Consider the following 57,671-nt stretch of genomic DNA (forward strand, 5'->3'; position numbering starts at 1 on the left):
ACGATTCCAGCTGATGTCACCATAGAATGTACCGAGGATACATCGCCAACGAATACCGGTACTGCGACCGCTACTGATGATTGTGCTGCACCTAATGTATCGTTTACAGATAATGAAGCAGCCAACTGCGGTAACACAAAAACAATCACCAGAACATGGACAGCTACGGATGCCTGTGGTAACAGCGTATCCGCTGACCAAGTTATTACTGTGGTCGATACGACCGATCCGACCTTCACTGTGCCTGCGGATATCACCATAGAGTGCGATGTCAATCCTAATGATCTCAGTATCACAGGCGACGTGACCGATGAGGCCGATAACTGCTCTACGGGACTTGAGGCGACCTATGATGATAACGTGGCCGACGGAAGCTGTACCAACGAATCCATCATCACACGTATATGGACCTTGACAGACGAGTGCGGAAACGACATCGAAGAGATACAGATCATAACCGTTGTGGATACCACCGATCCTACGTTTACCGTACCTGCGGATATTACTATAGAATGTGATGTCAACCCGGATGATCTTAGCATCACTGGCGACGTGACCGATGAGGCCGATAACTGCTCTACGGGACTTGAGGCGACCTATAGCGATAACGTGGCCGACGGAAGCTGTGCCAACGCGTCCATCATAACGCGTACATGGACATTGGTAGACGAGTGCAACAATATGACAAGCCTGTTCCAGACCATTACGGTCGTGGATACTACAGACCCGACCTTCACCGTGCCAGCTGATATCACCATAGAGTGCGACGTTAATCCTGACGACCTGTCCATCACCGGCGACGTCATCGATGAGGCCGATAACTGCTCTACTGGACTTGAGGCGACCTATACCGATAACGTGGCCGATGGCAGCTGTGCCAACGCGTCCATCATAACGCGTACATGGACATTGGTAGACGAGTGTAACAATATGACAAGTCTCTTCCAGACCATTACGGTCGTGGATACTACGGATCCGACCTTCACCGTGCCTGCGGATATCACCATAGAGTGCGATGTCAATCCTGATGATCTCAGTATCACAGGCGACGTGACCGACGAGGCCGATAACTGTTCTACAGGACTTGAGGCGACCTATGACGATAACGTGGCCAACGGAAGCTGTGCCAACGAATCCATCATCACACGTATATGGACCTTGACAGACGAGTGCGGAAACGATATCGAACAGACACAGATCATAACCGTTGTAGATACCACCGATCCTACGTTTACCGTACCTGCGGATATTACTATAGAATGTGATGTCAATCCAGATGATCTTAGCATCACTGGTGACGTCACCGATGAGGCCGATAACTGCTCTACTGGTCTTGAGGCGACCTATACCGATAACGTGGCCAACGGAAGCTGTGCCAACGCGTCCATCATAACGCGTACATGGACATTGGTAGACGAGTGTAACAATATGACAAGCTTGTTCCAGACCATTACGGTCGTGGATACTACGGATCCGACATTCACCGTGCCTGCGGATATCACCATAGAGTGCGATGTCAATCCTGATGACCTGTCCATTACGGGAGACGTCACAGATGAGGCCGATAACTGTTCTACGGGACTTGAGGCGACCTATGAAGACCTTATATCTGACAACGTATGCATTGGAAATTACCTCATTCAACGGACTTGGATACTAACTGACGAGTGCGGAAATGAAATTGAACAAACTCAGATTATTACCGTTCAAGATACAACTGCGCCAACGCTAGTGACTCCAATTGAGGATATAACTATAGTTTGTGGTGATGTTCCTGAAGTACCGAGTTTGATAATTGAAGATGCATGCTCTAACGATATAACTGTATTATTTGACGAGGAATCAACTCAGGTTAACGACTTTGAAGATTACGAAGTTACGAGAACATGGATCGTAACTGACGATTGTGGGAATGAGGCTATATTTTCACAAACTATTTTTGTTGAATTCCAGAACGTGATTAGTACTTCTGACGGTAGCCTTTGTATACTTGATGATGAATTAGATTTATTCGATTTACTGTCTGGTGATTTCGACGGCGATGGTACCTGGAGTGTTGTTTCAGGTGATACAACTCTAGATGGAAACTTCTTTAATCCTTCAAATGTTGAAGTTGGTGTTTACACCTTCAGGTATGCTATTACTCAAGGGGCATGTCCTACAGAAGTTGAAGTCAATGTAACTGTTGATGATGATTGTGTTGTACTAGCCTGTGGCCAGGATAACGTAGACATTCCAAAAACTGTTACGGCTAACGGTGACACAATAAATGATGTATTTGACATTGAGGGTATTGATGATTGTGGTTTTGTGATAGAGCTACAGATTTTCAACCGTTGGGGAGCAAAGATTTATGAAAACAATAATTATCAGAATGATTGGGGAGGTGAAGCTCACGGATCGTCCATAGGAGCCTCAGGTATGGTTCCGACGGGAACGTATTATTATATTATTAATTTAAGAAATAGTGGATTACCACCATTTACTGGTCCACTCTATGTTGCAACCGATAAATAAACTTAACCGATGAAGTTATCTAAATTTTTAAGTATTGTAACCTTTATTTTGGGTATTTCAACTGCCTTTGCACAGCAGCTACCTCAATTTACGCAATACATGTTTAACACCATCTCAATTAACCCTGCTTATGCAGGTAGTAGAGAGACATTTAGCGCGGTTGGCTTACACAGAAGCCAATGGGTTGGATTAGAGGGTGGACCAGAAACCCAGACCTTGTCTGTTCATTCACCATTACGGAATGATAAAATAGGTTTAGGATTGTCATTTATAAATGACCAATTAGGTTATGAAAACTTCTCATATATCTATGGTGATTTTTCATATACTATACAGACAGGTGTCAACTCAGAATTAGCCTTTGGGCTTAAGGCAGGTTTTACACATTACTTTTTAGATGAAGAATTGCTTACAGATCCTTCTGTTGTTGATGATCCTTTCTTCAACGATGTTTCCAATCGTTGGAGTCCAAATGTCGGAGCTGGTATATACTGGCACTCACAACGTTGGTATTTGGGCCTTTCTGCACCAAGGATTTTAAATACGGATTACAATAATGGTCGAGGAGATGAGATCGACTATGTTGCCTTAGAACGCATTAGTTATTATCTAACCGGTGGTTACGTTTTCGATTTAAGTGAAAATACAAAACTAAAACCATCCGTACTACTGAAAGCTACAAATGGTGCGCCTTTATCATTTGATATCTCTGCTAATTTTCTGTTTAACGAAACGTTCTGGATTGGTGGTGGATACAGAATTAATGAATCGGCTGCAGCTATTGGTGGTATTGCAGATTTTCAAGTGTCGAAACAATTGCGAATTGGGTATGCCTATGAATATCCCATTTCAGATATAAGAGCTTATACTAGTGGTACGCATGAAGTACTGCTTATGTTTGAAGTATTTAAGAGCAGACGAATAAAATCACCGAGATACTTCTAAAAAGAAACGATTATGAAAACACGAATCATAGCACTAACATTTATACTTAGCTGTTCTCTATCGTACGGGCAAACTAAATTGGCCGATAAATTCTTTAAGAATTATGGCTACATTAAGGCTATTGAGCTTTATGAAAAAGCTTATGAAAACGGTGACAATAGTGCTCACGTTTTAACCCGTCTAGGTGACGCTTACTATAACAATTCCAATTCTGAAAAAGCAGCTTACTGGTATGGAAAAGCCCTAGAGGAGTATAAAAAAATAGATGCCGAATATGTTTATAAATACATTCAGTCGTTAAGAAGCATCGGAAATTATGAAGAAGCCGATAAATGGTTTAAAGAACTTAGTGCCGCTCAACAAGGCGATAGCCGATTAAAAGGTTACAATCCTGATGAAATTGATTTGTATGATAAACTAACTTCTAAGAATGAAGTTATCGTAAAGGTCGATAATCTTCCCTTCAACTCTGAAAGGTCTGATTTTGGATCCTATATTTTTGAAGACAAGCTTTATTTTGCATCGGCAAGAAATGATGCAGGAAAGATCTACAGTTGGAATAAAGAACCTTTTCTAGATTTATATGAAGTACCACTCACAGATGATGATGGTGTTATAACTTATGGATCTGCTACAGAGCTTTCCGCCGATGGTATAAATTCAGAATACCACGAAGCATCAGTCGCTCTGACAAATGATGGTAAAACGCTTTATTTCACAAGAGATAATGTTAATAAGCGTAACCGTTTAAAGTACGATAAAAAGGGAACAACACACTTAAAACTTTACAAAGCCTCATTGGCAAATGATCAATGGACCAATATTGTGGAATTGCCTTTTAACGATGAAGCATTTTCCACAGGACACCCAGCACTTAGCCCTGATAATAAAACCTTATATTTTGTCTCGGATCGTGAAGGTGGATTAGGGCAATCGGATATTTATGCTGTAGCCATAAATGACGACGGGTCTTATGGCGAACCTGAAAATCTTGGTGAAAAAGTAAATACGGAAGGACGGGAAATGTTTCCGTTTGTAGCTAAAGATAGTACATTTTATTTTTCATCTGATGGTCACTTAAATTTAGGATTGTTAGACATCTTTAAATCCAATATTTTAAAAGATGTACGTACCGAACCAGAGAATATAGGTACACCTTATAATAGTGGCTACGATGACTTTGCTTTCTTTGTAAATTCCGATACTCAAAAAGGTTTTTTCTCCTCTAACAGACCAAATGGTAAGGGCAGCGATGATATTTATAGTTTTAATGCGCAACAATGCAAGCAGGAGATTGTTGGTGTCGCCAGGGATAGCAGAAGTAATATTGTGCTTACGGGTGTTACCGTAAGATTAATTGACGAAACCGGTAAAGTTATTGAAGAAACTTACACTAAAGATGGTGAATATACCTTTACTGTAGACTGCGATAAAACCTATACTGTAGTGGGTAGTAAGCCAGATTACAAAGACGACCAACAAACCGTTGTTACGACAACTGACAACGACAAAATAAATACTGTAGATCTTAACCTAGAACCTTTAATTATAGACAATCAAATCGTTATTAACCCTATTTTCTTCGATTTCGACAAATGGAATATTAGAACCGATGCACAGTATGAACTCGAAAATATAGTTGACGTAATGCGTAAGCATCCTAACATGATAATTAAAATTGAATCGCATACAGATAGTCGTGGTGGTGATCGCTACAATATGAAACTGTCTGACAGGCGTGCTAAATCCACAAGAGACTATATCATATCCAGAGGTATTAATGCCAGTAGAATTGAAAGTGCCATTGGATATGGTGAATCGCAACTGCTCAACAAATGTGCTAACGGTGTAAAATGTACTGCAGAAGAGCACCAACTTAACAGACGCTCTTACTTCTACATTGTAAACGACTAATTTTACCCTCAAAATTACTTATGTAAAAAGCAAGCCTAAAAGAGCTTGCTTTTTTAATTTTAACTATTGTTTTTAAATTTATTTGAAATGAATATTTCTGAAAGATTTTTAGGTTGTATTATTGGTGGTGCTATAGGAGATGCTTATGGAAGTACTTTTGAAAATGTTGTAAAAGAGGATAACTCTGATTTATATTATCCTTTTGGAAAACCAGAAGAACAAACTCCCAAGTGGCAGATAACAGATGATACTCAGCTTACTTTAGCTACCTGTGAAGTAATTTACGAAAATAGCACACTAGATATTAAATCATTCGCAGACAAGTACTTATATTATTTTAAATCAAAAAGAATAACAGGGATTGGTTCTAGTACTTTAAAAGCAATGCAAGAGTTAGAAGCTGGAGGACACTGGAGTCTTGTCGGTAGAAAAGGAGAATATGCGGCAGGAAATGGTGCAGCAATGCGAATATCGCCTTTAGCTTTTGATGCAAGGATTTCTAGAGATACTATAAAAAGTATTTGTAACATCACACATCAAAATGATGAAGCATACATTGGCGCTCTATGTGTTGTTATAGCAATCAAATCTATATTATGTGGGGATTGGACAGGTGATGAAAATCTTTTTCAGCTAATAATAGATCAAATTCCAGATACTAGAGTTAGAGATAGATTAATCCACATCAATGATTTAAATATTGATTTACAAAAAGTCAGAGAACTAGGAAACGATGGTTATGTGGTAAATTCTATTCCATTGGCAATTTCTTATGCAAGTAAAGTCAATGAATTAGGAATAAAAGAAATGTATAATCAGATAATTAACCTTGGTGGTGATACGGACACTAATTGCTCAATAGCTGGTCAAATTGCTGGTACTCTTATTGGTTTTAAAAACATTCCTAATGACTTAATTCAAAAATTAAAGACTATTAAGGAATATGATTGGATTATATCCACTGTGTATAATTTCATTAAAAGTAAAAATTGGGATTATGATTTTGAGAATATTTAAATATGACTAAACTTTAAAATATTCTCTTTAACGAAACTAAAAAAGCCACAACTCCCGTTATGGCTTTTTCTTGCTATTAATCAACTTTTATTGCGGTTTAACGCTTAATGAAGATATTGGTAAAAAACCATTTTCCTTCACTATTCTGTTCGGCTGAGATATCAAAATGAGTAAAATCACCTTCAATATTATCTTTATGGCTTGGGCTATCTAACCAAGCATTAACTACAGATGCCGCGGAATTAAAGCCATACGCTACATTTTCTGATACAACATCGGCATCGGCATTAATTTGTAAACTCTCTTTACGCTGAAAAAAGTTGTCGTGGGAAACATTATCAACTTCAATCATATAATCCGTATGCGTAAATGCCACAGCCTTTACGGTACTATGATCATTAAGAACTGATAACCCATTGGCAATTCTATGGGCATTGATAAGTTCCATGATTTCTATTTCGATCTGTTTTGCTTGAGGTGCAACAGGTACTTCTATAGCCTCTATTTGGTCCTCAATACTTTCTGATGAGCATGATGTAAAGCCTAAGAGGGCAACAATAGCCATAAATGGCAATAGCTTAGCAGCTTTCATAAGTAGGTTATTTAGATTTTGGGATTACTAATTTAGTAGCCTACTTATGTATATCTGTTAAGAAAATGTTAATTTCGATTAAAAACATGTATTTCATCGAAATTAAATGCAAAACATCGATGAAATGCATATTGAAAATCAAAAAATCGTGCTTTAAACGATAAAATATTACGCTTTATCGAAAGACTTGTTATGTGATTATGGTGATAACCTTTCTATCTTCCAATTGTAATCTTCTTGAAGTTGGTAACGTATTCTGTCGTGTAACCGATTTGGTCTACCTTGCCAAAACTCTAGCTCAAAAGGTCTTACCATATAACCACCCCAATGCTTTGGTCTCTCAATCTCTTTACCTTCATATTGTTGCTCAAGTTCCTTGAGTTTCTGTTCAAGTGTATTTCTATCATTAATTACTTCGCTCTGGTTAGACACTAGGGCTCCGAGCTGGCTTCCACGAGGACGTGATTCGAAATAACCATCACTTAAGTTCTCAGCAATTTTTTCTGCTTGTCCCTTTATAATAATCTGCCGTTCTGCAGTATGCCAGAAAAAAGATAAACAAACGTTAGGATTAGCTTCTATGTCCTTTCCCTTATCGCTATTGTAATTGGTATAAAATATAAACCCTTCGTAAGTATATCTTTTAAGAAGTACTACTCTACCCTTTGGATAGCCATCTAACCCTACAGTAGAAATGGTCATGGCATTAGTTTCTTCTGTATTAAAATGTGCATCTACCTCCATAAACCAATCACGGAACAATTCAAGAGGATTTTCTGGCACTTTATTTAATAAAAGTTCTCCTTTTTCATAGGATTTTCTATAGTCGCTAAGATCTTTTTCCATAGTTATACGAAGTTACTTCAATATTTTGTTTCTATCAAAAAAAGTGTAGTTTTGAAATGATCTTTATACCCTAACCCATACCTCTTAACATGAGATTTGAAGATTCTTCTTTTTCAAAGTCATTAAGTTACGATAAAGTTATTTTAGATTTTGGATCTTATTATTTGTTTGATGATTTTTTTATCATGGAAGTTAATGAAGGCATACACTTTAATTGGGACAAGCTGAACATACTTCTAGACTCGCTTAGAACTTATTACGGCAATCACAAAACTTTGGCTTACATTGCCAACCGTGTTAATTCCTATTCTATTGATCCGGTACTATGGTCTTATTTTGATAAGGATGATAGTATTTTGATAGCAGCATCCATTGTAAGCTACAGGGATTCTACCTACATCAACGCCAATATTGAAAAGCAAATGGCTTCTATTCCTATTAAACGCGCCCTGAGCCTAGAAGAAGCTATCAACTGGGTACTGCAACTTAAAGAGTTTAACTAAAATTCAAAAGTTTTTCCGTCTTTGGCCAAGAGTACATTGTTGAACTCTTCTTTTGCTTCTGATTCAAATACGTTATAGCCATTGTATCGCGTAGAAAAATGTCCAAGAATTAAAGTTTCTACATCTGCTTTTCTGGCAATTTTGCCTGCTTGTCTTGCCGTACTGTGTTTTGTGCGTTCGCACAGTGCTTCATTTTTGTCTAAAAATGTAGATTCGTGATATAGTACAGTTGCGTTTTTTATAATAGGAATAATAGCTTCGTAATAAACCGTATCACTACAATAGGCATAACTCTTGGACGGTTTCGGATCCTTAGTTACCAATTTATTATCTATTAAAACACCATCTTCATTTTCTACATCTGCGCCTTGTTTCAGCTTTCTATAATAGGCCACATTGATATTGGCATTTAAAACTGCATTCATATCCAATTTACGTTCGTTCTCCTTTTCCTTAAATAGGAAACCATTGGTATACACACGATGCTTTAATGGAATGGTATACACCTCTACTTTATCATCTTCATAAATCAATTCTGACACTTTAGATTCTAACTCATGAAATATTATGGGATAGCTCGTCCAAGACTCTGATAATCTAAGCTGAAGTGTAATCACTTCCTTAATGCCCTTTGGCCCATAAATATGCAATTCAGTTTCGCGAGTCAATAATTGAAACGTACTGACCAAACCAATCAGCCCAAAGTAATGGTCACCATGAAGATGTGAGATGAAAATATGCTTAATTCTGGAAAACTTAACTTTATTACGACGTAATTCTACTTGTGTTCCCTCTCCACAATCAATTAAAAACATATGGTTCTTAATTTCTAAGACTTGTGATGTAGGGTTAGTGTTGGTTCGTGGTGTAGCGCTATGGCAGCCTAGGATAGTTAACTTCATATATCAAAAGCCTAAATCGCGTTCAATATCTTCCATTTCAATAATATCATAGGCTTCTTGCAAGGTCGGGACTACAACAATTTCATCAGGCATTTGATCTAAATCTACTTTGTCTGATACCAAAACAAATGATTTCTTGGCGTTACGATGCCTATTACTCAAACGCAAAAATTCAATGATATCTTCCAATACTATAGCTTCTAGACTCGATAAATTAATGATTAGATGATCGTTTTTATATTTTTCGTAAGCCTGTTCGATATTGGTCACCAACGTTTGTGTCGAAACATTTTCTTGGGTAATCAAAGTAATATTTCCATCTTTGTTAACAATCATCTTTTATTGTTTTATTTTGGAAGCCAAAAGGTAAATTACAGCCATTCTTACGGCTACGCCATTTTCTACCTGATCTAAAATAATAGCTTGTTTGGAATCCGCAACATCACTTGTTATCTCTACACCTCGATTTATAGGTCCAGGATGCATGATAACAATATCCTTATCTAAACTATCCAATATTTCTCTATTGATACCAAATTGTTGTGTATACTCTCTTGTTGTAGGGAAATAACTGATGTCCATGCGCTCATTCTGCACTCTTAGCATATTTGCGACATCACACCACTCTAAAGCCTTTCTAAGATTTGTCTCAACTTTTACACCAAGTTCTTTTATGTATTTGGGTAATAGTGTTTTGGGGCCACAAACCATAACATTTGCGCCTTGTAATTGCAATGCGTATATATTGGAAAGCGCTACCCTACTATGCAAAATATCGCCCACAATAACTACATTCTTACCTTTTACACTTCCTAATTTTTCTCTAATGGAATATGAATCCAATAAAGCTTGTGTAGGGTGTTCATGTGCTCCATCACCTGCGTTTACAATACTTGCATCAACATGTTTTGACAGGAACACTCCAGCACCAGGATTGGGATGACGCATCACCACCATATCGACTTTCATTGATAGAATATTGTTTACAGTATCGATCAAGGTCTCTCCTTTCTTAACTGAGGATTGGGATGCCGAAAAATTAATCACATCTGCGGAAAGGCGTTTTTCTGCCAATTCAAACGATAGTTTTGTGCGTGTGGAATTTTCAAAAAATAAGTTAGCTATGGTGATATCCCTAAGCGAAGGCACTTTCTTTATTGGTCTATTTATGACTTCTTTAAACTGGTCGGCTCTTTCAAAAATCAGTTCTATATCTTGTTTGGTAAGATATTTAATTCCCAATAAGTGATTAACACTTAGTTCACTCATTTAATTTACTATTGGCTCTTGGCTCTTGCTTCAAGCATTAATAATTCATTATAACTCTTCGTTTCACACGTCAAAACGCTTTCACTTATCAATTAAATAGACAGCATCTTCACCTCCATTTTCTATCCAATTTACTTTTACTTTCTGGTTATCTATGGCATCTACTTGTCTACCTTTGTAATTTGGTTGAATTGGCAAGTGCCTACTGAATCGTCTGTCTATTAATGTTAATAATTCAATATTATTTGGTCTACCAAACGACTGAATGGCCGTGAGTGCTGATCTTATACTGCGTCCTGTATACAAAACATCATCAATAAACACTACATTTTTTCCCTCTACTATAAAGTCTATTTCAGTAGTGTTAGCAGCAAGAGGCTTATCTCCCCTTCTAAAATCATCCCTAAAAAATGTGATATCTAGAAGCCCCAATTGTATGTTATTAATCTTATAATCTTGGGTTAGCATTTGTGCTAAACGATCTGCCAGAAATTTGCCTCTTGGCTGTATTCCTATCAATACAGTATCAGAAAAATCGTCGTGGTTTTCAATAAGTTGGCATGCCAATCGGTGTAGTGTTATGCTGACTTCCTTAGAGTTAAGTAATACTTTTTGACTCATGCAGGTGACCAAATATTATTCAAAGTACAAAGTTAAGGCAAATTTTTAGATATTTCTTATTAATAGCCGCATAATGTTGCAACATTCATATTTATTAGAAATGAGCAAATTAAATGACTTTTGTCACTAAAACTAAGCCTAACTAATGATTATATTTGCGAGCGAAAAACATAACACAATGAGTACAAATAGTAAATATAATAATTGGTTTCATCCTTATAAAACCGATAAGAAATATGATAAAAGAGTAGCATACTTTAGTATGGAATTTGGCATTCACCAAGCTTTGAAGACTTATTCTGGTGGTTTAGGGTTTTTAGCCGGTTCACATATGCGATCTGCTTACGAAATGAAACAAAACCTTATTGGTGTTGGGATGCTATGGAAATATGGTTATTACGACCAGTCGCGTCATATGGATAAGACATTAAGGACAGATTTCGTTGAAAAAACCTATAACTTTTTGGAGGACACCGGGATTGAGGTCACGGTAAAATTGCATGATAATCCAAATGTTAAGGTTAAGGCCTATGTTTTAAAGCCAGAAATATTTGGCAGTGTTCCTATCTATCTTTTGAGTACAGATGTAGAAGGCAATGATTTTATCTCACGTACCATAACCGATCACTTATATGATGCTAACGAAACCACTCGAATTTCGCAAAGTATCATTTTAGGTATTGGTGGCGCTAAAGTTGTCGAAGCTTTAGGTGGAGCTGATAGATATCATCTCAATGAAGGACATGCTTTACCAGCGTTTTATTACCTCAGGGATAAAGGTGTGAAAAAGAATCAAATGGTATTTACGACCCATACACCAGAAAAGGCAGGTAATGAAGAACGTGATGCCAATTTCTTGAATCACTGTGGATTTTTTGGGCGTAGACTTTCAGACGAAGAGCTTTCCGAAGAGTCAGTTAACGGCGGAAAGATTAATTATACTGTTTCTGCTTTGCGAATGGCTAAAAAGGCAAATGCAGTATCAAAGCTTCATGCTAAAGTCTCAAAGGAAATGTGGAAGGATTATGACAAAACGTGTAAAATCATTCCTATAACGAATGCACAAAATCAAAATTTTTGGCAAGATGAGAAGCTTAAAAAAGCATGGCAGAAAAAAAACAATAGTGGTTTTAAGAAACGAAAGCTAGAACTAAAAGCCGAATTATTTTATGAAGTATTAAATCAAACAGAAAAATTATTCGACCCAAATATCCTAACCTTGGTTTGGGCGCGTCGTTTTGCTGGTTACAAGCGTGCGGATTTACTGCTGCATGATGAGGCAAGGTTTAAACGTTTGATTTCAAATGAAAAATATCCTGTTCAAATCATATGGGCCGGTAAACCTTATCCAAAGGATTTTTATGGTATTGACGTGTTTAATAAACTAGTACACTACACCAAGCACATACCAAATCTTGCTGTCTTAACAGGCTATGAAATGGAGCTTTCGCGAAAACTTAAAGAAGGATCGGATGTTTGGTTAAATACGCCACGTATAACAAGGGAAGCCTCTGGTACTAGTGGTATGAGTGCCGCTATGAATGGTTCTGTTAATGTCTCTATAAATGATGGATGGATTCCTGAATTTGAAAAGAATAGTAAAAACAGTTTCATTTTACCTGAACAGGATTATAAAGCTCCTGTAAGCGAACAAGATAAGTTAGATGCAGAAAACCTTTATGATATTTTAGAAAATAAGGTCATACCTATATATTACGATCAACCCGAGAAGTGGCAAGACATTGTATTTAAGGGCATTGATGACGTTTTACCAGAATTTTCAAGCCATCGTATGGCAGATCAATACTATAAAGAACTGTTTAATTAGCAAATAAAAAAGGCTTTCCAAATGGAAAGCCTTTTGTTTAAGATATTTACAGAAAAGAAATTACTATTTCTTTCCGTCCATTTTATCCTTAAGTGCTTGTAAAGCATCGTTAGCATCACCTAATGTTGGTTTAGCTTCTGCAGCTGCAGCTTCTGCCTTTTTAACTGCTTGCTTAACAATCTTAGCTTCTTCTGCTTTAAATACAGCAGTATGAGACGCTACCACTCGTTTGAATTCTTTATTGAACTCAATGATCTTAAATTCTGCTTCTTCACCTTTTTTAAGCTTAGAACCATCCTCTTTTTCTAGGTGACGTGATGGAATGAAAGCAACAATATCATCATTAAATGCTACAGTAGCTCCTTTATCTACAACTTCAGTGATCGCAGCTGTATGAGAAGTTCCTAAAGCAAATTCTTTTTCGTACTTATCCCAAGGATTCTCAGTAGTTTGTTTGTGACCTAGAGATAGCTTACGCCCTTCAACATCTAGCTCTAATACAATAACATCTAATTTGTCTCCAACATTACAGAATTCAGATGGATGCTTAATTTTCTTAGTCCAAGATAAATCAGAGATATAGATCAATCCGTCAATACCTTCTTCTAACTCAACAAACACACCAAAATTAGTAAAGTTACGTACTACACCTGTATGCTTAGAACCAACAGGATATTTAGCAGTGATGTCGGTCCAAGGATCTGGTGTTAATTGCTTAATACCAAGCGACATTTTACGATCTTCCCTATCTAATGTTAAGATTTGTGCCTCAATTTCATCTCCTACAGATACGAAATCCTGGGCAGAACGTAAGTGCGTTGACCAAGACATTTCAGATACGTGTACTAATCCTTCTACACCATCAGCTACTTCAACAAAAGCACCGTAATCTGCAATAACAACGACTTTACCTTTTACTTTGTCACCAACTTTTACTTCTTCACCTAGGGCTTCCCAAGGATGCTTAGATAATTGCTTAAGACCTAGCTGAATTCTAGATTTATTCTCATCAAAGTCAAGGATTACGACATTTAATTTCTGATCTAATTCAACAATTTCATTTGGATGGTTAATTCGAGACCATGATAAATCTGTAATATGAACTAAACCATCTACACCACCTAAATCGATGAACACACCGTAAGAGGTGATGTTTTTAACAACACCTTCTAAGACTTGTCCTTTTTCTAACTGGCCTATGATTTCTTTCTTTTGCTCCTCGATATCCGCTTCAATAAGCGCTTTGTGAGATACTACGATGTTTTTGAATTCGTGGTTAATCTTCACCACTTTGAATTCCATAGTCTTATTGACATACTGATCGTAATCTCTAATAGGCTTTACATCGATTTGAGAACCTGGCAAGAACGCTTCAATACCAAATACATCGACAATCATACCACCTTTAGTTCTGCATTTTACAAAACCGTTTACAATTTCACCTGTGTTGTGCGCATTATTCACGCGATCCCATGCCTTAATAACACGGGCTTTTCTGTGTGATAATACTAATTGGCCTGTAGCATCTTCACGTACATCAATTAATACTTCGACCTTATCTCCAACTTTCAAGTCTGGGTTGTAACGAAACTCATTAAGAGAAATAACACCTTCAGATTTTGCATTGATGTCGATTATAGCATCTCTATCTGTGATATGGATAACTTCCCCTTCTACAACTTCGTCATCTAAGGTATCTACAAAGTTTTCGGATACTAGTTTTTCAAATTCCGCCAATTTTTTGTCCGCTACTTGCTCAATACCTTCTTCGTAATTGTGCCAATCGAACTCTTTTAAGAATTTTTCTGGATTTGTTTGTGCTTCAGAGACTACTGGAGCTTCAACTGTAGTTGCTTCGGTTGTTTCAACCTCTGCTTTTTGTGTTTCTTTTTCAGCCATTGCTGATTAAAAATTTGTATTCTGTAGCTTTTGAAAGCCATGCGGAAAATCTACAGAAGCTTATTAATTAATGTGATCTATACCTTTTTTACTTTCCTAAAGTCCGCTAAAAAGGAGCGCAAAATTAATCATTTTCAAACAATTAACAAACAATAACAGGTATATTTAGATTCTTTTACTTCTTAGGCATGCTATCTGTTGACCATCTTATTCCAAATTATTAATGATATTGTGACTTTATGTCTTTATTTGTGTCGTAAAAACAGATATCAAAATGATACCAAAAACTAAACAATTTGGTATTCAAAATTGGTATATTTACAATACTATTAATCTTAAAATTTAAACAATTATGGTTAAAGCTAAATACCAAGCTGTATTAGACTTAGGTGAAAAACTAAACATTCAAAACGGAGACGTTAGCGAAGAGAACGGCGTACTAAAAGTTAAGGGTACTGCTGCTACTCAATACGAAAAGAATCTACTTTGGGACGCTATAAAAGCTGCTGGTGGTGAAAACCCTAGTGATATTATGGCTGATATTACTGTTGCTGATGAATCAGTATATGCAAGACACACTGTTGTTTCTGGCGAAACTTTAGGGAAAATTGCTAAGCACTACTATGGTGATGCCATGAAATACAAAGACATCTTTGCAGCTAATACGGATATTCTAAAAAACCCAGATTTAATTCATCCAGATCAAGAATTGATCATTCCAAATCTTTAATAGAACATAGCGTATAGAAAGAGCGACCTTCGGTTACTAAACGTAGTCGAAGTTGTCGCTTTTTTTATGCTAAGTCTCTAGCTAATTTTAATAAGGTCTTAAGCTGTTCTTCTATTGTAAGATCAGAATTATCTATTTCAATAGCATCTTTGGCCTTAATTAACGGTGAGTCCTCTCTTGTAGAGTCAATTCGATCTCTTGTAGTTACATTTTCTAGAACTTCATCATAACTCAAGTTATGTCCTCTTTCTAATAATTCTTTATAGCGTCTTTGTGCCCTTGTTTCTGCTGTGGCAGTCATGAAGACTTTCAATTCAGCCTCAGGAAAAACAACAGTGCCAATATCCCGCCCATCCATAACTATACCTTTGTCTTTACCCATAATCTGTTGTTGCTCAACTAATTTTTGACGTACTTCGGAAATGGTTGAGACTAAACTCACATATCGAGATACTTTAAGGGTTCGGATGGCTTTCTCAATATTTTGTTCATTTAAATAGACCTCAGCAAAACCAAGATCTTCATTAAACTTAAAGGTAATATTTATAGCATCTAGATTTTCTATTAACGCTTCGGAATGGAAGAAATCTTCTCCTATTAAATTGTTATCTAAAGCAAAATACGTTACGGCCCTGTACATAGCACCAGTATCGACATAAATATAATTGAGTCGTTTGGCCAATTGCTTGGCAATGGTGCTCTTTCCTGTTGAGGAAAATCCATCTATTGCAATAACAATTTTATTTTTGTTTCTAAACTTATCTTCTTCTACCATCTAAATCTATTTGAAGTCCAAAAAAGCTTGTATTAGTAGCACTTGTATATCTAGCATGTGTGTAACTAAATCGCATAGAATTCAATCTAATACCTACTCCAACTGAAAGTCCGGAGAAATTTCTTTGGTCTTCTATCCGTAATTCTTCCGCACGTCTAAAGTTATAGCCTAGTCTTAAATTAAACCCACGCTCAGGCCAAAGTTCCGCTCCTAAAATTAAATGACGCAGTGCATTATTTAAAAAACCAACTTCTTCTTGGGTTTGATTCCCATCCAAATCTGTTGTAGCTCTAGCTGGATTAGACACGCCTATCGGCCATTGCTGCAAATTCTCTAAAGTAAGATGCCAGCGGATAGGCACATTCTCTAAAGTTTGGGACATTCCAAAATTTACCTCAAATGGTAAAGGCTCATTCTGTCCAGCATAAGTGGTAAACTGAGTACCTAAATTTCTAACGGTCAGAGCCGCATGAAAATCCAGTTTCTCATTGATATACATAAAACCTATATCTACAGCACCACCAATGGAATTGTATTGTTCTAATAAAGACGTTATAATCTTTATATTGGCACCTACATAAAAATCGGTAAACGGTATATTATAATTGTATCCTGCTGATACTGCTGCTTCATTACCGCTAAACGTTCCTGTAGGAATACCATTAACATCGTAGCCATCAAAAGTACCATAATTTATATAAGTAACACCAAAATGGAATGTTTGTAAATGTCTATCCCAAGTATAAGCGTAAGCTGCTGTGCCATAAGTTATGCCACCTAAAAAGCTTGATACATTCACTGCTAACTGATTGTGCATTTGCCAATTAATTGAAGCAGGGTTGTACAGGGCTTCAGTTACATCATAATCAAAATTGGTTATGATTTTGCCTCCTAAAGCAGCTTGGCGCGGTGATGATACCAAATTGAGAAATTGATAAGTAGATTCGCCACCCAATTGTGCAAACAACGGCAATGCTAATAGCATAAGACAAAATTGGGTAACCCTCTTTATCATAGATTTTGCAAAATAAATAAATCTATCTTAAAACGAGGATATGATTTTTTTATTTTTTGGGTGTAGTCCTTTTCTACTTCAATTGTAATTTTTGACCCACAAAAATAAGATTACTTGTAAGCTTGTTTATTCGTTTAAGTTCGTCAACTGTTAATCCATTTTTCTTGGCTATACTGTACAACGTATCACCTTTAACCACTGTCCATACAGATGATTGTTCTTGTATGGCTTGTGCATCAAAATTTGCTATTCGAAGTTCTTGTCCTGTTTTAATCAAATTAGACGTTAATCCGTTATAGCGCTTAAGGTCATTAACGGTTAATCCGTATAGCTTGGCCAAACTATATAAGGTCTGTCCTTTTTCAACTGTATGAAAATCTGAAGAGCTTTTGTTATAAATTGTTTCGTTAGAAGGATTTTTCGAAATCTCAGGTTCAGGTACTTCCGAATCTTTAATTTCAGAGAGCCCTTTCTCCATTTCTAAGTCAATATCTCTCAAACGTATTATTTGCCCTTTATTCACCAAGGTGGTTTCTAAGTTATTGAGCCGTTTAAGCTCCGTGAGCGTTGTGCCATACTTATTGGCAATATCCAAAAGTGTTTCCTTATCCTTAACAGTATGAAAATCTGACTCTAAATTAGTAACAATAGAATCTTTAATTACTTGTTTTCTAACGACTAGACTATCCTTTTGCTCCAGATTATTTTGATTCATTTCACTCACCAAGGTGATTTCTCCAGTATCGATATTAAGCTTAGCGGGCTTGCCATCTAACAAGACATCTTTATAATTAGGCGTTTCTTGGGCAAAGGCTAAAAAGCCAAAAAGTAAAACGACAATTATAGAAAGAAATAATCTATAGCTTCTTCGCATTCTTAACTTTTTGATTGGTAAGGGCTACGTCTAAAACATCGCTCATATCTTTTACATAGTGAAATATTAAACCCTTTAGGTATTCTGGCTTAATTTCATCAATGTCTCTTTTATTATCCTCACAAAGTAATATTTCCTTGATACGTGCACGCTTGGCTGCTAAAATTTTCTCTTTAATTCCACCAACCGGTAATACTTTACCGCGTAAGGTAATTTCGCCTGTCATGGCCAAGCTTTTTTTAACTTTGCGTTGGGTAAATAGAGATACTAAAGACGTTAACATGGTAACACCTGCACTAGGACCATCTTTTGGTGTTGCTCCTTCTGGAACATGTATATGTACATTATACTGATCGAATACTTCAGGGTTAATATCAAGTTTATCTGCATTTGCTTTGATATACTCCATCGCTATGGTTGCAGATTCTTTCATCACCTTCCCTAGATTACCTGTTATGGACAAGGTTCCTTTGCCTTTAGACAAAATAGACTCAATAAACAAGATGTCTCCTCCTACCCTCGTCCATGCCAATCCTGTAACTACACCTGCAACATTATTGTTCTCATACTTATCACGTTCTAGTCGTGGACTTCCTAAAACTTCAACAATATCTTCGTTGGAAACCTTAACATCGTAGGTTTCTTCCATGGCAATATTCTTGGCCGCATAACGCACCATTTTTGCGATTTGCTTTTCCAAACCTCTTACTCCAGACTCTCTTGTGTAGCCCTCAACAATCTTTTCTAGTTGTGGTTTTCCAATCTTAAGTGCCTTATTATCCAAGCCATGTTCCTTTAATTGCTTTGGTAATAAATGGCGTTTTGCGATTTCTACCTTTTCCTCAATGGTGTAACCTGTAACGTTTATAATTTCCATACGGTCTCGCAAAGCTGGTTGTATGGTATTTAAGCTATTGGAAGTTGCAATAAACATCACTTTAGAGAGGTCATATCCCATTTCTAAGAAATTGTCGTAAAACTCACTATTCTGTTCTGGATCCAACACTTCTAACATTGCTGAAGAAGGATCTCCTTGATGACCTGCGGAAAGTTTGTCGATTTCATCCAATACAAAAACAGGATTTGATGTGCCTGCTTTTTTCAAACTTTGAATAATACGCCCAGGCATTGCACCAATATAGGTCTTTCTATGACCTCTTATTTCAGCCTCATCACGCAAACCTCCTAAAGAAATCCTTACATATTCTCTTCCTAAAGCTTCTGCGATAGATTTACCCAAAGAGGTTTTACCAACACCAGGAGGTCCATAGAGACATAGTATTGGAGACTTCATATCATTGCGTAATTTCAATACGGCCAAATACTCTATAATGCGTTTTTTTACATCGTCCAATCCAAAATGATCGCGATCTAATATCTTCATAGCTCGCTTTAAATCAAATTGATCTTGGCTAAATTCATTCCAAGGTAAATCCAAAAATAAATCCAAATAATTGCGTTGAATGGAATATTCGGCCACTTGGGGATTCATGCGCTGCATCTTCGCCAATTCCTTATCAAAGTGTGTCTTAACTTTGTCGTTCCACTTTTTGGTTTTGGCACGCTCGCGCATCTCCTCTATTTCCTCACCATAAGATACTCCTCCACCCAACTCTTCCTGTATAGTCTTCATTTGCTGATGCAAGAAGTATTCGCGCTGTTGTTGATTCATATCACTTTGCACCTTATTTTGAATATCGTTCTTAAGTTCTAACTTTTGATATTCTAAATTCATGTACTTAAGCGTCTGTAGGGCACGCTCTTTTAAATCGTTAATCTTCAAAAGTTCTTGCTTTTCCTCAACCCTAAGATTCATATTAGAGGACACAAAATTCACCAAGAACGAATTACTTTCAATATTCTTGATGGCAAAAGTAGCTTCTGTCGGAATGTTAGGGCTCTCCTTTATAATCTCTAAAGACAAGTCTTTTATAGAATCTATAATGGCGTTGAATTCTTCATTATCTCTTGCAGGCTTAGCCTCAGGAAGATCGGATATAGTCGCTGTTAAATAGGGTTTTTCGGAAATGAGTTCATTAATTTGAAAGCGTTTTTTACCCTGAATAATTACAGTCGTGTTGCCATCTGGCATTTTTAACACTTTTAAAATGCGTGCTACAGTTCCTGTTTGATAGATGTCTTGGGCAGCTGGCTTTTCTACGGCTTCGTCCTTTTGAGCCACTACGCCAATAACCTTTCCTCCCTTATTGGCATCATTAATTAGCTTTATAGATGTATCTCTGCCAGCTGTTATCGGAATAACTACACCAGGAAACAAAACGGTGTTTCGCAGTGGAAGAATTGGTAAGGATTCGGGCAAAGACTCACTATTTATGAGTTCTTCATCTTCAGGTGTCATTAATGGAATGAGTTCGGAATTCTCGTCAAAATCCTGAAATGACAAACTGTCAAGACTAATAAAATTTGATTTTTTCATATTATTTTTAAGCCAATCTGTCATTAACTCATAACGGATTAGCATTTGCTTAAAAGTATTAATAATTAACTTCATACTGAATATCAACATATTATAAGATATTCAAAGTTATTCACACTACTATAATTTCAATTGTTATGCCATTACCTTTAAAAAATTAAAAGTTTTTTTAGCTAAACTGTAACACTTCATGAAACGTTTCATCTATATACAAAAGCAATTGTTTTTTTCACACCAACCAATCAAGTGACATCAACCAATCAAGATATCGAACAGTTACTATTGCTTTGTAAATCTAGCAACCAACGTGCGCAGTTGGAAGTTTATAATAGATATAACAAAGCCATGTATAATACAGCTTATAGAATTGTGAAAGATTCTTATAAGGCTGAGGACATCATGCAAGAGTCATTTTTGACGGCATTTACAAAATTAAATACACTAGAGGACACAAAATTATTTGGTGCATGGTTAAAGCGAATTGTAGTGAATAATAGTATAGCGCATTACAATAAAACCAGTAAACAAAATGAAGTGCCTTTAGAACATGTAATGTACAAAGTTGAAGATGATAATGGCATTGAAGAACATAGTCAAAATAGTGATAAAGTAAAGCAGATAATGAGCGTAATGAAAACCTTAAAACCAAACTATAATTTGGGATTGTCTTTACATCTTATAGAAGGCTATGATTATGAAGAGATTTGCGAGATTATGGATATATCCTATGCAAACTGCAGAACCATGATTTCGAGAGCTAAAGAGAGTTTACGTAAAAAGCTAATGCAAACCGTATAATAGTAAAAATGATGGAAAAGGATACTTTAGATGATTTATTTGAAAGCCTAAAAGGTGAGTTCGATATTAATGAACCTAATTCAGGCCATGAGAATCGATTTTTAGATAAATTAAATGCTGGAGAACTAACTTTGACAGAATCTAAAAGATCATCAGGATTTAACTGGAAACCTTTCTTGGCCGTTGCGGCTTCTTTGGTGATTTGTTTAAGTGTATTTACCACTATAAACAACGACCCAGAGGCTATGGATTTGGCAAGTGTATCACCAGAACTTTCCGAGACACAAGATTTCTTTACGGCAACTATAGAAGCCGAGCTTAAAAAGCTAAACCAAGAGCGTTCGCCTTTAACAGACCAGGTAATTACAGACGCACTAAATAGAATAGAGCTCTTAGAAAAGGACTATCAGAATTTAAAAAACGACTTAACTGAAAGCAATAATGATCAGCGTGTTATCCATGCGATGATCAATAACTTTCAGAATAGAATAGATATTTTAAACACCGTTCTAGAGCAAATTGAAACGATTAAACAATTAAAACACAATAGCAATGAACCAAAAAATACAATTTAAAATAGCACTTTTCTTCTTGCTGATGCCTCTTATAGTATTAGCAAATACAGAGATAGAAGCTATAAAAACAACAAAAGAACGTAGCATTAAAAAATCTTTTGATGTGTCATCTAATGCGACCTTAAAAATAAATAATAGCTATGGTAACCTAAATGTTATAACTTGGGATCAAAATCGAATAGATTTTGACATTACGATTAAAGTAACTGGCAATAATGAGGAAAAAGTACAGGAACGTCTAAATGATGTTAATGTTGACTTTTCTTCTACTAGCGATTTGGTTTCTGCCATTACAAGAATCGGAAAGAAAAATAAAAGCTGGTGGAATTGGGGCAAGAAAAATAATCTTAAGCTAGAAATCAATTATGTGGTGAAAATGCCTATATCTGGCAACGTAGATTTAAATAATGATTATGGAGGTATTAATTTGGATCGACTTGAAGGATCAGCAAAAATTATATGCGATTATGGCAAAATCACCACTAAGGAGTTGATGAGTGATAACAATGAACTTCGCTTTGACTACACAAATAATAGTTACTTTGAATTTATTAAAAGCGGAAAAATAAATGCTGACTATAGTGGCTATACTGTAGCCAAAGCCGAAAATCTTATAATTACGGCAGATTATACAAAATCCATAATAGAAGTAGCAGAGAATATTAAATACAACGGCGATTATGGTTCTCTAAAAGTTGAAAATGTCAATAATATAGAAGGAAACGGTGATTATCTTTCACTAAGGTTAGGTAATGTCTATAAAAATGTAAACATTAGAGGTGACTATGGCTCTTTAAAAATAGACCGTATGTCTTCTAAAGCCAAAAACATTAACATCAATTCTGAATTTATGGGCATAACCATTGGCTATGATAGTGGCTATAATTTTGATTTTGATATTGATCTAGATTATGCTTCTTTACGTAACTCTGACGATTTTAACTTCACTAATAAACATGTAGATGGCTCAGAGAAAAAATACGATGGTTATCATGGTAGCCAAGGCTCAGGGAACTTAGTAAAAATCAAATCGGAATACGGAAGCGTAAGCTTTAAAAGACAGTAAAAATTCAATCACAGAACGAACATAAATAAACCAAACAATTAAAACAATGAAACTTTTCAAATCAATTACAGTACTAGCATTCTTATTTTGCATATCTACATCTTGTGCACAATGGAAAAAAGTAAGAGGTGATGGTAACATTACTACAATTACGAGATCAACAGGAGAATATGACGGGCTTAAAGCAGGAGGACCAATGGACTTTAAACTTGTTGAAGGCAAGGAAGGTAGCATTACCATTAATGGGGACGCCAATCTTATGGAATATATCATCACCGAAGTTAAAGATGGTAAACTCGTAGTTAAGACCAAGAAAGGCGCTAACTTAAAACCTACAAAGACCATAGTGGTGACAGTGCCATATGAATCCATCACTTACGTAGCACTAGCAGGCTCTGGAGATATTGATAATTCGGGAACTATAAAAGCCGATGACTTTGAAGTAGCTCTAGCTGGTTCTGGAGATATCAAATTAAAGGTTGACTCTAATTCTCTTGAGAGCAGTATTGCTGGCTCTGGTGATATAGCATTAAATGGCTCCACAAAAGACTTAGAAATTAAAATCGCAGGTTCTGGAGATTTTGAAGGTAAAAACCTTGATAGCGTTGATGTCACAGTAAAGATATCTGGTTCGGGTGAAGCAAATGTAGTTTGCAATGGGGAATTAAAGGTGAGGATTTCTGGTTCAGGAGATGTTAAGTATTCTGGAACACCAACAAATAAGGATACAAAAGTATCAGGTTCTGGTAGCGTAAGAAGTAACTAGACCCTTAAGACCAATCAAAAAATGAAAGGACAAGCCATTTAGCTTGTCCTTTTTTAGTTACTTTCGGTTACTTTATTAAATTGGAAATTCATTAAAAATCTCATTGATCATCCTGGTCATTAGGGTTTGGTCTGAAATATGAGCCTTAAAATCCTCGGCGATACCAACCCAAACCAATTCTTTGGAAGCTTTACTAAACACCTGAACAATTAAAGTTCCTTTTTTATAAGGTTTGTTGTAAAGTGCATCTTCGCTATTGCTAAAATAGCGTTTATAATCCGTTGAACTTACTGAGGCATAATTAGGACTGTTACCAGAAGAACTTCCGCCTGATGGAGCTTGTTCATAATTATTATTATTTAAATTACTCTTAATCTCGTTAGAGGTACTTAATAATACCAAAAGATCTGGATTATTTGTATCAACCGAAAATCCTTTTTCTATCATTTTATCGTTCATCGTTGCAATTAAAGACTCCTCTATAGATTGATCAGATTCCTTGCTGAATTCAGCTACGTTAAAAGCCGTACTTGGCAAATAAGCAAAAGTTTTAAAACTGTTGAAATCGTCATCGGTGTATTTTTTCGATTTAATATTTGAGGCACAACTCATTAAGATAAGTAGCCCTAAAAGAGGAAAAAGTTTTGAGATTGTTTTCATGATATATGTGTTGTTAAGATAAATAATGAACCCTTAATGAATTTATTTACAGCGCCTTATCTTACTTAAAATATACCAAAAGTTTAAGGTTTTATGTGCAAAAAACTCATAGCTCATTAAAGATAACACTTAATTAACTATGAAAATTATGGAAAACTGTTATTTTTATGTTAATGGGATTTTGAAGTAAACCAACATAATATTACTTCTCCTCAGCTTCAAAAAATATTTTCTATTGAGCCCATTCGACGAGACATCATTATCAAAACAATAGAAACTATTTTGACCTGTGAAATCATTGATGCATCCTGTGGAATGGTTAACTACTTAAGATTCTTGATATCCTTCTTTAGGCACTCTGTACAACAAAATAATGCCAACTAAAAAGAACAAGAACAAAAACAAAATAGAATTGCGCATACTCCCTGTGATTTGATCTATAAAACCATAAATGAGCATCCCGATAACAATTCCGATTTTTTCTGCTACATCATAAAAACTGAAATATGAGGTAGTATCCTCGGTCTCTGGCAAAAATTTGGAATATGTTGATCTTGCAAGTGATTGAATGCCTCCCATAACCAAACCAACTATCGAAGCAGCGATGTAAAATTGAATTGGTGTTTCCATAAAATAAGCATAAAAACACAAGGCCATCCAAATGAAATTAACAAAAACGAGTGTCTTTATATTTCCAAATCTTGAAGATGCTTTTGATGTTAAAATTGCACCTACAATAGCAACAAGTTGAATAACCAATATACTTACTATTAATCCAGTGGTTTTAGCATCATCACTTCCCCACGCAATTTCTTCCTCACCAAAGTAAACAGCAACTAACATAATAGTTTGTACAGCCATACTAAATACAAAAAAGGCATATAGATAACGCTTTAATCTTAGGTTTTCTTTTAACTGATTCCATACACCTTTCAACTCCTTAAAGCCGTTAAATACAATAGATCTAGTGACTTTATGGCCTGATGAAACACCTTTAGGAAGTATATAAAATGTGTATTGACTAAACAAAGCCCACCAAACACCTACTGTAATAAAAGAATAACGCATCATTTGCATTTTATCCTCACCATTTTCTTGGCTCATTACCATTACAAGGTTAATAATAAGAAGAATAACACTACCGATATAGCCCATGGCAAAACCTTTGGCACTAACACTATCCTGCTGCTCTTCATATGCAATATCTGGCAAATAGGAATTGTAGAATACTAGACTTCCCCAATACCCAATCAGCCCCATAAAATAGAATAGTAGACTGAGGTGTATTCGTTCTAGACTAAACCAGTATAGACCGATACAGCCTATTGCACCAACATAGCAGAAAAATTTCATGAAGCTTTTTTTATTACCAACATAATCCGCAATTCCTGATAAAATCGGTGAAATAACCGCAACCACCAGAAACGTAAAGGCGGTAACAAATGTTATAAGTGCTGTACTCTTAAACTCATAACCAAAAGCTTCGACACGTTTTACTTCTGAAAGAAATAGTGCTGAATAAAATATTGGAAAAATAGATGAGGCTATCGTTAATGTATAAACGGAATTTGCCCAATCATAAAATGCCCAAGCATTGAGAAGTTTTTTACTCCCTTTTTGTAGTTGACCCATAATTAAAATAAAAAAGCTGCTCTTATTGAGCAGCTTCTAAAATAGTTAATTATTGTTTAACTTAATATTAATTTATTGGTCTGAATGAGGTAACACCAAACTTTCTGGCTTCTGCCTTAGCCTTAGGGGCTAATTCCAACAAATTGGCTATTCTTGAATCGTTACTCGGGTGTGTGCTCAAAAATTCTGGTGGCGCTTGCCCTCCACTATTGGCTTTCATACGTTTCCATAATTCTGCTGCTTCATCTGGATTATACCCTGCTATAGCCATTAAATAAGTACCAATCTTGTCGGCTTCTGTCTCATGACTTCTACTAAAAGGTAAAGCAAACCCAACAGAAGTACCAATGCCATAAGCTTGCATCCACATTTGTTGTTTTTCAGGACTTTCATTGCCAGTGGCCACAGCAACTGCAATACCTCCAGCCTGTTGTAAAATTCCCGAACTCATTCGCTGTTGTCCATGATTTGCTAATGCATGTGCCACTTCGTGACCCATAATGGCAGCTATACCTGTTTCATTTTGTGCTATAGGAAGAATGCCTGTATAGAAGGCTATTTTTCCTCCTGGCATACACCATGCGTTCACTTGTTCTGATTCGATAAGTTTATATTCCCATTTATAATCATCCAAATAGCCTTGATGACCATTTGCGTTTAACCAACGCTCTGCAGCAACAGCAATACGTTGCCCAACACGAGTAATCATTTCTGCATCTTTTGTTCCAGTAACAACTTTGCTCTCACTGAGTACTTGATTATATTGGGCGAAAGATGATGGAAACAACTGGGCATTAGATACTAAAGCCATCGTTTTTTTGCCTGTAAATGGATTTGTCGCGCAAGAAATAATAATGGCAATGATTCCTAGAGCCAATATCCCCTTTTTAAGATTCATAGCTAATGGTTTAAATTTTATAATTACTAAAGTACAAAAATCTGTTTGTAATTATGAGACACCAAAATGATTTATCGGTCACTTTATTTTATTAATTTGCCTATAATATGTAGTTCCGAAAAGTTTTTATCCACTACAAAAGAATGTGTTCCATTAGACTTTAGATGCGTCAGGGAGATTTTCTCATTATCTAATTGAATCTCAGCAATATCAAAGGGCAACCCATGAATCTGTATTCTAAAAGTTTCATACGATGTAATAAACTTGCCCTCTTTATACTGGTTAATTATCAATTCATTTTCACGACCTGTAAGACTAAAGTTCCTTAAGCTATAACGCCCTTTTTTATAATCAAAGCCGTCATTGGCATCACTAAATAATTCACTTTCTTCCTTACCCCTCTTATAATACACGTCTAATGTGATTTCGCTGATTTCCTTTTCCCCAACATATTGTTGGATGGGGTATTTCGGGATTATGGCGCCCTCTTTAATAAAAATTGGCATACTATCTATATCGGCTTCTACCCACATTTCCTTACCGCCTTTAATCACTTCATCGTTCCAATAATTATACCAATTACCTCTAGGTATATACATCCTTCTTCCCTTTGCATTTGGCTCTAAAACTGGGCATGCTAATATCTGTTCGCCAAAAATAAACTCATCCGTTCTGTAATGTGTATGTACATCATCTTGGTCAAACAATACCAACGATTTTAGCAATGGTGTACCATGATCTGCATAATTCCAAAATGCAGTATACAGATAAGGTAGCAATTGATATCTAATCTCAATAAACTTCCTTACAATATCTGTTACATCTTCATCAAATGCCCAAGGTTCTTGATCACCATGATCGCCAGAGGAGTGCACTCTAAAAAATGGATGGAAAACACCTAGCTGTATCCATCTCGCAAATAACTCTCCTTGAGGTTGTTCTGCAAATCCGCCAATATCACTACCTACAAAACCAAAGCCAGACATTGACATGCGCTGCGCTTGAATATTAGCAATCCATAAATGCTCCCAAGTAGCAACATTATCTCCTGTCCAAGTGGATGTATATCGCTGTGTCCCAGAGTAAGCTGCTCTGGTGATAACAAATGGCCGCTTAGGATAGCTATACTTTTTTAACCCTTGATAGGTAGCTCTAGCCATCTGCATTCCATAAATGTTGTGTGCTTTTCTATGACTACAAGGGTTGCCATCATAATCGTGGCGAACATCATCTGGAAATGTTTTATTTGGCACTTCCATAACTGCTGGTTCATTCATATCGTTCCATACGCCTTTAATACCAATATCTTCAATAAGTTCCTTAAACAAACCAGACCACCAATCCCTTACCTCAGGATTTGTAAAATCGGGAAAGTAACATTCGCCCGGCCATACTTTACCTTTCATATAAGCACCGTCAGCACGTTTGCAAAAATAATCTTTGTCTAAGCCTTCTTTAAAAACAGAGTAATTCTTATCTATTTTTATACCTGGATCTATGATCGCCACAGTTTTAAAGCCTTCAGCTTTTAACTCCTTTACCATACGCTTGGGGTCTGGAAAATACTCCTTGTTCCAAGTAAAACAACGGAATCCATCCATATAGTCAATGTCTAAATAGATAGCATCGCATGGGATTTTTAGCTTTCTAAATGTTGAAGTGATTTCTTTGACTTTACTTTCTGGGTAGTAGCTCCACTTACATTGGTGAAACCCTAAAGCCCACATAGGTGGTAAATGGTGTGGTTTACCTGTTAAATCCGTGTAGCTTTCAACTACATCAGTCATTTTTGGGCCATAAAGAAAATAATAGTTCATTTCACCACCTTGAGCCCAAAAACTCGTCACATTTCTTCGTTCGTGAGCAAAATCAAATGAGGATCTGAATGAATTATCAAAGAAAATACCGTAAGCTTTTCCATGATGCAGACCCGTGTAAAAGGGTATCGCTTTATAGATTGGGTCTGTATCTTTACCATAAGCATAAGAATCCGTTACCCAGTTGTTGTAACGCCTTCCCTTAAGATTGAGGTGATTTGGTTTATCGCCTAAACCATAATAACTCTCACCATCATTAGAGATTTTGCTCATCTTCACGATATTACCTCCAAATTGATAACTCTCTTCCCAGTGAAATCCAATTTCATCCTGATTGATTAAGGTGTTATCCTTAGTGTCGTAAATGGAAATTCTTAGACTCTCTTTAGAAATCTCGCACCGTAACTTAGAAGTTGTTACAATGAACAAATCGTCCTTTTCATCAATTTCAAGTTTGTTATAGCCTATACTGGCATATTTTGTAATGGCATAAGAAAAATCTTTATCGAAATTGCCAACTGTAGTATATCTAAAACGAAGTAAACTATCTCTTAAAACCGTAAGCTGAAGGATAACATCATTGCTAGTGGTAAAATATAGTTTATCAACATCTTTCTCAAAGTTAATTATTTTTGAAGGAAACTGATTTCCTTTGTGTTCTAATTCGGTATTTACAATCATAGCTTGATTTTTACGTAAAGGCACGTAAAAAAAAGGAAAAAATAGAACTTAAGAAAGCGTAAACCCACCTATTTATACAGAGTTGTCAACTACAACGTTTGCGGAGCAATTTTTAGACCCAACTAACGTTCCATACTTTGAATAAATATCACTTTGAATACTTAAATGCTACCATTCCTAATGGTGGAATATTTATTTCTATGGAATCATCCCTAAACTGCCAAGGTTCTGCTTTTGTAGTCTGCATTTTGTTTTTATATTCACCAGAACCAAAATATTTTTTCAAGTCACTATTAAAAACTTCTTTAAGCTTTCCTTTTCTTGGTACTCCCATTTTGTAATTCTCACGTGGTACGGGTGTCATATTACATGCTATGACCAAGTCATTTTTAGTATCGTTTCCTTTGCGGATATAAACTAACACTGAGTTCTCGGCATCATTATAATCTATCCACTCAAAGCCTTCCCCTGAGAATTGTTTTTCGAACAATGCAGGTTCTTTTCTGTAGAATGCATTAAGGTCTTTTACTAAGGACTGAACACCTTTATGCGGATTATATTGCAATAAATGCCAATCTAAACTCTCTTGGAAGTTCCATTCTTCACTCTGACCAAATTCAGCTCCTTGAAACAAAAGGTTGGTCCCTGGATGTGTAAACATATAGGAGTAAAGTAATCTTAAATTGGCAAAGCGTTGCCATTCGTCACCTGGCATTCTTCCTAAGATAGAGTTTTTGCCATAGACTACCTCATCGTGGCTTAATGGTAACATAAAATTCTCAGTAAAGGCATAGGTCATACTAAACGTTAAGTCGTTTTGATGATGCCTTCTGTAAATTGGCTCTTTGGAGAAGTATTGCAAAGTATCGTGCATCCATCCCATCATCCATTTCATTCCAAATCCAAGTCCTCCCAAATAAGTTGGCTTAGATACCATAGGAAACGAGGTTGATTCTTCAGCTATGGTTTGTACATCTGGAAATGCACTATAAACGGCTTCATTCATTTCTCTCATAAACGAAATCGCCTCTAAATTTTCACGACCACCAAACATATTTGGCTCCCATTCTCCATCTTCCCTACTATAATCCAAAAATAGCATAGAAGCCACTGCATCTACGCGAAGTCCATCGGCATGATACTGATCTAACCAAAATATGGCATTACTTATTAAGAATGATTTTACTTCGTTACGACCGTAATTGAATATTAAACTCTTCCAATCTGGATGATAACCTTTTCTTCTATCCGGATGCTCGTACAAGGCCGAACCATCAAAAAATCCAAGGCCATGTGCATCTTCAGGGAAGTGTGATGGGACCCAATCCAAAATAATGCCTATATCATTCTGATGTAGTTTATCTACTAACAATTTAAACTCCTCGGGGTATCCAAATCGCGAGGTAGGTGCATAATAACCTGTAAGTTGATAACCCCAAGAAGGGTCAAAAGGATACTCCATAATTGGCATTAACTCTACATGAGTAAAGTTCATTTCTTTTACATAGGAGACTAAGTCATCTGCAAGCTCCCGATATGATAAAAATCTATTCTCCTCAACTTGTTTCTTCCAAGAACCCAAATGGACTTCATACACTGAAAAAGGTGCATTAATACTATTGTGATCCTTACGTTTTTGCATCCACTTTTCATCTTTCCAACTATAGTCATCATCCCATACTATAGAAGCTGTATGTGGAGGATGCTCACAGCGTCTGCCATATGGATCGGCTTTTTCGGTCTTTATATCATTATGGTGACTGTGAATCTTGTACTTATATCTACTGCCCTTACTAACACCGGGTATAAATCCTTCCCAAATACCGCTTTCGTCCCATCTTACAAATAGTTTGTGATCTCCTTCTAACCAATAATTAAAGTCGCCTACTACAGAAACCGACTTTGCACTTGGTGCCCAAACCGCAAAGTATGTTCCTTCTACGCCGTCTACTGATGTAATGTGAGATCCAAATTTTTCATATAATCGATAGTGCTTTCCTGACTTAAATAAATCGATATCAAAATCCGTGAATAAACTGTGTGCAATAACTTCTGCCATAAATCTAGTGATTGATAATATTTGAAATTCCTTTTAATGGAATCACTGCCCATCTTGGGCGAGAGTTAAGCTCATAACCTAACTCGTAAACTGCTTTCTCAAGCAAAGCATACTTTAATAAAAAGATACGTTCTTGTTGGTATCCAATATTAATATTGGCATCCTTTATGAGTTGAACGTATGTCCCTAAAAATACATTCTTTAGGTAACGATACAATACTTCTCCAGCTTCAAAAAGTTCTTCTTGACCGTGCTTGTATGTATCGATATTATTGAATATTGTTGCATAGATTGCATAATGAAAAGACCTGAATAATCCTGCAACATCCTTTAACGGTGGTTGCTTTACTTTACGGTCTTGAATCGTACTTTCTGGTTCTCCTTCAAAATCTATGATATAAAAATCATCATCTTTTACCAATACTTGGCCCAAATGGTAATCACCATGAACACGAAGACGTTCGCCTCTTAACTGGGTCCAGTCAAAATTTACAAAGCGCTTTCGCACTTCATTTTTCTTTTCCAAAAATTCTTCGGCTAACTCTAAAGCTAGTCCATCTAATTTGTGAAGATTATTCTCTACTGAATTCAATCGGTTTTGAAATTGATACAATAACCTATTCTTTAACCAAACGGTATAATCACCATTAAAACGTGTTGGTTCGAATGCCGTATCTTCAAATTCCGAACCTAATGCTACGTGCATTTCTGCGGTGCGTTCTGCCAACTTTTGAACTTTTACAAACAGGTTTAAACCAACCCAATCTATAATTTGTGGTGGAATGTCCGATATGCTCAAGCGGTGAAATCTTTTAGAAACAGGAAGTCCTTTTATATCTATAGATTTTTGCTCTAAATTTAAAAACACCTTGTGTATTTCCTTAAGGAAGTAATCAAAAGCATCTCCATCGTTAGGAACTAACTCTTGCATTAACCCGATAGTAATATTTACGCCTTCATGATCCTTAATTTGAATGCTTCCTAAATAACCAGGAACATTTTTAAATCCCTTTCTTTCTGAAAGGAAACGGCTCATTTCATAATCGGGGTTACGATCGGGATAAATTCGTCTAAAAAATTTTAAAACACAGGTGTCATTGTAAATTATCGACGTATTACTTTGCTCTAATCCCATAAAACGAGACGAGATATAGTCTGTATCCTTAAAAAGATGACTCTTATAATATTGAACACGAGTAGTATCGTTTGGTACGGCAGTTCTTATGCGCTCATAAACGACACGACGAAACGCCTCTAAATTAATGGCGTCAATAATGAAGCCCTTATTATTCTGTATACTGATAGGAAGAATCCTATCGTCTTTTGCAAAATTTTCGTCGGTAACAAATGCGATGGGCAAAAAGTAATTTTGAAAAAATGCTTCATAAAAATTTACTTCTAGAATTAACCCATAGTAAACTTCTTCCTTATTTTGAATTCTAAAGTATTCCGATAATTCAATGTATTTTAACTTACTACTTTTACCACCATACCAACGCTGTCTAACGATATAATCTTCCAAAACTTCTGATAAAAAGATTTTTACGAAATCTTTATTTTCCATGAGTTCTTCCCATGGTACATCAAAATTAAATGGTGCTTGCTGAAGTTTGGTTGTTTTGGTCGTTTGTTTGGCCATTAACTACTTATTTATTTTAAATATATGAAATGGTAAGGTGGGATGCAACTCTATAAAATTCCATTCATTGTACCAATTGTAGCTACTTCCTGTAACTAAATCATTAACAGTGATTTGATGGCCAGGATGCACACCAAGCTCACCCAATGGTAATTGCACTGAACCTTGCTGTACGTAATAGTGATCTAAACTAACGATGATTAAAAGTTCATCGGTCTTGGCCTCATTCCATTTGTAGTAGGCCATTAAATTATCGTTTTCAATATGACAGAACCTAATATTGTTTGTCTGTTGGAGTGCTTCGTGCTGATGACGAATATGATTGATTCTTGAAATAATAGTCGTTAGCTTGTTTTGAATAAACCAATCATAATGCTTTACTTCAAACTTTTCAGACATATAATACTCTTCTCTACCCGGAATAGCCTCGTCGAGCATTTGTTCAAATACAGGGCCATAAATCCCTATATTTGAGCTAAGTGTGGCTGCCAGTGCATATCTTTGAATATATTTAGACTCATTAGAACCTTGAAGATGATACGGATTAATATCTGGTGTATTAGGCCAGAAATTGGGACGCATATATTCGCGTTGGTCCGTTTGTGTCAACTCTGTTATATACTCAGTGAGTTCATGCTTTGTATTGCGCCAAGTAAAATAAGTATAAGATTGTGTATAACCTTGCTTAGCCAATTGTTGCATCACTTTGGGTTTTGTGAATGCTTCTGATAAGAATAGCACATCAGGATGTTTTTTCTTTACTTCAGAAATAGCCCAACCCCAAAAGTAGTAAGGTTTTGTGTGCGGATTATCCACTCTAAAAACATTAATACCACATTCTTCGATCCAGTAGAGCAAAATAGCCAAGCATTCTTTCCATAGATCTTTATAGTTTTTACCCTCCCAATAGATCGGTAGAATATCCTGATACTTTTTTGGTGGATTCTCTGCATATTGTACCGTTCCGTCTGGCCGCCATTTAAACCAATCGGGGTGCTCTGTTACCCAAGGATGGTCTGGCGCAGCTTGCAGAGCGTAGTCCATAGCCACTTCTAAATTATGATCTTTAGCCTTCTGAACTAGAGCCTTAAACTCTTCAACAGTTCCCAATTGCGGGTGAATATCTTTGTGTCCACCATATTTAGATCCTATTCCCCAAGTTGAACCCGAATCGTTTTCGGTAGCATCTGTGGTATTATTTCTACCTTTTCTATTTACTTCACCTATGGGATGTATTGGTGGAAAATACAAGGTATCAAATCCCATTTCGGCTATTCTAGGCAACAAACGCTCACAATCCTTGAATGTACCATGTTGACCTTCTACTTCAGAAGAAGATCTCGGGAAAAATTCATACCAAGTACTGAATAGTGCCTTTTTACGGTCTACATATACCTGCAGCTCTTTAGATTCATTGGCTAGATGCTTTTCGGGGTATTTTACAAATATATCGTGAAGCTCAGAACTAACAGCTTCCTTAATGGCATCATTATACTTAGATTCGTCACCAAAAGCATCAATGCAATATTCTAGGTATTGCTGTTCTTCCTTTGTTGTTTTTTTCAATAAGGGTTTCAAATAAGTGATACCTTCAAGAAGCTCGGATTTTACATGCTGGTTGTCATCAATCTTACGTTCAATACCATGCTGCCAATTTAGCGCATGATCTACCCAACCTTGTACTTTATAGCTATAAAATCCTTGTTTTTCTACTCTAAATGAAGCTTTCCATTCGTCATTAACAACGAGGTGCATTCTTACCTCATTCCACTTTTTAGCATTTTCGTGTTTAAACAAAACTGATGCAGCAATAACATCGTGTCCATCTACTAGGACATGAGCATCTACATTAACAATTTCATTTACAATACGTTTTATGAAAAACTCTCCGCAGTTTATTTGAGGTTTTACTGCATCTATAACTACTCGCCTTTGGTTATGCATAGTCTTGGTTGATTGTTATTTGTGCCACGAAAGTAATATACATTATCGACATATAAAAGACATTATAGCCAGTGTAGATACTACAACGTTTGAATTTGAAAACTATTTAAAAAACAACTAAAAAATCTATTGTATGATGGTTTTTGGCGGGATTATGGCATCCTTTTTTACGACCACTATTCCGTCCTTTACAAAATAGTTATCCGTCTCAACATCTTTAAGATGTTTACCACCATTAATTCTTACGTCATCTCCAATTCTACAGTTTTTATCTAGAATTACGTTTTTGATGAAACATCTTTCCCCTATTCCCATAAAAATACTGATCTTATGTTTCTCTACTTCTTCTAAGGATTCATAATGGTCATTCCCCATCATATAGCAATTTATCACAGTAGACTCGGCTCCTATTCTAGAACGAATACCGATAACGGAACGCTCAATTTTGGCAGCATGGATTAAACATCCCTCAGAAATTACGGTTCTATCCAATAAGGTTCCGGATATTTTTGAGGTTGGTAAAATTCTGGCATTGGTATATATGCGCTGTGTATTATCATAAAGATTGAACTTTGGTATTTCGTCCGTTAAACCAAGATTGGCTTCAAAAAACGAATCAATATTTCCTATATCTGTCCAATAGCCTTCAAACTGATAACTTAATGTTTTATGTTTATCGATGGCGTCGGGAATAATCTCTTTACCAAAATCGATCTTATTCGGTTCTTCCATAAGTTCAACCAATAAATCTCGGTTGAAGATATATATACCCATTGATGCCAAATAGTGACGCCCTTCATTTTTCATCTCTTCACTTACTGGAGAAGTCCACTCTGGTAACAATGATGCATCTGGTTTTTCTATAAATGACTTTATAATACTATTATCATCGGTTTTTAGAATTCCAAATGCGGTGGCATCTTTAGCATTAACAGGTTGTGTAGCAATGGATATTTCAGCACCACTTTCTTCATGCGCCTCAATCATCTCATTAAAATCCATTTGGTATAATTGATCTCCTGAAAGAATAAGTACATAATCAAAACTGTGCTGCAACAAATGATGCATACTCTGTCTAACAGCATCTGCTGTCCCTTGAAACCACTTATCACTATTTATGGTCTGCTCGGCAGCTAAGACATCAACAAACGCAGAACTAAAAAAACTAAAGTGATACGTGTTTTTTATATGTCTGTTTAATGATGCAGAATTAAACTGGGTCAACACATACATTCTTTTAATGTCTGAGTTGATACAGTTAGATATTGGTATATCTACTAATCTATATTTACCAGCTATAGGTACTGCTGGTTTAGAGCGATTAGCCGTAAGAGGGTAAAGTCTAGAACCTTGGCCTCCACCAAGAATGATACTAATTACTTTTTGATTGACCATTGATTTTATATTAACGATTTATATATGTCTAAAGTTTGCTTAGCTATGGCTTTCCAATCGAAAAAATCCTCGACTCTTTTTCTGCCATTTTTTGCCATTTTATTCCTCAATTCCCCATCATTGATCAGCGTATTAATTCCACTTGCCAAATCTTTTGAAAACTGATCTGGGTTTACGGGTTCGAAAGGCGCTGATGATTGTTGCTCTAGGCTTATTAATAAGCCTGTTTCGCCTTCAACCACGACTTCTTTTATGCCACCGACCGCACTGGCAACGACTGCTGTTTCACAAGCCATCGCTTCAATATTAATAATCCCAAAAGGTTCATAGATTGATGGGCAACAAAACACATCGGCATGTGAGTACAATTGAATCACATCTTTTTTATCCAACATTTTGTCTATCCAAAAGATATTATCTCTGTTTTTGGAGGCATCGGCTACAGCATCTTCCATTTCCTTTGCAATCTCTTTAGTGTCTGGTGCTCCAGCACATAAAACGATCTGCGTATCTGTATCAATATATTTTATAGCATTAACTAAATGTATAATTCCTTTTTGCCTTGTAATTCTTCCAACAAAAAGCACATAAGGTTTAGATTTATCTATGCCATAAGCCTCTAGTACATCGGTTTCATCAACAACAACATATTCTTTTAAATCTATGCCGTTATAGACAACTTCTATTTTACCTTCATCGACATCAAAATGTTTTAAAACATCTTCTTTGGTCTCCTCTGAAACCGCAATAAGACAATCTGCCATTTCAATAGCTGTTTTTTCTATCCAAGAAGACGCATCATAACCTCTTCCCAATTGCTCGCGCTTCCAAGGTCTAAGTGGCTCTAATGAATGTGTTGTTAAAACTAAGGGAATACCATAACACAATTTTGCCATAATTCCCGCAAAATGCGAATACCACGTGTGACAATGTACTATATCAGCATCTATAGTGTTTGCATTCATATGTAGACCTGTACTTAAGGTTTTAAATACAGCCTTTAACTTTTCATCACTGTTGGCAAATACACCGTCTTCAAATGGATAACCTCTTACGCTTAAACGATCTCCCTCAATATCTTGGTCGCCAAAAGCTCTAACTTCGACCTCTATAAGTTCTGCCAATTCCTTCGCTAAATATTCAACATGTACACCAGCACCTCCATAAACATAAGGTGGAAATTCTCTTGTAAGAAATAACGCTTTCATAGATTTCTTTTTTGGAAGAAAATTAGTTTGATAAATTAAACTGTAAAATAACGAAATAATGTGATTTTACAAGCTATAAGATGAAATTACTTAACAAAAACATAAACTTTAACAACATCGTAATTTCTGATGATATTAATCGACATAACTGACAATCAAAATTTTGTAATTTTATAATATGAAAAAGATTTTATTATTAGTGTTAACAGCAATGCTCTTTAACTGCAATAGCATTGCCCAAAAAAAAGAAACCGAAGAAAAAGAGACCTTTCCAATTACGAAAACCGAAGCCGAATGGAAAGAACAACTTACCGAAAAGCAGTATTATGTTTTACGCAAAGCCGGAACTGAAAGACCCTTCTCAAGTCCTTTGAATAAAAACTACGCGAAAGGCGTATATCATTGCGCAGCATGCGACACACCTCTATTTAAAAGCGAACATAAGTTCGATTCTGGTACTGGGTGGCCAAGCTTTGACAGAGAAATTGAAGGTAATGTCGCTTTTTCCACCGACTACAAAATTGGTTATGCTCGTACTGAAGAACACTGCGCCACCTGCGGCGGTCACTTAGGGCATGTATTTAATGATGGGCCAAGAGAAACAACAGGAAAACGCCATTGCATTAATGGTGTTGCACTAAAATTTGTACCTGAAGAGACTGAAGAAGCTACCGAAAAGAATGACTAGCTATCTCGAGAGTGCCATAAAACAGTTTGAATATTATAAAAGTCTTGGCGACAAAACCATATCTCAATTATCTTTTGAGAACTTAAAACAAGAATTTGCTAAAGACTCAAATTCTATTGCCATTGTTGTAAAACATATGGTGGGAAATATGCTCAGCCGTTGGACCAACTTCTTAATAGAAGATGGCGAAAAAGAATGGAGACAACGCGATAATGAATTTATAGACACCTATAATTCAAAAGAAGACATTATCAATTCATGGCGCAAGGGATGGAATTGTTTGTTCAATGCGCTTAAAACGCTTTCTGAAAATGACTTAGATAAGATCGTATATATCAGAAATCAAGGTCACACGGTGACAGAAGCCATCAATAGACAAATGATGCATTATGCCTATCACACAGGGCAGATTGTGTTTTTGGGCAAGCTTATAAAAGGAAAAGACTGGGAATCGCTATCAATTCCCAAGGGGAAATCAAAAGATTATAATTTAGAGAAATTTTCAAAAGATAAAGGCAAAAGGCATTTTACAGACGACCTGTAGCACAAGTTTTACTAAAACCTTATCTAAATCCTTGCTTTCCTAATGTTTAGATTTCAATACTGACCTTTTAAAATTCTGTTTGGAATTTGTTACTTTTGTACTCTCAAAATTTCAACTAAAAAATTACGCATGAGTAAATACGATATTATAGTATTGGGAAGTGGTCCTGGCGGTTATGTTACCGCGATTAGAGCTTCTCAATTAGGATTTAAAACTGCTATTGTAGAAAAAGAAAGTCTTGGTGGTGTTTGTTTAAATTGGGGTTGTATCCCAACAAAGGCACTTTTAAAATCTGCTCAAGTTTTTGAATATCTAAAACATGCCGAAGATTATGGTCTAAAGGTTAAAGATGCCGAGCACGATTTTGATGCTGTTGTAAAACGCAGTCGTGGTGTCGCTGACGGTATGAGTAACGGCGTGAAATTCTTGATGAAAAAGAATAAGATTGATGTTATTGAAGGACATGGAAAGGTAAAACCAGGAAAAAAAGTTGATGTAGACGGTAAGGAATACACCGCGGACCATATCATTATAGCTACTGGAGCACGTTCTCGCGAATTACCAAGTTTACCACAAGACGGTAAAAAAGTCATTGGCTACAGAAAGGCAATGACCTTAGAAAAGCAACCAGAAAAAATGATTGTTGTTGGTTCGGGAGCTATTGGTGTTGAGTTTGCTTATTTCTATAATTCGATGGGAACTGAAGTGACTATCGTTGAGTATATGCCAAAGATTGTTCCTGTGGAAGATGACGAAGTGTCCAAGCAATTAGAGCGTAGCTTTAAAAAATCTGGTATAAAAATCATGACTTCTTCTGAGGTGACTTCAGTAGATACTTCGGGTAAAGGTGTAAAAGCGACCGTAAAGACCAAAAAAGGGGAAGAAGTTCTTGAAGCGGATATTGTTCTATCTGCGGTAGGGATAAAATCCAATATAGAAAATATTGGATTGGAAGACGTTGGAATTGCAGTTGATAGAGATAAAATCTTAGTCAATGATTATTATCAAACCAATATACCAGGTTACTATGCTATTGGAGATGTTACTCCTGGTCAGGCATTGGCTCATGTTGCATCTGCTGAGGGAATTTTATGTGTCGAAAAAATCGCAGGACATCATGTAGAGGCTTTAGATTATGGTAATATTCCTGGATGTACTTATTGTTCACCAGAAGTTGCTAGTGTAGGTCTCACTGAAGCCCAAGCCAAAGAGCAAGGTTACGATATTAAGGTTGGCAAATTCCCGTTTTCAGCTTCAGGTAAAGCTAGTGCTGGTGGAAATAAAGAGGGTTTTGTAAAAGTTATCTTCGATGCCAAGTATGGTGAGTGGTTGGGTTGTCATATGATTGGCGCAGGTGTTACCGATATGATCGCTGAAGCTGTATTGGGACGTAAGCTTGAAACTACGGGCCATGAGGTACTAAAAGCAGTACATCCGCACCCAACAATGAGTGAAGCGGTTATGGAAGCTGTTGCAGATGCTTATGATGAAGTAATTCATTTATAGAAAAAACTATTGCAAATATATAATCCGTGAGAGTTAAAACTTTCACGGATTTTTTTATATATCAATTTTATAATCTATAACCTAAACCCAGAAAAAGTACATTGGGAGATAGCTCCTCAAAACCAATAGTATATTTCATATGCATACTCAGGGCTGATGAAAAATCATAATCCAGACTTAAATCTGCCCTGACTTTAAACTTATTTACAAAAAAATCAAAGAAATAATTAAGACTTGGTCCTACCAGAATATGAACCGTATTGTATATATCATATTTTAAATAAATAGGTGCATTTAAAAACCGAAAATCACCTATGCCTTTGTAAAGCAATTCGGGCTGAATATGGAATCCGTTATCAACTGGAAAATCCACAAAAAAACCACCATAATAGCCAATTTCGGTATCTGGGTTGGTGCCAAAATCACCTTCTGTAACCTTAAAGAAGGTAAAGTTCAAACCGCCTTTAACTCCAAATTCTGTTTGGGCACTTACAATAGAACCGACTATAAAAATGAAAATAAAAAAAATCTTCTTCATACTAATTCATAAGGCTTTCTATGGCCAGATCGTAACTCTTAAGTCCAAAACCAATAACAATACCTTTGGCATTTGGTGATATATAAGATTGGTGCCTAAATTCCTCCCTCGAAAACGTATTAGAAATGTGCACTTCCACAACAGGTGTTTCAATTGCTTTTACCGCATCACCAATACCAACAGATGTGTGCGTATAAGCTGCCGCATTTAAAATAATACCATCATAGCTAAAGCCTACTTCTTGTAACTTGTCTATAAGCTCGCCTTCAATATTAGATTGGTAATATTCTATTTGTGTATTGCTATATTTAGACTTTAAGCCATTGAGATAGTCTTCAAACGTTTCAGAGCCATAAATCTCTGGTTCGCGCTTGCCCAATAAGTTAAGATTAGGGCCATTAATGATGATGAGCTGCTTCATATAGTAAAGATATTAAAATAAGTGTACAAAAAAACCGAAGCGACTTGCTTCGGTTTGATATAATTTTGAATACTTTACTAGAAATTGTAAATGACACCAAAGTTAATATTAGACAAATCTAGGTTGATTCTAAATGTGTTTTGGGCCTCAGCTCCGTCAGTATCTTCCTTTGAGCTTGTATATGACAAAGCGCCTACAGATGCTCTTAATGCAATACAATCAGATACAAAATAATTCACTCCAGGAGCAGCTGAAATTACAAAAGTATTAACCGTGTTTTCCTCTCCTCCATTCGGTTCAAATTTAGAACTACTATAAGCAAGACCTGCCCCTACAACAAAGGAAAACTGTTTTGCTGGTGTAAAGAAATAATTAGCGCCCAATGCACCACCAAATGTAGATGTCTTATCCTCACCAAAATTCTCTGAGGAACCAAAAATGAGCCCGGCTTCTAAAGAAATGTTTTCAGTTATAAAGAAACCAACTTCAGGTGAGAACACAAATTGATTAGAATCTAAATTATCAAAGCTTGTAGTAGCAAATGAAATAGAACCACTAGCATAGATATCACCTTTTTCAAAACCACCTGTTGTAGCGTTATCATCCTGAGCAAGGACGTTTGTAAGTCCAAAAACTGCTATAGCAGACATAAGTAAAAATTTTCTCATTGTTTAAATTTATTTAGAATTAATTTGGACGGCAAATGTAAGTTTAGAGCTACTATTTTGCCGCTTTGTTATGTTAATCTTTTGTGTATTTCATCGATATTTAAACAAACAAAAAAGAGAGGCAAAAACGGCCTCTCTTAAATACAAAAATCTATATTAAGTCTTAGTCAATTCCGAACTCAATACCGGCACTAATGATATCCCAAGATCCACCATCTACACTAACGCCTCTATAAGCAGCTACGATATCTATAGCTTCAGAGACACTATACTGTGCGCGCGGTGAATAATAGAAGCCACCATCGGCATCATCGCCAATTCCGATAGCATAACCCAAATCAGCACCTAATGTAAAATCTGGCGCAACTTCGAATCTACCTGAAGCCGCCACTGGAATGAACTGAACATCGTCTTCATTAAATGTTTCGCCTAAAATAGTAACTTCATCACCAAATGAATGCGAGTAACCTGTAGTAACACCTGCGTCGAATTCATCTGAGATTTCGAATAAATACCCTAAATCTACGGCAATAGCAAAAGTTGCAAGATCACCAGCATCTCCAATAGGAAGACCACCGCTAATCCCAGCCTTAAACTGTCCTTGTGCACTGACAGTTGCAAAAGCGAATACTGCAAAAGCAGCCAAAATTAATTTTTTCATAATGTTTAAAGTTTTAAAATTGATTAATATAAACTAAAGGTTTTTTTTCAAAAAAATAAAGTTTGCAGGCACAGTTATCAACAATTTTGTAAACAAAAAAATACAAATACTTGATTATTAATTATTTATGTTTTTTGTTATTAACAATTAATTACTAAAATACGATGAATTGCGTAGTTGTTTTAATACATTTGGAATCATCACATCTCATATATGAATTGGTCTCAAGCCATAGCAGATTATCAGCATTATTTAAGGATTGAACGTGGATTATCTAAAAATTCCATAGAGAATTACTGTTATGATATAAAGAAGCTAATTAGCTATCTTGATGACAATAGGATCGGTAGTTCCCCTATTAATGTTAACCATGAGACTATTAAACAGTTCATTTATTCAATTTCAAAAACCATAAAGCCAAGGTCACAGGGGCGATTAATTTCTGGACTTAGGAATTTCTTTGACTATCTCATTTTTGAGAATTATCGTGAATCTAATCCTATGGATTTAATTGAATCCCCTAAAATTGGCAGAAAACTCCCGGATACCTTATCTGTCAGTGATATTGATTTATTAATAGGTACAATAGACCTAAGCTATCAATATAATGGTATTAACCTTGGAGAACGCAATAGAGCTATTATAGAAACCTTGTATAGTTGTGGTCTACGAGTTAGTGAACTGATTGAGCTAAAACTATCCGATTTGTTTTTTGATGAGGGTTTTATAAAGGTCACAGGAAAGGGCAATAAGCAACGGGTTGTACCTGTTAGTAAGACCACTCAAAGGTTTATAGAGATTTGGAAAGACATAAGACGTCACATTAACGTTGAGCCTAACTCAAAGGATATTTTATTTTTAAACTATAAGGGTAAAAAACTAACACGAGCCATGATCTTTACCATTATAAAGAATCTTGTTGAAAAATCCGGTTTAGAAAAGACGGTGTCGCCTCACACATTTAGACATTCGTTTGCTACACATTTATTAGAAAATGGTGCGGATTTAAGAGCCATTCAAATGATGCTAGGTCACGAAAGTATCACCACTACCGAAGTTTATATGCATGTTGACAGATCTTATCTCAGTGATGTGCTCAATAAATTCCATCCCAGAAAATAAAAAGGGCATTTTAAAAATAAAACACCCCTTTTACATTACTTGAGTTAGTTATCTTTATTTAGCAATATTCACTGCTCTTGTTTCTCTTATGACAGTAACTTTTACTTGCCCTGGATAGGTCATATCTGTCTGAATTTTTTGCGAGATCTCAAAAGAGAGGCTAGCCGCCTTATCATCTGAAACTTTTTCACTTTCTACGATAACACGTAGCTCTCTACCTGCTTGTATTGCATAAGCTTTCTTTACACCATTAAAACCAAAGGCAACATCCTCTAGATCCTTAAGACGTTGTATGTAAGAATCTAAAACTTGACGTCTTGCTCCTGGTCTGGCACCAGATATGGCATCGCAAACTTGTATAATAGGTGATAATAGTGTTGTCATTTCTATTTCATCGTGGTGCGCTCCAATAGCATTGCAGACTTCTGATTTCTCACCATACTTTTCTGCCCACTGCATTCCGAGAATAGCGTGCGGCGTTTCTACATCGGTTTCAGAGGATGGTACTTTACCGATATCGTGCAGTAAACCGGCACGTTTTGCCAATTTTGGATTTAATCCTAGCTCTGCTGCCATAACACCACAAAGCTTGGCTACCTCTCTAGAATGTTGCAGAAGATTTTGCCCGTAAGACGAACGATATTTCATTCGGCCTACCATTTTAATCAATTCCGGATGTAAGCCATGGATTCCAAGATCGATTACCGTACGCTTACCAACTTCTATAATTTCCTGTTCGATTTGCTTAGTTGTCTTTTTCACAACTTCCTCGATACGTGCGGGGTGTATTCTTCCGTCAGTCACCAATCGGTGAAGAGATAAACGTGCTATTTCACGTCTCACAGAATCAAAACAAGATAAAATAATGGCTTCGGGTGTATCATCAACAATAATCTCTACGCCTGTTGCGGCTTCAATAGCTCTAATGTTTCTCCCCTCTCTACCAATAATTCTACCTTTAACATCATCTGACTCTATATTAAAAACAGATACACAATTGTCTATGGCTTCTTCGGTACCAATACGTTGTATCGTATTTATAATGATTTTCTTTGCCTCTTGCTGTGCCGTTAATTTAGCTTCTTCGAGTCGCTCTTGCACAAAAGCCATCGCATCAGTTTTTGCCTCTTCCTTAAGTGACTCTACAAGTTGCTCTTTGGCTTCCTCAGCAGATAACTGAGATATGACTTCTAATTGTTTTATTTGACTTTTATGTGCTTTCTCTACCTCGTCTTTTTTCTTTTCCAAGAATTCTAGCCTAAAGTCATAGTGTTTTATTTTATCGTCTAGGGATTGATTTGATTTCTTTGCTTTGGATAGTTCATTGGAAATTTGAGATTCTTTGTCTCTAATGCGCTTTTCGGCTTCAGCCATTTTCTTGTCTCGCGACAAAATTACCTTTTCGTGCTCGGCCTTAAGTTCTATGAACTTTTCCTTAGCCTGAAGAATTTTATCCTTTTTTAATGCTTCGGCATCTATTTTTGCCTGCTTTAATATAGATTTTGATTCACTTTCTGCGTTGGCGATTAATTTAGATGCTTTCCCTTTCTCAAGGGACTTCGCAATAAAATAGCCTAGTATTAATCCTAATACCAATCCGCCAACAATATATAAAATTGTGTTAGTATCCATTTTAGTTAATTAGTTTAGTATATAAAAAAAGCCTACATCAGTTTTGGATTCTGTATAAACTCCTTAAAAACAAGTTTAGGGCTAACAAACTGATCAAGGATCCACTCGAGATACTGATTTACTGAAACAAATTCAGTATGAACAGCACTAATGGCTTGCTTTTACAATTTCAACTCACCCTTTTTAAAGAATTAACGTTGAGTTTATCAAAAAAATATAACTAATGTAGGCAGTAACCTTTTTGTATTTTAAAGAACTTACGAGTTAAATATGTTCATTTAAAAGATCATTCAAAGCCTCTAACTTTTGCTGAACTTCTTCATTTACATATTCTTTATCTATCGACTTTTGCTCTACCTGAGCCGCAAACTGAAGGGCACACATGGCCAATACATCTTGCTTATCTCTTACAGAGTAATTTTGCTCAAATTGTCCAATCATGGCCTCAATCTTCTTTGTTGCCTTTCGCAAACCTTCTTCTTGTTTTGGGTTAATTGTCAATGGATAGACCCTATTGGCAATTGAAAGTTTAATTTTTAACTGATCTGACATTTAGCCTAATTTACAACTTTATTCCGAGAGTTGGCCAATACAATGGTCTATATCTCTTATAAGTGCATTTATTTTGAGCTTAGTTTCTCGCTTATTTTCGTCACTACCGAGCATTGAATTTGCAATTTTGAGCGTTTCGTATTTATCAGCCCAAGAAGCGATTTCTTCTTGTTGCTCTAAAATTTTTTTCTGTTGTTGTTCTAACTGTTCAGAGAGCTTGGCATTAGTTTGCTTTAAGACCTCTTGTTTGTGCAAAACCTTGCTAATTTTATTCTCTAGAGCATCAACAATGTCTTCAATTTTACTCATTAAAGTAATTCAATACTATCGAAACAAAGTTAACATACCAAATGAAAAAACACAATTCTTTTACAATTATTTTTAGTTGACATAACATTGAGAGAATTAAAACGTTCAGAAAAATAATACAGATTTTAGGTTTGCAAATTTTAATCAAATTGATATTTTAGCTGTTTCAGCATCCGATATGAAAAAAATCCTGATTCTACTGCTACTACTTACATGTTCCGTACATGGACAATCAGAATATCCGCAAGATTACTTTAAAAATCCCTTGGATATCACTCTGGTACTATCTGGTACATTTGGTGAATTACGTTCCTCGCATTTTCATGCTGGTATCGACTTTAAAACGCAACAAAGACAAGGGCTTAAAGTATATGCATCGGCAGAAGGTTATGTGAGTAGAATAAAAATATCGCATTATGGCTATGGAAAAGCCCTTTACATTACCCATCCAAATGGATACACAACTGTCTACGGACACCTTCAAAAATTCTCTGATCGATTAGAAAAATATATCAAAGAATGTCAATACGAAAAGGAAAATTTTGAAGTAGAGGTTTTTCCCAGTTCTGATGAATTGAAGGTGGCATCCAATGAGGTTATTGCTTACTCAGGAAATACAGGAAGCTCTGGTGGACCGCATTTGCATTTCGAAATTAGGGATAATCAAGAACGCCCCATTAATCCAATGCTTTTCGGTATTAGCGCCAAAGATTCTAAACCACCTTTTGTGTCTGCAGTATATGCCTATCCTAAAGATGATGATGCCGTAATTAATGGGAAGAACAAAAGGATCCCGCTACGATTGATTCCTCAAAAAAACGGAAGTTATGACGTTGAAAATGTTACGGCTTATGGCAATATTGGTTTTGGAATTACCTCTTACGACAAACAGGACTTGGCTCCCAATAATAATGGTGTAAGTAATATTCAAACATTTTTCAACGGCAATAAAAGCTTGGAAATAGATTTTAAAAGATTCAGTTTTGATGAAACCAAACATATTAAACGACTAATCGATTATGCCTATTTTAAGGAAAAGAAGTCTAGAATTCAAAAACTATTCATTCAAAAAAATAATCCTTTAAGCCTATACAAAGATGCTTATGATAATGGTTATGTAAGAATAGAAGATAGCACATCGTCTGTGTACAAAGTTAGAATACGTGACTACGAGGGTAATGAGACTTGGGTAAATATACCTATTACAGGAAAATACGAAAAACTTAAAAAGGATATCGAAGACCATTCAGACAAAACTATCATCTACAATAATCAATCTACAGAACTTAAGTCTGGAAACATAGCAGTTAATTTTTATGAAAATACAGCTTATGAAGATGTTTTAATAGATTTTAAAGCCAATAGTGATACGCTATATCTTCATACCGATACAATTCCACTTCAAAAGAATTTTTATATCAATTACGATTTAAGCAATTACAAAGCCGAACATCTAGAAAAGGTGTTTATTGCAAAACTATATGGCTATCGTAAAAGACCCAGCTACATTAACACAAAACGCAAAGGAAATACCCTAAGTGCAGGAAGCAAAACCTTTGGCACATATACACTTGCAATGGACTCTGTTGCCCCAACGATAAAACCCGTTAATTTTCAGAACAAAAAATGGTTGAGTAAATACCGATATCTGAAAGTGAAAATCGATGATGACCTTTCTGGAATTAGCAAATATAGAGCAACAGTAAATGGAAAATGGATATTAATGGAGTATGATTATAAAACTAATATGCTGGTACACGATTTTAACGACAACATCGTTATAGATACTAAGAACGATTTAAAGATAATTGTTACCGATAATGTTGGAAATAGTTCTACATTTGAAGCAACATTTTTTAGGAAATAAAACTAAACTATTTGAAACGCATATATTTTATTGTTCTGCTTGGCTTACTTTTTTGTGGGCTTTCCTTCTCACAGTCTGCTATAATAAGAGGTGTTATTTTGGACGAATCCAATAATCCAATTGAAGATGTAAACATAAGAACCAATAGCGGTGAAGGGACTGCTAGTAATGAAAATGGGTTTTATGAATTAAGAATACCCTCTGATACAGAAGTTACAATAGAATTCACTCACCTTGGGCATAAACGCATTGTACAAAAGTTTAAATTAAAAAATGGACAGGAGTTAGAATACAATCCTGTAATGAAAGTTGAAGCAGAACAGATTGCAGAAGTTGTAATTTCTACAAATACCAGACAAAGCGAAGAAGGCGTTGTTACAATTTCCCCAAGAACTCTAAGAACAATCAAAGGTGCCCAACCAGGTATAGAAAATATCTTAAAAACCTTACCAGGTGTAAACATCTCAAACGAATTGAGTACGCAATATTCCGTACGTGGTGGAAATTTTGATGAAAATTTAGTGTATGTCAACGAAATTGAAGTTTATAGACCTTTTTTAATACGATCTGGAAATCAAGAAGGTTTGAGTTTTGTGAATACGGATCTAGTGCAAAATGTAAATTTCTCAGCTGGTGGCTTTCAGGCAAAATACGGCGATAAATTATCATCCGTATTAGACATTACCTACAGAAACCCTGTTAGCTTTGGGATTAGAACTGACCTCAGTCTGTTGGGTGGAAGTATTGCCGCCGAAACCGTTTCAAAGGATGGAAAATTCTCTGGAATAGCAGGAGTGCGCTACAGGGACAATAGCTTAATATTAAACAATCTAGAAACCGAAGGTAATGTAGAGCCGGTCTTTGCAGATGCACAAACATATTTGACGTATCGTTTTTCAGATAAATTCCATTTGAATTTTCTCGGTAACATTTCTCTGAATCAGTATAACTTTCAACCCGAAAACCGGCAAACTAATTTTGGAACGCTTCAAGACCCAGTGGCACTATTGGTGTTTTATGAGGGTAATGAAGAAGACGAATATGCGACTTATTTTGGAGCAATGAAGGCCAACTATTTTGTAAACAATGATCTTACCCTGAAGCTTATAGGTTCTGCATATCACACAACAGAACAAGAGTACTTCGATATTTTTGCCCAATACCGCTTAGGTGAAGTTAATACTAATATTGGTGATGAGAATTTAGGTGAAGTAGAATTTAGTGAAGGTATAGGTTCCCAACTACTACATGCCAGGAATGATCTAGATGCTTTTATCGTTAACATTGAACATCGAGGGGATTATAAAATTGATAAAGAGTCGACCGTAGAATGGTCGGTAAAATATACACATGAAGATATTAGAGATCGCCTAGTGGAGTACGAAGTCATTGACTCTGCTGGTTTCAACATTCGTCCTCCTAATTTTAGTCTTCCTAATGAGCAACCTTACGAGCCGTTTTCGGGACCATTAACTGCTTTTGAAGATATTAGAAACACTAACTATGTGAAAATAGATCGACTTCAAGCCTTTGCACAATATAGTAAGCGAACCGAATGGGGAAACAGTGAAGTGTTTTATAATGCAGGTATTAGAATTCATAATTGGACGGTAAATGTAGACGAAACCGAAACCGATATTTTAAATGATGATGGTGTGACATCTGCTACACAAACGGTATTTAGTCCTAGAGCTCAATTTGCCATTAAACCAGATTGGGACAAAGATATGCTCTTCAGGATAGCAGGTGGTCTATATTATCAGCCACCATTTTACAGGGAATTACGCGATTCTTCTGGAGTAGTACAGCCCGACGTAAAGGCACAGAAATCATTTCATGTGGTCATTGGTAACGAATACAGTTTCAAAATATGGGACCGCCCTTTTAAATTGGTCACCGAAGCATATTACAAAGGATTAACCGATGTTAACCCTTATACCGTTGAGAATGTTAGGATTAGATACAGAGCTAGAAATAATGCCGAAGCTTATGCCTATGGTTTAGACATGCGTTTAAATGGCGAGTTTGTGCCTGGAACAGAATCTTGGTTTAGTTTTGGATACCTTAAGACCGAAGAGAATATTGATAATCGCGGCTATATTTCTAGACCCACAGATCAACGCTTAAAGTTTGGTGCTCTATTTCAAGATTATGTCCCGAATATGCCAGATTTAAAGATGTATCTTAACTTGGTTTACAATACTGGAGTGCCTGGTGGATCGCCAAGTTATGCCGATCCTTACGATTTTCAGATACGTTTGCGCGATTATAGACGTGCGGATTTAGGAATTTCCCTAGAACTTGTAAATCCTACAAAAACCTATAATTCGAAATGGAAAAGGGCATTTAAAGAACTAGCTATTGGTTTTGAAATCTATAATATGTTCAATAATCAAAATACCATAACCAATACTTGGGTCAGGGATGTGTATACGCAGCGCCAGTTTGCCATTCCAAACTTTTTAACTCCTAGAGTGTTTAATGTAAGGTTGTCTGCTAGATTTTGACATTTTCTAGGTGATTATATCATAAATTAGGGTAATTTTTTGGCGAAACAACTTAAATCCTCGTTGTACTACAATCCAAAAAGCAATAAAATTTATAAATTTGTAACCGTCTAATTTACTTTAGGTTACCCTACTAAGCTACAGTTGTTAATTTTTTAAAGCATGAAATATTCCCTCATCGCATGCCTATTGCTATGTTTTGGTATAGCATCTGCTCAACTAAGTGTACAAAATGATGCCTTTGTTTTTGTAAACGATCAAGTTTTATTTGTTAATGATGATGTTAATCTTGATGATGCCAACTCTTCATTATATTTAAGAAACGAAGCTCAATTATTACAAGGAACTGGTACAACCGGAAATTCTGGAGTTGGCCGATTAAGCATTTATCAAACCGGCACTGTTAATCAATGGAGTTACAATTACTGGTGTTCTCCAGTAGGTAACAACTCTGCACTTAATGGCAACGAAGATGCTAGAGTAGCATTATTAAACGACGCAACGGGTCTTACAACCTCAGTCCCAGCATTATTTACAGGTGGTTTTAACGGAATTGCAACTCCTTTAACAATATCTGATCGTTGGTTGTGGACTTTCCAAACATCAACTTCCTATTCAGACTGGGTATATGTAGGGTCTACTGGCGCCATAAATCCAGGACTAGGATTTACTATGAAAGGAAATGGAACTGGAATCACTGGAAGTCAATTGTATGACTTTAGAGGTAAGCCAAACAATGGCACAATTTCCAATCCTGTATCTGCCGGAGATTTTACTCTGGTAGGAAATCCATACCCCAGCGCCATGGATTCAGCTGCTTTCATCCACGATTCGGATAATGCAAATGCTATTGAAGATACTCTATTCTACTGGGAACAAGATGGAACTATTGCGTCACATACACTTGTAGATTATGTAGGTGGTTATTCAGAATTCACTATAAATCCAGCAGGAACTGTTATTACTACAGCACCTGCAGTATTTTTTACTTATGATGAGCAAGACAATGTTCTTCCTTTGCCACCACCAGGTGCTAATGGAACAAAATTGGCAAGACGTTACATTCCTATTGGACAAGGTTTTATGGTACAGGGAATTGCAGGAACTACGGGTACAGTTAGAGCAAAAAATTCGCATCGTGTTTACGAAAAAGAAGGTACTGACAGCTTCTTTTTCAGAAATTCTAATCCTGGTTTAGATTATCAAGAAAATGGCCTTACACTTGTACCAGATGACTATAAGCGTTTTAGGGTCAACGTTGATTTTACCGTTGGCGAAAGTCAATATACGAGACAAGTAGTTCTTAATTTTCATGATTCGGCAACTTTCGATCACGATAGAGGATTAGAGTTAATGCGCTCTGATAATTATGCTTCGGATGCTTATTTTACTTTAAATGATAAATCTTATTCAGGACAAGCTTATCCATTTAGTGAAACATTAACCATACCATTGATTGTAGATATCGAAGAACAGCAACCCTTGCGCTTTAGAATATTCGATGTCCAGAATTTTGATGATTCCCAAGGTATTTATATCCATGATATTGAAAATGAGCTCTATATAGACTTAAGACACCAAGATTACGATCTAAATATAGAACCAGGTCATTACACAGATCGCTTCGAAATTGTATTTGTAGCTGGAGAGACTTTAAGCATTGACAATTTTGATATCAGTAACTTGAGTATTATTCAAAATAATGATATTCAACTTTTAAATGTCATTAATCCAAATGGCACAGATGTAAGATCTATTGAAGTATTTGATGTTGCAGGAAAGCTTATGATTAATAAGGCGTATAGCTCAGTATTAAATCAGTACGAGCTTTCTACTGCTAAACTTAGTGATGGCGTTTATATTGTTAATGTCACTTCGGATGCCAATACGGTAAAATCAAAAAAGATAATTGTTAAGCATTAACAAAATCATTTAGTACATCTACCACATAATCTATATCTTCTCTAGAAGTAAAAATGCTAAAGGAGAAGCGCACAGATGGTTGTCTTAACTTATCCTCACTTAGTATAGCAGATAGCACATGGGATTGCTGACTGCTTCCACTTTGGCAAGCACTTCCCTTAGAACATGCTATACCTTTAAGATCGAGCTGAAACTGCAACATTGGTGCTTTTTCGGGTGCAATAGGTAAACACACATTTACTAAAGTATAGGTACTGTTTTCCATATCTTCGCATACGCCATTAAAACTAACACCTGGTATGCTTTCCTTCAATTTTTCAATAAAGTAAGCCTTAATATCGGTGATGTACTTTCGCTCTTTATCTAAATTTTCATAAGCCGTTTTTAAAGCTTCGTCCATTCCTACAATATTATGGATAGCTTCCGTCCCTGCTCTATAACCTCGCTCCTGCTCACCACCAAAGATTAAAGGCTTAAGTCCTGACTCTTTTCTAACATAACAAAAACCAACGCCTTTTGGCCCATGGAACTTGTGGGCACTAGCTGCAAAAAAATCTAGTTGAATCAGTTGTAGGTCCAAATCAAAATGTCCTACAGACTGTACGCAATCTGAATGAAACAATGCACCATGATTTTTACATAGCTCAGCTACACGGTGAATATCCAAAATATTTCCAATCTCATTATTGACGTGCATTAGACTAACAATAGGTTGTTTTGCACCTTTTAGCAAGACTTCTAAATGACTGTAATCAATCGATCCGCAATCGTCCAAATCAACAAAGCTTAAGGCAATGCCATATTCTTTCTGCAACTGTTCTGAGGTATGCAAAACGGCATGGTGTTCAATTGTAGATGTAATAATCTCAGTACATCCTAAATCTCTTACAGCACTTCGCAATGCCAGATTATCAGCTTCAGTACCTCCTGAAGTGAACACAATCTCTGAAGCAGAAGCATTGAAATAATTGGCAATATTTTTTCGGCATTGTTCTAAAAGTGCTTTAGACGAACGTCCAAAGCTATGCGTTGATGATGCATTACCAAAATTATGCTTTAAAACTTCGGTCATTCGCTCAATAACCTGCTCGCGAACCGCAGTGGTAGCTGCATTGTCTAAATAAACTTGCTTCATGCTGCAAAAATATCGCAAATAAAATTATTTAGACAATGCTGCGTTATAATTTTACAAATCCATTATTTTTGCTCAAAATGTAAGCTTATGACGCGTTGGTTCTATACAATCCTATTTTTACTTTTATTAATCTCTTGCGATGACGGTGACATTATAACTGTTGAACTAGAATTTGACATGGATCTAGAGCGATGCGAAAATGACATTGACTCTTATTTAATATATGACCTAAGAGAAGATCCTAATGAATCGTTATCGCTTATCATACCTAGAACTACTGACAATGAGTTGTTATTTACTGAACCGACACCTTCAAATATGCCTACAACATTGACCATAAATGGCACAACCGTAAGATTTATTTACCGAACCTATAACAGAGCCGTCGTTAGTTCAGGAGCAAACCAAGAGCTATGCGATGTGGTACCTCCTGCTGATTTAACAATTCTTCAGGATTTTGAAGCTACTACTGGATCAGTAGATGTAACGGTTACTATTGAAGATGACGATAATGATGGCATTTCCAGTGAAGATGAAGGTCGTGGTGAAATGGACGAAAATGGTAATTATCCTAATGCTCTAAATACTGATGGTGATGCATTTCCAGATTATTTAGACGAGGACGATGACAATGATAATGTAAAAACCATAGATGAGATTGACACTAGTAATGCTGATGGTGATGGCAACCCTGCTACCAATCCATTAGACACAGATAATGATGGAACACCTGATTATTTAGATACGGATGATGATGGAGATGGTGTAGCAACTATTGAAGAAGATGCAGATGGCGATTTCAACCCAAGAAATGACCTCAACACAAATTCTGAGGGAGAACTAGTAGCACATTACCTTAACGATTTAGAGACTACAAACTATGGTTCTCCTGGGTTAACCGATAACAATATCTATACAAGGACAGTAAATACAAGTTTTCTAGTAAGAGACATAAATTTAGAAATCTTTACAGCAACAGAAGTCAACTTTGGAACACTAATTACGTCTTTTGAATTATCAACAATTGATTAAGGTTGAATATTCTGTAAGATTCTAACCTCTGTTGCCCCGATGCCATAGGTTTTGTAATCTGCATCATAGAACTGTACATTATTATATCTACCAAGTAAAGTTTCTAGCTCTTGCCTCAGTACCCCCTCTCCTACGCCATGGATAAAGACCATTTTTGGAATTCGTTTTCTTATAGCAAATTCTAACTGTTGCCTTGCCGTGTCTAACTGTAAGTTAAGCATATCAAAATTAGTCATGCCCTTAGTAGAATCGGTTAAATGATGAATGTGTAAATCCACCTCAAACTTTGGCACATGACGTTCTTTCGGTTTTACTGCAATAGAGGGGTTTCTCCGTGTTACTTCCTTCTCTTTTTTTACTAATTCGATATCTTCATCATAAATTACACTATCTAAATTATTTTTAGAGGATGTAACCATCAACTCACTTTTATCAAACTGAAACTCAAACCCATCAGTAGTCTCAAGGATGATGGATTCTTCTAAAACCCTTATCACTACACCACTTACATTATCATCTATAGTTTCTACTAAATCACCTACTTTAATCTTCATCTAACTCTTCATTTTTAACAAATGTTTCTTCCTCTTGCTTATCATATTTGCTCGGAATATTTCTCGACGTCCTATAAATACCAAACATTAACAGTACTATTCCGCCTATTAACAAATAGGTATTTTGCTGCGCTTCTGCTTGTGCATATATGGCAATCATTCCACCTGCAACAATACAAATAAAATTTATGGTTCTAGAAATACTCATGGAATTGATTTTTTATACAAAAATAAGATTTAGAACAATTATCAATGCTTCGTATTTAACAAATCCGTAATTTAGCGTTATGTATTTCTTAATTAAAGGGCTAGAAGAGTATATGATGCCATGCTTAAACAAGAAGCTATTTGGCTTTGAATGTATGGGTTGTGGATTGCAGCGTTCTATAGCCTTATTGCTTAGAGGACAAATTGTTGAGTCCTTTATGATGTACCCTGGTCTTTATACATTAATCGCCTTATTTGGGTTTATTGGTATCAATACCTTTAAGAGCTTTAAAAGCGGCAATAAAATAATTACTATCTTGGCTATACTGAATGTGATTGTTATCGTAGGCAGTTATTTTCTCAAACTTTATCTTAAATAAATTTATTATGGAACAACAAAAATTACCTAATGCTACCACATCGATTGTACTCGGAAGTATTTCTTTTATATGCTGCTGTTTTAGTGCTGGTATTGGTGGGCTTATTTTATCTGGTATTGCATATTTTCTTGCAAAAAAAGATGAAAAACTCTATGCAGAACAACCTGATTTATACAGCAACTTTAGTCAAGTTAAAACTGCAAAAATCATTGCCATAATTGGTCTTGTATTGGCTATAATAGCTTTAGGTATGTCTATATATTCCATTGTGGCAGCTGGTGGCTGGGAAGGTTATATGGAACAGCAACGAGAAATTTACAAACAAATGGGTATTGAGATTTAATATCTATTTAATAACCTAATAAAAAAAAGCGATTCTACATGTAGAATCGCTTTTCATTTCTATAAATCTAAAATCCTAAACTTCAAATTCCTTTAAAGTTTTAATTATGATAGATACACATTCTAACAATTGATCTTCAGTCATCACCAAAGGAGGCGCAAAGCGAATAATATTGCCATGAGTTGGTTTTGCCAACAAACCATTGTCCCTTAGCTTTAGACAAATGTTCCATGCGGTATCACTATCCTCATCATCATTAATGACAATAGCATTTAATAATCCTCTACCTCTTACCGAGCTAACAATAGTACTATTGTTAATGTATTTATTCATTTCAGCTCTAAAGACTTTGCCCAAATAATCGGCGTTCTCTGCTAATTCTTCATCCTTTACAACTTCTAATGCGGCTATGGCTACTGCTGCGGCAACAGGATTTCCACCAAAGGTACTACCGTGATTCCCTGGCTGTATAACATTCATAATCTCATTACTGGCCATAACTGCCGATACTGGATACAGCCCACCACTTAAAGCTTTTCCCAAAACCAAAATGTCTGGTTTAACATCTGGCGTGCCTGAACAATCCTTATTGGGGCATGTACAGTTTCCGCAGGTTGCCAAAAGTCTACCTGTACGTGCTATACCTGTCTGCACCTCATCAGCTATAAACAGCACGTTGTACTTTTCACAAAGTGCTTTTGCCTCAATTAAATAGTTTTCACTTGGTACATAGACCCCTGCTTCACCTTGAATGGGCTCTACCATGAAACCTGCAATATTAGGATTACTGCTCAATACGGCTTCTAATTCTTGCAAATTATCAAATTCAACCTTTATAAATCCATCGGTATATGGTCCAAAGTGTTTTCGGGCAACGGGATCGTTAGAAAACGAAATAATTGTTGTTGTTCTGCCATGAAAATTGTTTTTGCAAACAATAATCTCGGCCTTATTAAGATCAATTCCTTTAACTTCATAAGCCCATTTTCTACAAAGCTTTAAAGCAGTTTCTACGGCTTCTGCCCCAGAATTCATCGGTAACATCTTATCGAACTTAAAATATTCTGTGGCATACTTCTCATAGCGTCCAAGCATGTCGTTATAAAATGCCCTAGATGTTAAGGTTAATCGCTGCGCCTGTTGGGTCAAAGCGTTTACAATTTTAGGGTGGCAATGCCCTTGGTTTAAAGATGAGTAAGCGGATAGGAAATCGTAATATTTTTTACCCTCTACATCCCAAACAAAAACTCCTTCACCTTT

General features: G+C 36.1%; 52 protein-coding genes and 1 other RNA gene (1 of these 53 running past the window's edge). 21 read left to right on the forward strand and 32 right to left on the reverse strand.

Annotation, left to right across the window (positions count from 1 at the left end; genetic code table 11):
* The 4 genes from Q0972_RS06955 to Q0972_RS06970 all read left to right on the forward strand — a co-directional run.
* A partial coding sequence (locus Q0972_RS06955; RefSeq protein ID WP_299364143.1) for a gliding motility-associated C-terminal domain-containing protein occupies positions 1–2,517 on the forward strand: 2,517 nt, incomplete at its 5' end.
* A 9-nt stretch (positions 2,518–2,526) separates the two neighbouring features.
* Positions 2,527–3,462: a type IX secretion system membrane protein PorP/SprF gene (locus Q0972_RS06960; protein ID WP_299364144.1), complete on the forward strand. Its 936-nt coding sequence runs from the start codon at positions 2,527–2,529 to the stop codon at positions 3,460–3,462.
* 12 nt (positions 3,463–3,474) lie between these two features.
* Positions 3,475–5,376, forward strand: coding sequence for an OmpA family protein (locus Q0972_RS06965; RefSeq protein WP_299364145.1), 1,902 nt, complete (start codon positions 3,475–3,477; stop codon positions 5,374–5,376).
* 87 nt (positions 5,377–5,463) lie between these two features.
* Positions 5,464–6,393 carry an ADP-ribosylglycohydrolase family protein gene (locus tag Q0972_RS06970; protein WP_299364147.1) on the forward strand — a complete coding sequence of 310 codons (930 nt, stop codon included), beginning with the start codon at positions 5,464–5,466 and terminating at the stop codon, positions 6,391–6,393.
* Between the two features lie 97 nt (positions 6,394–6,490).
* Here Q0972_RS06970 and Q0972_RS06975 read toward each other — a convergent pair whose 3' ends face one another.
* Together Q0972_RS06975 and pdxH are read right to left on the reverse strand one after the other, a co-directional pair.
* Entirely contained in the window at positions 6,491–6,985 is a 495-nt protein-coding gene (locus Q0972_RS06975) for a CAP domain-containing protein (RefSeq protein ID WP_299364149.1), read from the reverse strand.
* Positions 6,986–7,183: 198 nt separating this feature from the next.
* Positions 7,184–7,831, reverse strand: coding sequence for a pyridoxamine 5'-phosphate oxidase (pdxH, locus tag Q0972_RS06980; protein WP_299364151.1), 648 nt, complete (start codon positions 7,829–7,831; stop codon positions 7,184–7,186).
* Positions 7,832–7,920: 89 nt separating this feature from the next.
* On the opposite strand from pdxH, the gene Q0972_RS06985 reads away from it, so the two are divergent.
* Positions 7,921–8,334 (forward strand): hypothetical protein, encoded by a 414-nt coding sequence (locus Q0972_RS06985; protein ID WP_299364153.1) that lies wholly within the window; start codon positions 7,921–7,923, stop codon positions 8,332–8,334.
* On the opposite strand, the gene Q0972_RS06990 is transcribed toward Q0972_RS06985, so the two are convergent.
* The 4 genes from Q0972_RS06990 to pyrR all read right to left on the reverse strand — a co-directional run bounded on the left by Q0972_RS06990 (position 8,331) and on the right by pyrR (position 11,126).
* On the reverse strand, positions 8,331–9,236 hold the full coding sequence (locus Q0972_RS06990) for a ribonuclease Z (RefSeq protein WP_299364155.1): 906 nt from the start codon (positions 9,234–9,236) through the stop codon (positions 8,331–8,333). The genes Q0972_RS06985 and Q0972_RS06990 overlap by 4 nt on opposite strands.
* A gap of 3 nt (positions 9,237–9,239) precedes the next feature.
* A complete protein-coding gene (locus Q0972_RS06995; RefSeq protein ID WP_299364157.1) occupies positions 9,240–9,572 on the reverse strand; it encodes a ribonuclease Z in 333 nt (110 codons plus the stop codon).
* Between the two features lie 3 nt (positions 9,573–9,575).
* The gene (locus tag Q0972_RS07000; RefSeq protein WP_299364159.1) at positions 9,576–10,505 is read right to left on the reverse strand and encodes an aspartate carbamoyltransferase catalytic subunit; all 930 of its coding nucleotides are present in this window, start codon (positions 10,503–10,505) and stop codon (positions 9,576–9,578) included.
* A gap of 81 nt (positions 10,506–10,586) precedes the next feature.
* Positions 10,587–11,126, reverse strand: a complete 540-nt coding sequence (gene pyrR / locus Q0972_RS07005; protein ID WP_299364162.1) for a bifunctional pyr operon transcriptional regulator/uracil phosphoribosyltransferase PyrR — start codon at positions 11,124–11,126, stop codon at positions 10,587–10,589.
* Between the two features lie 178 nt (positions 11,127–11,304).
* Here pyrR and glgP point away from each other — a divergent pair, with 178 nt between their 5' ends.
* Entirely contained in the window at positions 11,305–12,954 is a 1,650-nt protein-coding gene (gene glgP / locus Q0972_RS07010) for an alpha-glucan family phosphorylase (RefSeq protein WP_299364165.1), read from the forward strand.
* Positions 12,955–13,017: 63 nt separating this feature from the next.
* On the opposite strand, the gene rpsA is transcribed toward glgP, so the two are convergent.
* Positions 13,018–14,853: a 30S ribosomal protein S1 gene (gene rpsA / locus Q0972_RS07015; protein ID WP_299364167.1), complete on the reverse strand. Its 1,836-nt coding sequence runs from the start codon at positions 14,851–14,853 to the stop codon at positions 13,018–13,020.
* Positions 14,854–15,205: 352 nt separating this feature from the next.
* Between rpsA and Q0972_RS07020 the strand changes: the two genes are divergently transcribed.
* Positions 15,206–15,583 carry a LysM peptidoglycan-binding domain-containing protein gene (locus Q0972_RS07020; RefSeq protein ID WP_299364169.1) on the forward strand — a complete coding sequence of 126 codons (378 nt, stop codon included), beginning with the start codon at positions 15,206–15,208 and terminating at the stop codon, positions 15,581–15,583.
* Between the two features lie 64 nt (positions 15,584–15,647).
* Here Q0972_RS07020 and cmk read toward each other — a convergent pair whose 3' ends face one another.
* The 4 genes from cmk to lon all read right to left on the reverse strand — a co-directional run bounded on the left by cmk (position 15,648) and on the right by lon (position 20,684).
* The gene (gene cmk / locus Q0972_RS07025; RefSeq protein ID WP_299364170.1) at positions 15,648–16,358 is read right to left on the reverse strand and encodes a (d)CMP kinase; all 711 of its coding nucleotides are present in this window, start codon (positions 16,356–16,358) and stop codon (positions 15,648–15,650) included.
* Positions 16,342–17,373 carry a type IX secretion system protein PorQ gene (gene porQ / locus Q0972_RS07030; RefSeq protein WP_299364172.1) on the reverse strand — a complete coding sequence of 344 codons (1,032 nt, stop codon included), beginning with the start codon at positions 17,371–17,373 and terminating at the stop codon, positions 16,342–16,344. The genes cmk and porQ overlap by 17 nt, the downstream gene beginning before the upstream one ends.
* A gap of 73 nt (positions 17,374–17,446) precedes the next feature.
* On the reverse strand, positions 17,447–18,247 hold the full coding sequence (locus Q0972_RS07035) for a LysM peptidoglycan-binding domain-containing protein (RefSeq protein WP_299364174.1): 801 nt from the start codon (positions 18,245–18,247) through the stop codon (positions 17,447–17,449).
* Positions 18,231–20,684: an endopeptidase La gene (lon, locus tag Q0972_RS07040; RefSeq protein WP_299364176.1), complete on the reverse strand. Its 2,454-nt coding sequence runs from the start codon at positions 20,682–20,684 to the stop codon at positions 18,231–18,233. Before lon ends, Q0972_RS07035 begins: the two co-directional genes overlap by 17 nt.
* 246 nt (positions 20,685–20,930) lie before the next feature.
* Between lon and Q0972_RS07045 the strand changes: the two genes are divergently transcribed.
* From Q0972_RS07045 to Q0972_RS07060, 4 genes are read left to right on the forward strand one after another with little or no spacing between them, the layout of a single operon-like run.
* A complete protein-coding gene (locus Q0972_RS07045; protein ID WP_299364179.1) occupies positions 20,931–21,482 on the forward strand; it encodes a sigma-70 family RNA polymerase sigma factor in 552 nt (183 codons plus the stop codon).
* A gap of 8 nt (positions 21,483–21,490) precedes the next feature.
* Positions 21,491–22,057, forward strand: a complete 567-nt coding sequence (locus Q0972_RS07050) for a hypothetical protein (RefSeq protein WP_299364181.1) — start codon at positions 21,491–21,493, stop codon at positions 22,055–22,057.
* Positions 22,035–23,123: a hypothetical protein gene (locus Q0972_RS07055; RefSeq protein WP_299364185.1), complete on the forward strand. Its 1,089-nt coding sequence runs from the start codon at positions 22,035–22,037 to the stop codon at positions 23,121–23,123. Before Q0972_RS07050 ends, Q0972_RS07055 begins: the two co-directional genes overlap by 23 nt.
* Before the next feature lie 46 nt (positions 23,124–23,169).
* The gene (locus tag Q0972_RS07060; RefSeq protein WP_299364188.1) at positions 23,170–23,889 is read left to right on the forward strand and encodes a head GIN domain-containing protein; all 720 of its coding nucleotides are present in this window, start codon (positions 23,170–23,172) and stop codon (positions 23,887–23,889) included.
* Between the two features lie 75 nt (positions 23,890–23,964).
* Here the strand turns inward: Q0972_RS07060 and Q0972_RS07065 are convergent, their stop codons facing one another.
* The 9 genes from Q0972_RS07065 to glgA form a co-directional block, all read right to left on the reverse strand.
* Entirely contained in the window at positions 23,965–24,549 is a 585-nt protein-coding gene (locus Q0972_RS07065) for a DUF4136 domain-containing protein (protein WP_299364191.1), read from the reverse strand.
* Between the two features lie 327 nt (positions 24,550–24,876).
* Positions 24,877–26,181, reverse strand: a complete 1,305-nt coding sequence (locus Q0972_RS07070; RefSeq protein WP_299364193.1) for an MFS transporter — start codon at positions 26,179–26,181, stop codon at positions 24,877–24,879.
* A 67-nt stretch (positions 26,182–26,248) separates the two neighbouring features.
* On the reverse strand, positions 26,249–27,079 hold the full coding sequence (locus tag Q0972_RS07075) for a M48 family metallopeptidase (protein WP_299364196.1): 831 nt from the start codon (positions 27,077–27,079) through the stop codon (positions 26,249–26,251).
* Positions 27,080–27,162: 83 nt separating this feature from the next.
* Positions 27,163–29,577, reverse strand: a complete 2,415-nt coding sequence (locus Q0972_RS07080; RefSeq protein ID WP_299364199.1) for a glycoside hydrolase family 31 protein — start codon at positions 29,575–29,577, stop codon at positions 27,163–27,165.
* A gap of 148 nt (positions 29,578–29,725) precedes the next feature.
* A complete protein-coding gene (gene glgB, locus Q0972_RS07085; RefSeq protein WP_299364201.1) occupies positions 29,726–31,636 on the reverse strand; it encodes a 1,4-alpha-glucan branching protein GlgB in 1,911 nt (636 codons plus the stop codon).
* A gap of 4 nt (positions 31,637–31,640) precedes the next feature.
* Complete coding sequence (locus tag Q0972_RS07090) at positions 31,641–33,275, reverse strand: phosphotransferase (RefSeq protein WP_299364203.1); 1,635 nt, start codon at positions 33,273–33,275, stop codon at positions 31,641–31,643.
* Positions 33,276–33,278: 3 nt separating this feature from the next.
* Positions 33,279–35,219 carry an alpha-1,4-glucan--maltose-1-phosphate maltosyltransferase gene (locus tag Q0972_RS07095; RefSeq protein WP_299364206.1) on the reverse strand — a complete coding sequence of 647 codons (1,941 nt, stop codon included), beginning with the start codon at positions 35,217–35,219 and terminating at the stop codon, positions 33,279–33,281.
* Positions 35,220–35,345: 126 nt separating this feature from the next.
* On the reverse strand, positions 35,346–36,614 hold the full coding sequence (locus Q0972_RS07100; RefSeq protein ID WP_299364208.1) for a glucose-1-phosphate adenylyltransferase: 1,269 nt from the start codon (positions 36,612–36,614) through the stop codon (positions 35,346–35,348).
* Positions 36,615–36,619: 5 nt separating this feature from the next.
* Positions 36,620–37,822 (reverse strand): glycogen synthase, encoded by a 1,203-nt coding sequence (gene glgA / locus Q0972_RS07105; RefSeq protein WP_299364210.1) that lies wholly within the window; start codon positions 37,820–37,822, stop codon positions 36,620–36,622.
* Positions 37,823–38,000: 178 nt separating this feature from the next.
* Here glgA and msrB point away from each other — a divergent pair, with 178 nt between their 5' ends.
* The 3 genes from msrB to lpdA all read left to right on the forward strand — a co-directional run bounded on the left by msrB (position 38,001) and on the right by lpdA (position 40,560).
* Positions 38,001–38,510, forward strand: coding sequence for a peptide-methionine (R)-S-oxide reductase MsrB (gene msrB, locus Q0972_RS07110; protein WP_299364211.1), 510 nt, complete (start codon positions 38,001–38,003; stop codon positions 38,508–38,510).
* Entirely contained in the window at positions 38,503–39,054 is a 552-nt protein-coding gene (locus Q0972_RS07115; RefSeq protein WP_299364214.1) for a DinB family protein, read from the forward strand. The genes msrB and Q0972_RS07115 overlap by 8 nt, the downstream gene beginning before the upstream one ends.
* 129 nt (positions 39,055–39,183) lie before the next feature.
* Complete coding sequence (gene lpdA / locus Q0972_RS07120) at positions 39,184–40,560, forward strand: dihydrolipoyl dehydrogenase (RefSeq protein WP_299364217.1); 1,377 nt, start codon at positions 39,184–39,186, stop codon at positions 40,558–40,560.
* A 67-nt stretch (positions 40,561–40,627) separates the two neighbouring features.
* On the opposite strand, the gene Q0972_RS07125 is transcribed toward lpdA, so the two are convergent.
* The 4 genes from Q0972_RS07125 to Q0972_RS07140 form a co-directional block, all read right to left on the reverse strand.
* Positions 40,628–41,098 (reverse strand): outer membrane beta-barrel protein, encoded by a 471-nt coding sequence (locus Q0972_RS07125; protein ID WP_299364219.1) that lies wholly within the window; start codon positions 41,096–41,098, stop codon positions 40,628–40,630.
* A 1-nt stretch (position 41,099) separates the two neighbouring features.
* Positions 41,100–41,519: a type II 3-dehydroquinate dehydratase gene (gene aroQ / locus Q0972_RS07130; RefSeq protein WP_299364220.1), complete on the reverse strand. Its 420-nt coding sequence runs from the start codon at positions 41,517–41,519 to the stop codon at positions 41,100–41,102.
* 77 nt (positions 41,520–41,596) lie between these two features.
* Positions 41,597–42,187: an outer membrane beta-barrel protein gene (locus Q0972_RS07135; protein WP_299364221.1), complete on the reverse strand. Its 591-nt coding sequence runs from the start codon at positions 42,185–42,187 to the stop codon at positions 41,597–41,599.
* A gap of 163 nt (positions 42,188–42,350) precedes the next feature.
* Positions 42,351–42,848 (reverse strand): outer membrane beta-barrel protein, encoded by a 498-nt coding sequence (locus Q0972_RS07140; RefSeq protein WP_299364224.1) that lies wholly within the window; start codon positions 42,846–42,848, stop codon positions 42,351–42,353.
* Positions 42,849–43,061: 213 nt separating this feature from the next.
* Here Q0972_RS07140 and Q0972_RS07145 point away from each other — a divergent pair, with 213 nt between their 5' ends.
* Positions 43,062–43,970, forward strand: a complete 909-nt coding sequence (locus Q0972_RS07145) for a site-specific tyrosine recombinase (protein WP_299364227.1) — start codon at positions 43,062–43,064, stop codon at positions 43,968–43,970.
* 54 nt (positions 43,971–44,024) lie between these two features.
* On the opposite strand, the gene rny is transcribed toward Q0972_RS07145, so the two are convergent.
* The 4 genes from rny to Q0972_RS07165 all read right to left on the reverse strand — a co-directional run bounded on the left by rny (position 44,025) and on the right by Q0972_RS07165 (position 46,463).
* Positions 44,025–45,602: a ribonuclease Y gene (rny, locus tag Q0972_RS07150; protein ID WP_299364229.1), complete on the reverse strand. Its 1,578-nt coding sequence runs from the start codon at positions 45,600–45,602 to the stop codon at positions 44,025–44,027.
* Positions 45,603–45,658: 56 nt separating this feature from the next.
* A non-coding RNA gene (ssrS, locus tag Q0972_RS07155) (6S RNA) lies at positions 45,659–45,805 on the reverse strand.
* 61 nt (positions 45,806–45,866) lie between these two features.
* On the reverse strand, positions 45,867–46,154 hold the full coding sequence (locus Q0972_RS07160; protein WP_299364231.1) for a cell division protein ZapA: 288 nt from the start codon (positions 46,152–46,154) through the stop codon (positions 45,867–45,869).
* Positions 46,155–46,172: 18 nt separating this feature from the next.
* Positions 46,173–46,463, reverse strand: coding sequence for a hypothetical protein (locus Q0972_RS07165; RefSeq protein WP_299364233.1), 291 nt, complete (start codon positions 46,461–46,463; stop codon positions 46,173–46,175).
* Between the two features lie 178 nt (positions 46,464–46,641).
* Here Q0972_RS07165 and Q0972_RS07170 point away from each other — a divergent pair, with 178 nt between their 5' ends.
* From Q0972_RS07170 to Q0972_RS07180, 3 genes are all read left to right on the forward strand, one after another.
* Positions 46,642–48,330 (forward strand): M23 family metallopeptidase, encoded by a 1,689-nt coding sequence (locus tag Q0972_RS07170; RefSeq protein WP_299364235.1) that lies wholly within the window; start codon positions 46,642–46,644, stop codon positions 48,328–48,330.
* Between the two features lie 11 nt (positions 48,331–48,341).
* Positions 48,342–50,837 (forward strand): TonB-dependent receptor, encoded by a 2,496-nt coding sequence (locus tag Q0972_RS07175; RefSeq protein ID WP_299364238.1) that lies wholly within the window; start codon positions 48,342–48,344, stop codon positions 50,835–50,837.
* A 162-nt stretch (positions 50,838–50,999) separates the two neighbouring features.
* Complete coding sequence (locus Q0972_RS07180; RefSeq protein WP_299364240.1) at positions 51,000–52,760, forward strand: T9SS type A sorting domain-containing protein; 1,761 nt, start codon at positions 51,000–51,002, stop codon at positions 52,758–52,760.
* On the opposite strand, the gene Q0972_RS07185 is transcribed toward Q0972_RS07180, so the two are convergent.
* Entirely contained in the window at positions 52,750–53,895 is a 1,146-nt protein-coding gene (locus Q0972_RS07185) for a cysteine desulfurase family protein (RefSeq protein WP_299364242.1), read from the reverse strand. The two genes, Q0972_RS07180 and Q0972_RS07185, sit on opposite strands and share 11 nt — an antisense overlap.
* Before the next feature lie 87 nt (positions 53,896–53,982).
* On the opposite strand from Q0972_RS07185, the gene Q0972_RS07190 reads away from it, so the two are divergent.
* Positions 53,983–54,927, forward strand: a complete 945-nt coding sequence (locus tag Q0972_RS07190) for a hypothetical protein (protein WP_299364244.1) — start codon at positions 53,983–53,985, stop codon at positions 54,925–54,927.
* On the opposite strand, the gene Q0972_RS07195 is transcribed toward Q0972_RS07190, so the two are convergent.
* Positions 54,924–55,481: a Smr/MutS family protein gene (locus Q0972_RS07195; RefSeq protein WP_299364247.1), complete on the reverse strand. Its 558-nt coding sequence runs from the start codon at positions 55,479–55,481 to the stop codon at positions 54,924–54,926. The genes Q0972_RS07190 and Q0972_RS07195 overlap by 4 nt on opposite strands.
* Positions 55,471–55,689 (reverse strand): hypothetical protein, encoded by a 219-nt coding sequence (locus Q0972_RS07200; RefSeq protein WP_299364250.1) that lies wholly within the window; start codon positions 55,687–55,689, stop codon positions 55,471–55,473. The genes Q0972_RS07195 and Q0972_RS07200 overlap by 11 nt, the downstream gene beginning before the upstream one ends.
* Before the next feature lie 79 nt (positions 55,690–55,768).
* On the opposite strand from Q0972_RS07200, the gene Q0972_RS07205 reads away from it, so the two are divergent.
* Positions 55,769–56,068 carry a DUF2752 domain-containing protein gene (locus Q0972_RS07205; RefSeq protein ID WP_299364252.1) on the forward strand — a complete coding sequence of 100 codons (300 nt, stop codon included), beginning with the start codon at positions 55,769–55,771 and terminating at the stop codon, positions 56,066–56,068.
* Between the two features lie 7 nt (positions 56,069–56,075).
* Entirely contained in the window at positions 56,076–56,411 is a 336-nt protein-coding gene (locus Q0972_RS07210) for a CCC motif membrane protein (protein WP_299364254.1), read from the forward strand.
* Positions 56,412–56,486: 75 nt separating this feature from the next.
* Here Q0972_RS07210 and rocD read toward each other — a convergent pair whose 3' ends face one another.
* Positions 56,487–57,671, reverse strand: the 3' portion of a protein-coding gene (gene rocD, locus Q0972_RS07215) for an ornithine--oxo-acid transaminase (protein ID WP_299364256.1). Its footprint extends 96 nt past the window's final position; only the last 1,185 of its 1,281 coding nucleotides appear in the window; the start codon falls outside the window, past its right edge; it ends in the stop codon at positions 56,487–56,489.

This window comes from Winogradskyella sp., assembly GCF_028282165.1.
GTDB lineage: Bacteria > Bacteroidota > Bacteroidia > Flavobacteriales > Flavobacteriaceae > Winogradskyella.

Bases quoted from the DNA above. Each gene is read 5' to 3' on its own strand.
- Q0972_RS06960 (WP_299364144.1), top strand. From the start codon at position 2,527: ATGAAGTTATCTAAATTTTTAAGTATTGTAACCTTTATTTTGGGTATT.
- Q0972_RS06965 (WP_299364145.1), top strand. From the start codon at position 3,475: ATGAAAACACGAATCATAGCACTAACATTTATACTTAGCTGTTCTCTA.
- Q0972_RS06970 (WP_299364147.1), top strand. From the start codon at position 5,464: ATGAATATTTCTGAAAGATTTTTAGGTTGTATTATTGGTGGTGCTATA.
- Q0972_RS06975 (WP_299364149.1), bottom strand. From the start codon at position 6,985: ATGAAAGCTGCTAAGCTATTGCCATTTATGGCTATTGTTGCCCTCTTA.
- pdxH (WP_299364151.1), bottom strand. From the start codon at position 7,831: ATGGAAAAAGATCTTAGCGACTATAGAAAATCCTATGAAAAAGGAGAA.
- Q0972_RS06985 (WP_299364153.1), top strand. From the start codon at position 7,921: ATGAGATTTGAAGATTCTTCTTTTTCAAAGTCATTAAGTTACGATAAA.
- Q0972_RS06990 (WP_299364155.1), bottom strand. From the start codon at position 9,236: ATGAAGTTAACTATCCTAGGCTGCCATAGCGCTACACCACGAACCAAC.
- Q0972_RS06995 (WP_299364157.1), bottom strand. From the start codon at position 9,572: ATGATTGTTAACAAAGATGGAAATATTACTTTGATTACCCAAGAAAAT.
- Q0972_RS07000 (WP_299364159.1), bottom strand. From the start codon at position 10,505: ATGAGTGAACTAAGTGTTAATCACTTATTGGGAATTAAATATCTTACC.
- pyrR (WP_299364162.1), bottom strand. From the start codon at position 11,126: ATGAGTCAAAAAGTATTACTTAACTCTAAGGAAGTCAGCATAACACTA.
- glgP (WP_299364165.1), top strand. From the start codon at position 11,305: ATGAGTACAAATAGTAAATATAATAATTGGTTTCATCCTTATAAAACC.
- rpsA (WP_299364167.1), bottom strand. From the start codon at position 14,853: ATGGCTGAAAAAGAAACACAAAAAGCAGAGGTTGAAACAACCGAAGCA.
- Q0972_RS07020 (WP_299364169.1), top strand. From the start codon at position 15,206: ATGGTTAAAGCTAAATACCAAGCTGTATTAGACTTAGGTGAAAAACTA.
- cmk (WP_299364170.1), bottom strand. From the start codon at position 16,358: ATGGTAGAAGAAGATAAGTTTAGAAACAAAAATAAAATTGTTATTGCA.
- porQ (WP_299364172.1), bottom strand. From the start codon at position 17,373: ATGATAAAGAGGGTTACCCAATTTTGTCTTATGCTATTAGCATTGCCG.
- Q0972_RS07035 (WP_299364174.1), bottom strand. From the start codon at position 18,247: ATGCGAAGAAGCTATAGATTATTTCTTTCTATAATTGTCGTTTTACTT.
- lon (WP_299364176.1), bottom strand. From the start codon at position 20,684: ATGAAAAAATCAAATTTTATTAGTCTTGACAGTTTGTCATTTCAGGAT.
- Q0972_RS07050 (WP_299364181.1), top strand. From the start codon at position 21,491: ATGATGGAAAAGGATACTTTAGATGATTTATTTGAAAGCCTAAAAGGT.
- Q0972_RS07055 (WP_299364185.1), top strand. From the start codon at position 22,035: ATGAACCAAAAAATACAATTTAAAATAGCACTTTTCTTCTTGCTGATG.
- Q0972_RS07060 (WP_299364188.1), top strand. From the start codon at position 23,170: ATGAAACTTTTCAAATCAATTACAGTACTAGCATTCTTATTTTGCATA.
- Q0972_RS07065 (WP_299364191.1), bottom strand. From the start codon at position 24,549: ATGAAAACAATCTCAAAACTTTTTCCTCTTTTAGGGCTACTTATCTTA.
- Q0972_RS07070 (WP_299364193.1), bottom strand. From the start codon at position 26,181: ATGGGTCAACTACAAAAAGGGAGTAAAAAACTTCTCAATGCTTGGGCA.
- Q0972_RS07075 (WP_299364196.1), bottom strand. From the start codon at position 27,079: ATGAATCTTAAAAAGGGGATATTGGCTCTAGGAATCATTGCCATTATT.
- Q0972_RS07080 (WP_299364199.1), bottom strand. From the start codon at position 29,577: ATGATTGTAAATACCGAATTAGAACACAAAGGAAATCAGTTTCCTTCA.
- glgB (WP_299364201.1), bottom strand. From the start codon at position 31,636: ATGGCAGAAGTTATTGCACACAGTTTATTCACGGATTTTGATATCGAT.
- Q0972_RS07090 (WP_299364203.1), bottom strand. From the start codon at position 33,275: ATGGCCAAACAAACGACCAAAACAACCAAACTTCAGCAAGCACCATTT.
- Q0972_RS07095 (WP_299364206.1), bottom strand. From the start codon at position 35,219: ATGCATAACCAAAGGCGAGTAGTTATAGATGCAGTAAAACCTCAAATA.
- Q0972_RS07100 (WP_299364208.1), bottom strand. From the start codon at position 36,614: ATGGTCAATCAAAAAGTAATTAGTATCATTCTTGGTGGAGGCCAAGGT.
- glgA (WP_299364210.1), bottom strand. From the start codon at position 37,822: ATGAAAGCGTTATTTCTTACAAGAGAATTTCCACCTTATGTTTATGGA.
- msrB (WP_299364211.1), top strand. From the start codon at position 38,001: ATGAAAAAGATTTTATTATTAGTGTTAACAGCAATGCTCTTTAACTGC.
- Q0972_RS07115 (WP_299364214.1), top strand. From the start codon at position 38,503: ATGACTAGCTATCTCGAGAGTGCCATAAAACAGTTTGAATATTATAAA.
- lpdA (WP_299364217.1), top strand. From the start codon at position 39,184: ATGAGTAAATACGATATTATAGTATTGGGAAGTGGTCCTGGCGGTTAT.
- Q0972_RS07125 (WP_299364219.1), bottom strand. From the start codon at position 41,098: ATGAAGAAGATTTTTTTTATTTTCATTTTTATAGTCGGTTCTATTGTA.
- aroQ (WP_299364220.1), bottom strand. From the start codon at position 41,519: ATGAAGCAGCTCATCATCATTAATGGCCCTAATCTTAACTTATTGGGC.
- Q0972_RS07135 (WP_299364221.1), bottom strand. From the start codon at position 42,187: ATGAGAAAATTTTTACTTATGTCTGCTATAGCAGTTTTTGGACTTACA.
- Q0972_RS07140 (WP_299364224.1), bottom strand. From the start codon at position 42,848: ATGAAAAAATTAATTTTGGCTGCTTTTGCAGTATTCGCTTTTGCAACT.
- Q0972_RS07145 (WP_299364227.1), top strand. From the start codon at position 43,062: ATGAATTGGTCTCAAGCCATAGCAGATTATCAGCATTATTTAAGGATT.
- rny (WP_299364229.1), bottom strand. From the start codon at position 45,602: ATGGATACTAACACAATTTTATATATTGTTGGCGGATTGGTATTAGGA.
- Q0972_RS07160 (WP_299364231.1), bottom strand. From the start codon at position 46,154: ATGTCAGATCAGTTAAAAATTAAACTTTCAATTGCCAATAGGGTCTAT.
- Q0972_RS07165 (WP_299364233.1), bottom strand. From the start codon at position 46,463: ATGAGTAAAATTGAAGACATTGTTGATGCTCTAGAGAATAAAATTAGC.
- Q0972_RS07170 (WP_299364235.1), top strand. From the start codon at position 46,642: ATGAAAAAAATCCTGATTCTACTGCTACTACTTACATGTTCCGTACAT.
- Q0972_RS07180 (WP_299364240.1), top strand. From the start codon at position 51,000: ATGAAATATTCCCTCATCGCATGCCTATTGCTATGTTTTGGTATAGCA.
- Q0972_RS07185 (WP_299364242.1), bottom strand. From the start codon at position 53,895: ATGAAGCAAGTTTATTTAGACAATGCAGCTACCACTGCGGTTCGCGAG.
- Q0972_RS07190 (WP_299364244.1), top strand. From the start codon at position 53,983: ATGACGCGTTGGTTCTATACAATCCTATTTTTACTTTTATTAATCTCT.
- Q0972_RS07195 (WP_299364247.1), bottom strand. From the start codon at position 55,481: ATGAAGATTAAAGTAGGTGATTTAGTAGAAACTATAGATGATAATGTA.
- Q0972_RS07200 (WP_299364250.1), bottom strand. From the start codon at position 55,689: ATGAGTATTTCTAGAACCATAAATTTTATTTGTATTGTTGCAGGTGGA.
- Q0972_RS07205 (WP_299364252.1), top strand. From the start codon at position 55,769: ATGTATTTCTTAATTAAAGGGCTAGAAGAGTATATGATGCCATGCTTA.
- Q0972_RS07210 (WP_299364254.1), top strand. From the start codon at position 56,076: ATGGAACAACAAAAATTACCTAATGCTACCACATCGATTGTACTCGGA.